The organism is Citrobacter sp. CK180 (assembly GCF_030333655.1).
GTDB lineage: Bacteria > Pseudomonadota > Gammaproteobacteria > Enterobacterales > Enterobacteriaceae > Citrobacter_B > Citrobacter_B koseri.
Map to the genome: position 1 here is coordinate 163,577 of NZ_JAOWFM010000055.1, position 57,671 is coordinate 221,247.

Genomic DNA, 57,671 nt, shown 5'->3' on the forward strand with positions numbered 1-57,671 from the left:
AGGCAGACGGAATAAGGCGAATAAACCGCGCAGCGGCGATTTTCCTTGCCGGAGAGCCAGGGTTGCAAGGGAGGCGGCGGCGAGCCTCCCTTGCACGTTCACAGGTGACGAGGCTCCAGATAAATGCTGAACCTAAAGTGAACGGAACAATATTTCAGAGTGAAATAATCTCCTCATAGAAAACATCCGCTACCATATGATTTTCGTATACCTTCCCCCTTTGACCGCCCAACTATTGATCCAGAACACGTCAAAAGTATGATGAATCTTTAGAATCGTCATACTCATTTAGTCGTACCTCTTTTTAATCGGGGCCACCATTTTGTCCAGACTACGCCGCACACTTTTTGCGCTGCTGGCCTGTGCGTCATTCCTCGCGCATGCCGCCGCACCTGACGAGATCACCACCGCATGGCCGGTAAACGTAGGGCCGCTAAACCCGCACCTTTATACGCCTAACCAGATGTTCGCCCAGAGCATGGTGTATGAACCGCTGGTGAAGTATCAGGCGGATGGTTCAGTAAAACCCTGGCTGGCAAAAAGCTGGACCCACTCGGCAGATGGCAAAACCTGGGTGTTTACGCTGCGCAATGACGTAACCTTCTCTAACGGCGAAGCATTTAACGCCCAGGCCGCAGCAGAGAACTTCCGCGCGGTGCTTGATAACCGCCAGCGCCATGCCTGGCTGGAGCTGACAAACCAAATCACCGACGTCAAAGCGCTGAGTAAAACCGAACTGCAAATCACCCTGAAAAGCGCCTATTATCCTTTCCTGCAAGAACTCGCCCTGCCGCGCCCTTTCCGCTTTATCGCCCCGTCCCAGTTTAAAAATAACGAAACGATGAACGGCATTAAAGCGCCTGTCGGAACCGGGCCGTGGGTTCTGAAAGCGTCGAAGCTCAACCAGTACGACGTGCTGGTACGCAATGACCACTACTGGGGCGAGAAACCCGCGATCCGCCAGATAACGATTAAAGTGATCCCGGACCCAACGACCCGCGCGGTAGCCTTTGAGACCGGCGATATTGACCTGCTGTATGGCAATGAAGGACTGCTGCCGCTCGATACCTTCGCCCGTTTCAGCCAGACGCCGGAATACCGTACCCAGCTTTCCGCGCCGGTTGAGACCGTCATGCTGGCGCTGAACTCCGCCAAAGCGCCAACCAACGAGCTGGCGGTGCGTGAAGCGCTGAACTATGCGGTAAATAAAAAATCGCTGATCGATAATGCCCTGTACGGCACCCAGCAGATCGCCGATACGCTGTTTGCCCCCTCCGTACCTTACGCCGACATTGGCCTGAAACCACGCCAGTACGATCCCCAACAGGCTAACGCGCTGCTGGAAAAAGCGGGCTGGACATTGCCCGCCGGGAAAACCATTCGTGAAAAAGCCGGTCAGCCGCTGCACGTTGAGCTGGCCTATATCGGCACCGACGCGCTGAGCAAATCGATGGCGGAAATCATCCAGGCCGATATGCGCAAAGTGGGCGTCGATGTGTCGCTGGTAGGCGAGGAAGAGAGCAGTATTTATGCCCGTATGCGCGATGGCCGTTTCGGGATGATTTTCTCCCGCACCTGGGGCGCGCCGTACGATCCGCATGCGTTTATGAGCTCGATGCGCGTACCGTCCCACGCCGATTATCAGGCGCAGCTTGGGCTGCCGGACAAAGCGCAAATTGATAAAGAAATTGGCGAGGTGCTCACCACCACCGATGAGGCGCAGCGTAAGTCTCTGTATCGCGACATCCTGACGCGTCTGCATAACGATGCGGTGTATCTGCCCATCAGCTATATGTCGATGATGGTGGTGGCGAAACCCGAGCTGGGGAAAATTCCTTATGCGCCCATCACCTCCGAGATCCCATTTGAACAAATCAACCCGGTGAAACCCTGATGCTGCGTTATATTGTGCGGCGCATTTTGCTGCTGATCCCGATGATTTTCGCCGCGTCGGTGATTATCTTTTTGATGCTGCGCATGGGCACCGGCGACCCGGCGCTCGACTATCTGCGGCTCTCTAACTTACCGCCAACGCCAGAGATGGTCGCCTCCACGCGGGTTATGCTGGGGTTGGATCAACCGCTGGTCGTACAGTACGGCTCCTGGCTGTGGAAAGCGCTGCATCTGGATTTTGGCATCTCTTTCGCCACTCAGCGCCCGGTGCTGGAGGACGTACTGAACTTTCTGCCCGCCACGCTACAGCTGGCGGGCGCGGCGCTGGTGCTGATCCTGCTCACGTCTGTACCGCTGGGGATCTGGGCGGCGCGCCATCGTGACCGTCTGCCGGACTTCATCGTGCGGCTGATCGCGTTTCTCGGCGTATCAATGCCCAACTTCTGGCTCGCCTTCCTGCTGGTGATGTTCTTCTCGGTGTATTTAAAGTGGCTACCGGCAATGGGCTACGGCGGCTGGCAGCACATCATTCTGCCTGCGGTGTCGATTGCGTTTATGTCGCTGGCGATTAACGCCCGCCTGCTGCGCGCCAGCATGCTGGAAGTCGCCGGTCAGCGCCACGTCACATGGGCGCGTCTGCGCGGCCTGAACGCGAACCAAACCGAGCGCCGCCATATTCTGCGTAACGCGTCGCTACCCATGATTACCGCCGTCGGGATGCACATTGGCGAACTGATTGGCGGCACGATGATTATCGAAAACATCTTCGCCTGGCCGGGCGTCGGGCGCTATGCGGTGTCAGCCATTTTTAACCGCGACTACCCGGTCATTCAGTGCTTTACGCTCATTATGGTGGTGGTTTTCGTGGTCTGTAACCTGATTGTTGACCTGCTGAACGCCGCGCTGGACCCGCGCATTCGTCGCCATGAAGGAGCGCATTCGTGAATTTTTTTCTCTCTGCACGCTGGCCGGTGCGCCTGGCGCTCCTCATTATCGCTTTGCTGGCGATCATCGCGCTCACCAGCCAGTGGTGGTTGCCGTACGATCCGCAGGCGATTGATTTACCGTCACGTTTACTGTCGCCGGACAGCCAGCACTGGCTGGGCACCGACCATCTGGGGCGCGATATTTTCTCCCGCCTGCTGGCGGCAACCCGCGTCTCGCTCGGTTCCGTAATCGCCTGTTTGTTGCTGGTGTTAGCGCTGGGGCTGATCGTCGGCGGCAGCGCCGGACTGATGGGCGGTCGCGTCGATCAGTTCACCATGCGCGTCGCGGATATCTTTATGACGTTCCCGACCTCCATCCTCTCTTTTTTCCTCGTGGGCGTGTTGGGGACGGGGTTGACCAACGTCATCATCGCAATCGCCCTGTCGCACTGGGCCTGGTATGCGCGGATGGTGCGCAGCCTGGTGATCTCCCTGCGCCAGCGTGAATTTGTGCTCGCCTCGCGCCTTTCCGGCGCCGGGCATGTGCGCGTGTTTATCGACCACCTGGCCGGGGCGGTGATCCCCTCCCTGCTCGTGCTGGCGACGCTGGATATCGGCCATATGATGCTGCACGTCGCCGGGATGTCATTCCTCGGCCTCGGCGTCACTGCGCCAACGCCGGAATGGGGCGTAATGATTAACGATGCGCGCCAGTATATCTGGACTCAGCCGCTACAGATGTTCTGGCCGGGACTGGCGCTGTTTATCAGCGTGATGGCCTTTAACATGGTGGGTGACGCCCTGCGCGATCACCTCGACCCTCATCTGGTGACGGAGCATGCCCACTGATGCCACAACAAATTGAATTACAAAACATTGTGTTGCAAGCAGACAGACCGTTGGTGCACGGCGTGTCGTTAGCGCTCAGGCGTGGGCGCGTACTGGCGCTGGTAGGCGGCAGCGGCAGCGGTAAATCGCTGACCTGCGCGGCGGCGCTGGGCATCCTGCCCGCAGGCGTGCGTCAGACAGCGGGCGCCATTCTGGCCGATGGTCAGCCGATTTCCCCCTGCAAGCTGCGTGGAATTAAGGTCGCGACCATCATGCAGAACCCGCGCAGCGCCTTTAATCCGCTGCACACGATGGCGGCCCACGCAAAAGAAACCTGCCTGGCGGCAGGTAAACCGGCGGATGACGCCACGCTTATCGCGGCACTGGAGGCGGTAGGTCTGGAAAATGCCGCGCGGGTACTGAAGCTTTACCCGTTCGAGATGAGCGGCGGCATGCTGCAACGCATGATGATTGCGATGGCGCTGCTGTGCGACGCGCCGTTCATCATCGCGGACGAACCAACAACCGACCTGGACGTGGTCGCCCAGGCACGAATCCTCGATCTCCTGGAAAGCATTATGCGCAGCCGCGCGCCCGGTATGCTGCTGGTCACTCATGATATGGGCGTCGTCGCGCGACTGGCGGACGATGTGGCAGTAATGGACAACGGCAAGATCGTAGAACTGGGTGACGTTGAAACGTTATTCCGCACCCCACAGCATAGCGTGACGCGTAATCTGGTTTCGGCGCATCTCGCGCTGTACGGTATGGAGTTAGCCTCATGACGTTACTGACGGTAAGCGGTATTTCCCATCAATACGCGCACGCTAACCTCAGCGGCAAACATCAGCATCACACGGTGCTGAAAGAGGTGTCATTAAGCCTGAAAAGCGGCGAAACCGTGGCGTTATTGGGGCGTAGCGGCTGCGGGAAAAGCACGCTTGCCCGCCTGCTGGTCGGGCTGGAATCGCCGACGCAGGGCCGCGTCTGCTGGCAGAACGAGCCGCTCTCCACGCTTAACCGGGCCAGACAAAAAGCGTTTCGCCGTGATATCCAGATGGTGTTTCAGGACTCAATCAGCGCGGTAAACCCGCGTAAAACCGTACGCGAGATCCTGCGTGAACCGATGCGCCATTTGCTGTCGCTTTCCAGAGCCGAGCAAATCGCGCGCGCCAGCGAGATGCTGCGGGCGGTGGATCTGGACGACACGCTTCTGGATAAACGTCCGCCACAGCTGAGCGGCGGGCAATTACAGCGCGTCTGCCTGGCGCGGGCGCTGGCGGTCGAACCCAAATTACTGATTCTGGATGAAGCGGTCTCCAACCTCGATCTGGTATTGCAGGCGGGCGTCATTCGTCTGCTCAAAAAGCTGCAACAGCAGTTCGGCACCGCCTGTCTGTTTATCACCCACGATTTACGTCTGGTGGAACGTTTTTGCCACCGGGTAATGGTGATGGATGAAGGGCAGATTGTTGAGACGCGAACCGTAGGTGACACATTAACCTTTTCCTCTGACGCCGGGCGTGTGTTACAAAATGCGGTACTTCCCGCATTTCCCGTGCGCCGTCGCGCGACAGAAAAGGTTTAATTCAGATGCAACGTGTCACTATTACTCTCGATGACGATTTACTCGAAACGCTGGATAGCCTGAGCCAGCGCCGGGGCTACAACAACCGCTCCGAAGCGATTCGTGACATTCTGCGCGGTGCGCTGGCGCAGGAGGCCACGCAGGAGCACGGCACCCAGGGCTTCGCGGTGCTCTCGTATGTTTATGAGCATGAGAAACGCGATTTAGCCAGCCGCATCGTTTCCACTCAGCATCATCACCATGATTTGTCGGTGGCGACGCTGCATGTACACATTAATCACGACGACTGTCTGGAGATCGCCGTACTGAAAGGCGATATGGGCGACGTTCAGCATTTTGCCGATGACGTCATCGCCCAGCGCGGCGTGCGCCACGGTCATTTGCAGTGTTTGCCGAAGGAAGAGTGATTGCCTGTTTCGTTGCCGGGGGCGCTTCGCTTGCCCGGCCTACGTCCGTTTCCGTTGGTAGTTCGTAGGCCGGATAAGGCGTAGCCGCCATCCGGCAATAATGTTTACGCCATCGTGCCAATCGTCTTTCTGAAACGCAGTAGCGCTATCAGGAAGAAAGCGCTGCCGATCGCCAGCAGCGTCAGAAACTGCGGCCAGACGATGCCAAACCCGGCGCCGCGATAAAGTATCGCCTGCGCGAGGCTGACAAAGTGAGTGGTCGGCATCGTCAGCATGATGTCCTGCACCATCTGCGGCATACTTTCACGCGGCGTGGAACCGCCGGAGAGCATCTGCAACGGCAGCAGCACCAGAATCATCAGCAGCCCCAGTTGCGGCATCGAACGCGCCAGGGTGCCCATAAAAATGCCGATAGACGTGGTGGCGAACAGGCTTAACGCGACACCCAGCATAAACAGCGGAATGGAGCCCTCAATCGGCACGCCGAGTGCCCCCTTTACCATCAGCATCAGCGACAGCCCGGAAACCACCAGCACCACCAGCCCCATCGACCAGACCTTCGCCATCATGATCTCAAACGGGGTGATCGGCATCACCAGCAGGTGTTCAATCGTCCCGTGCTCCCGCTCGCGGATTAGCGCCGAGCCGGTCAGCACAATCGCCAGCATGGTGATGTTATTAATAATCGCCATTACGCCGCCGAACCATGCCGGGTCCAGATTCGGGTTGAAGCGCATCCGGGTTTCCAGCGAGACCAGCGGCTCGCTATTGTCGCGATAACGCGCCACAAAGCTGTTCACCTCGCCGCTGATGATGTTCTGGATATAGCTGTTGCCGGTAAACGCCTGACTCATGCGCGTCGCATCGACGTTCACCTGAATATCCGGCTGCCGCCCCGCCAGCACATCCCGTTGGAAATTGGGCGGAATATTGACGGCAAAGGTGTAACGTCCGTCATCCAGTCCGGCGTCCATCTCATCGGCGGTGATCATCTCCGGCGGTAGGAACCACGGGCGATAGAAGCTGTTCACAATGCGATTCGACAGCTGAGACTGGTCCATATCGGCAATCGCGATTGGCGCAAGGTGCAGCGAGCCCGGCAGAACGGTGGCGGAGGAGTACACCGAAATCGTGAAGGCAAAGACAATCAGCGTCAGCATTGCCTTATCCCCCAGCAGGCTGCGTAACTCTTTGATGCCGAGGTTATAAATATTGCGTAATCGGCGCATCACCCCTCCTGTTTTTTCAGCAGCAATACGCTCAGGCCAATCACCAGCGGAATGGCGATCGCCAACGGCACGAACAGCGGCCAGAGATCCATCAGATCCAGCGCTTTCGAGAACGTACCGCGCGCGATCGTCAGAAAATGGCTGGTCGGGTAGATCTCGCCGATCCATCTCCCCGGCCCTTCCAGCGACGCCACCGGGTCGATCATCCCGGAGAACTGGGTCGCCGGGATCAGCGTAATGATCGAGGTACCGAAAATTGCGGCGATCTGGCTTTTCATAAACGTCGAAATCAGCAGCCCCATTCCGGTGGCGATGGTGACGTAGAGCAGCGCCGCCAGGGTGAGCGTCAGGAAGCTGCCCTTATGCGGCACGCCAAAAACGAACACCGACAGCGCGCAGAGCAACAGGAAGTTCAGCATCCCCAGCGCGATGTACGGCAACTGTTTACCGAGTAAAAATTCGCTGCGGGTGGTCGGCGTCACATACAAGTTGATAATCGATCCCAGCTCTTTTTCACGCACCACGCTCAGGGCGCTGAGCATCGACGGGATCATCATCAACAGCAGCGGAATCACCGCCGGCACAATCGCTGGCAGGCTTTTCACATCCGGGTTGTAGCGATAGCGCGTTTCAATGGTCATCAGCCCGCCCTGGCTGCTGGCATTCGGCTGACGGCTCGCCACATCCTGTAGCCAGCTCTGGTGCATCGCCTGTACGTATCCCCTCACCGTTTCCGCGCGACTGGGCATTGCGCCATCCACCCACACGCCAATCTGCACCGGCGTGCCGCGGGCGATATCCCGTCCAAAATTGGGCGGAAGTTCTATCGCGACCGCCACCTCGCCCGAGCGCATACGCCGGTCAAGATCGTCATAGCTGGTAAGCGGCGGCTGCTCGATAAAATAGCGAGACCCCGCCAGGTTCAACGACCAGGCCTGGCTGCTGACGGTCCGATCGCGATCGAGCACGGCAAAGCGCAGGTTTTCCACATCCATGCTGATACCGTAGCCCATGATCAGCATCAAAATGACCGTCCCCAGCAAGGCCAGCGTTGACCGCACCGGATCGCGGCGCAGCTCCAGCGCTTCACGGCGGCTGTAGCTGAACAGGCGTCGCAGACTAAAGCCCTGGCGCGGCGGTTTACTCGTTTTATGCGCGTCTGGCGCGTCCGTTGTCGGCAGCGGTGATACTGGCGCTGGCCCTGCGGCTTCCTGTAACCAGGAGATAAACGCCTCTTCAAGACTGGCTGCGCCCCGCCGCTCTACCAGTTCCTGCGGCGTGCCGCTGGCAAGCACCTTTCCGGCGTGCATCAGCGACATGCGGTCACAGCGTTCCGCTTCGTTCATAAAGTGGGTGGAGATAAAAATGGTCACCTTATCCTGGCGCGACAGATCCACCATCAACTGCCAGAACATATCCCTGGCGACCGGGTCCACGCCGGAGGTCGGCTCATCCAGAATCAGCATTTCCGGGCGATGGATCACCGCCACCGCCAGCGACAAACGCTGGCGAATACCGAGCGGCAGCGCCTCCGGCAGCATATCTTCGACGTCAGAGAGCATAAAACGCTCGCTCATCTGCGCTACGCGCTGCGGAATCTCTGCGTCCGGGATGTGGAACAGGCGGGCATGTAGCTCCAGGTTTTGCCGCACGGTCAGCTCGCTGTAGAGTGAAAACGCCTGCGACATGTAACCCACCCGGCGGCGGGTTTCGATATCCTTCGGGTCAACCGCTTGCCCGAACAGCCAGGCTTCCCCTTCGCTGGCAGGCAGCAGCCCGGTGAGCATTTTCATAGTGGTGGACTTGCCGCAGCCGTTCGAGCCCAGAAAACCAAAAATCTCTCCGCGCGGGATGCGGAAATTGACGTGATCGACGGCGACGAAATTGCCAAACCGCATGGTCAGATCTTTCGCCTCAATGGCGATCTCTTCCTGCGTCGCATCATAAGGCGGGATAACAACGGGTTTGTGCGCCTGGCGCTGCGCCTCTGGCAACAGGGCGATAAACGCCTGCTCCAGCGTGGCGCTGCCGGTTTTGTCCCGCAGTTCTTGCGCACTGCCCGTCGCCATCACTTCACCCGCGTTCATCGCCACCAGCCAGTCGAAACGCTCGGCTTCTTCCATATAGGCCGTGGCGACCAGCACGCTCATGTTAGTCTGGCGCTGACGAATGCTGTCGATCAACGCCCAGAACTGGGCGCGGGAAAGCGGGTCGACCCCGGTGGTAGGCTCATCAAGAATCAGCAGTTCCGGGTCATGGATCAGCGCGCAGCACAGCCCCAGTTTTTGTTTCATGCCGCCCGAGAGCTTCCCCGCCGGGCGATCGCGAAACGGCGCCAGCCCGGTGCTGTTCAGCAGATCGGTAATTCGCGCTTCACGCTCCGCTTTATCATGCCCGAAGAGACGCGCGAAGAAATCGACGTTCTCATACACCGACAGCGTATGGTAGAGGTTCTTTCCCAGCCCCTGCGGCATCCAGGCTATCCGTGGGCAGACATCGCGGCGGTGCGTCGCGTCGCGCATGTCGCCGCCCAGCACCCGCACATTGCCCTGCTCGATAACGCGCGCGCCGGAGATAAGTGATAGCAGGCTCGACTTACCGACGCCGTCCGGGCCAATCAGCCCCACCATACAGCGAGCGGGGATATCCAGCGTGATGTTGTTCAGCGCCACCGTTGCCCCGTAATGCTGACTCACGCCGTCAAGGTGCGCCACGGGAGGAATGGGAAGACGCGCCAGGTTCGTCATTGCGGCAGCCTCACCGCCAGATCGTCAGGCCAGGGACGCTGTTCATCCAGCCGTACCCATGCCATACCCGGCAAACCGGTTTTAACGTATTCCAGATGCTGCTGTAACAGCGCTGGCGGGATACGCGCCTTCACGCGGAACATCAGCTTCAGCCGTTCATCGCTGGTTTCGACGGTTTTCGGCGTGAACTGCGCGACGCTGGCGACAAAACTGATGGTGGCCGGAATGCGCAGGCTGGGCGCGGCATCCAGCACCAGGCGCGCTTCTCCGCCAATTTTCAGCAGGCCGGCCTGCTCGGTCGGCAGGAAGAAGGTCATGTAGACATCGCTGAGATCGACCATATTCAGCACCCGGCCACCCGCAGACAGCACCTCTCCCGGTTCGGCAACGCGGTACTGGACGCGGCCATCTCGCGGCGCTTTTAATTCACTGTCATCGATGTCCGCCACAATGCGTCGTTCGGTAGCCTGCGCCGCGTCTACGCGGGTCTGCGCCTGAATAATGCTGGTGCGGGCCGCTTCAATCGCCGCTTTCGTCGCAGAGACCTGGGCTTTGGCGGATTCCAGCGCGGCGCGAGCGCTTTCGGCAGCGGCGCGATCGTCATCCAGCTGTTGAGCGGAAACCGCACCACGCTGCGACAGCGAGCGGGAACGCACATGACGTTTGGAGACCGAATCCAGCTCGGCTTCACGCTGCTTCACCACCGACTGGGCGGCGCGCGTTTCGCTCTGGCGTTGCTCCAGCAGGGCGCGCGCGGCGGCAACCGCGCTTTCAGCCTCTTTGATTTGCGCGATGGCTTCCAGCCGCTGTTCCTGCAACACGCGGGTGTCCATCTTCGCCAGCACCTCGCCCTGGCGCACAAACTGCCCTTCCGACACCAGAATGGTGTCAATTCGACCGGCGATTTTGGTGGCAATATCGACTTCTGTTGCCTCAATTCTGCCGTTGCTGGCGGCAAAGCCATCCGGTACGCCAGCAGGACGTAGCATCCACCACGCTACGGCTGCTATTGCCACCAGGATGCCAACACTCCACCACACCAGATGACGCTTTATTTTGTCCATATCCGACCCGCCGTGATCCCTGTTAGCCAACAATGCGTGTCACAACACCCCCGAACACATGTTCAGCGGGATATTCCATCCGGGATAAGAAGGAAAAAAAGAAAATGGCCAGACGGCATGCAGGCGTCAGCGCGGCGCTCGCCGTAAAGGAAAGTGAATGACGGAAATGCTCGAAAAACGGGTACTAATGTTGTCATCATCAGCGTTCCTGGCCGTAAATGAAACACGCATACTCATATGTACTATCAATGAAATACTAACACCAATACCCGTGATGTCTATTCACTTCATTCTTTAATGGGTTTCGCTGGCTTTTATTGGCAGAGAGACGATGTGGTATATCAACCGTTGATAAACCATCTAAATTATAAACATTGTGAATGGTTAACATTCTCTATACTGGCGGCTCATTTTATCGATCTCGTTATGGCGAGGCTCCTGCACAAATATAAGTTACCGCCCTGCTGGTATCGAGAGAGACCACTCAGGGAAATACAGGCATCCATCGAATCAAGGTGTTGCCAAGGTAACTTCTGACGGCGTAAACACCGGACAGATACGTTGTGCAGTGCTAAAACCAGGACGTAGGGATCTGCCTGTGCTCATCCTGTCTTGTTCGCCCCTATGAGAGCTTTTTATAGGGAATTACATCAATGTCATCCATCCACGTTTGCAACGCACATCACCCGGCTCCGGCTTTTGACGGCGATGCTATCGCGCAATATATGCGTACCGATTTTATTACGCTGCCGGATCATCTCAGCGTTCATGAGGCGCGTGAATTCTTTGTGTCGCAACTCACCTCAGATGATATTCCCGGCCAGGTGTTTGTGGTTGCGGAAAAACAGCTGTGCGGGGTTTTATCCATCAAGAAACTTTTGCAGGCAAGCGACACGGCGCAATCTATCCGCGCCTTAATGGACAGTTGCCTGTTTCGCGTCAAACCCGACGACGAACGTCCACACATCATTGCCGAGCTGACCGAACGCCAGCTCGATCTGGTGCCGGTCGTCGATAAAGGCGAGCTGGTCGGCTGCCTGATGGAAAAAGAGATTGCCCATCTTCTGGAAGATGACGTCACTGAAGACGTGCAGCGCCAGGGGGCGACGCTGCCGCTGGAGAAACCGTATCTGGACATCAGCCCGTGGACGCTGTGGAAGAAACGTTCTGTGTGGCTACTGTTGCTGTTTGTGGCGGAAGCCTATACCAGTAGCGTACTGCAACATTTCGAAGAGGCGCTGGAGTCAGCGATTGCGCTGGCCTTCTTCATCCCCCTGCTGATTGGCACCGGCGGCAACAGCGGCACGCAAATAACCTCTACGCTGGTGCGCGCAATGGCACTGGGCGAAGTGCGGCTGCGCGACATGGGGCGGGTCATTCGCAAAGAGGCGTCGACCTCGCTGCTGATCGCCATAACGCTGGGCCTGGCGGGTTGTCTGCGCGCCTGGATGATGGGTATCGGCGTGGAAATCACGCTGATCGTCAGCCTGACGCTGGTATGCATTACGCTGTGGAGCGCGGTGGTGTCATCGGTGATCCCGATGGTGCTCAAGCGCATCGGCATCGACCCTGCGGTGGTCTCTGCGCCGTTTATCGCCACGCTGATCGACGGCACCGGACTGATTATCTACTTTAAAATCGCCCAGTATTTTCTTGGCCTGAACTGACAACTGCGCCCGACCGCTCTCTGGTCGGGCAAACCCGTTATCCTTCGCTCAGCGCCTGCGCGCATGCCCACGCGCTCGACCAGGCCCACTGGAAGTTATAGCCCCCCAGCCAACCGGTGACATCCATCACCTCGCCGATAAAATAAAGTCCCGGCACTTTTCGGGCCTCCATCGTGCGCGAAGAAAGTTCATCGGTGTTCACGCCGCCAAGCGTCACTTCCGCCGTGCGATAGCCTTCCGTACCATTAGGCTGTACGCGCCATTCGGTCAGCGTTTCAATCAGCGCTTGCTGCTCGCGTGCGTTCAACTGTTTCAGGGAAACATCCGGGATCTGCCCAAGCTGCTGTAAACATTCCACCAGGCGCTTCGGCAACTGCATCGCCAGCGTATTTTTCAGGCTTTGATTCGGGTGCGCGCAACGTTGTTCATTGAGGAAATCATCAGGATCGACCTCCGGCAGCAAATTGATGCTGACAAATTCGCCGGGCTGCCAGAAACTCGAAATCTGTAAAACCGCCGGGCCTGACAGCCCACGGTGGGTAAAGAGCAGATTTTCACGGAATACCGTACCGTCCTGCGCCGCGATCACCGCAGGCACCGAAACGCCGGATAACACCTGAAGCTGCTCCAGCAGCGGTTTATGCAACGTGAAGGGCACCAGCCCGGCGCGGGTCGGCAGGACATCCAGACCAAACTGTTCGGCAATTTTATAACCCAACGGCGACGCGCCCAGACCGGGCATGGAGAGACCGCCCGTGGCGATCACCACTTTTTTCGCCGCGACCGTCATGCCGTTCAGTTCCAGGGTAAACCCTTCGTCATCACGCGCAATGCTGAGCACTTCGCTGCGCAGGCGCATCGTCACGTTGCCCTTTGCGCATTCCGCCACCAGCATATCGACAATTTGCTGCGCAGAGTCGTCGCAGAACAGCTGGCCGAGCGTTTTTTCATGCCAGGCGATGCCGTGTTTGCCCACCAGATCGATAAAGTCCCACTGGGTGTAACGCGCCAGCGCCGATTTGCAGAAATGGGGGTTCTGGCTCAGATAGGCAGCAGGTTCGACATACAGATTCGTGAAGTTGCAGCGCCCGCCGCCGGACATCAGGATCTTACGCCCCGGTTTTTTACCATTATCGATGAGCAGCACGCGGCGACCCGCCTGACCGGCCTGCGCCGCACAGAACATACCCGCCGCGCCAGCGCCTATAATAACGGCATCAAACCTTTCCACTTTGCGATCCTCTCTGAAAACAGGGCGTGAATTGTAAAGATTCCTCAGTGGTCGCACCAGCGACAAAATCAATGGATATGAGTATTTAATTGAATTCTATAAGATAATTCTTTAGTGGCATGACATTAAGCAGGCGTTATATCAAAAAAAGTCTATATTTCACTTTGCCCGCGCCGCGAAAGTCACTGATAATGCGCCGCGTTCATGTCCTCAAAATGGCGTAACGTCCTATGCTACATTTGTTTGCTGGCCTGGATTTACATACCGGGCTTTTATTATTGCTTGCTCTGGCTTTTGTGCTGTTCTACGAAGCGATTAACGGCTTCCATGATACAGCCAACGCAGTGGCAACCGTGATTTATACCCGTGCGATGCGTTCGCAACTGGCGGTTGTTATGGCTGCGGTCTTTAACTTCTTTGGCGTTCTACTGGGCGGTCTGAGTGTAGCCTATGCCATCGTGCATATGTTGCCTACGGATTTGCTGCTTAACATGGGTTCCGCACATGGCCTCGCTATGGTGTTCTCTATGTTGCTGGCGGCCATTATCTGGAACCTCGGTACATGGTACTTTGGTCTGCCTGCCTCCAGTTCCCATACGCTGATTGGCGCCATCATTGGTATCGGTTTAACCAATGCAATGATGACCGGCACTTCAGTGGTGGATGCGCTAAATATACCTAAAGTTATCAATATCTTTGGGTCACTGATTGTCTCCCCTATCGTAGGCCTGGTGTTTGCTGGCGGTCTGATCTTTTTGCTGCGTCGCTACTGGAGCGGCACTAAAAAGCGCGCACGTATCCACCTGACCCCTGCTGAACGTGAAAAGAAAGACGGTAAGAAAAAGCCGCCATTCTGGACGCGTATCGCACTTATCCTCTCGGCTATCGGCGTGGCGTTCTCTCATGGCGCTAACGATGGTCAGAAAGGCATTGGTCTGGTCATGCTGGTTCTGATTGGCGTGGCGCCTGCGGGCTTCGTCGTCAATATGAACGCATCCGGCTATGAAATTACCCGTACCCGCGACGCCATCAACAACGTCGAAACGTACTTCCAGCAGCACCCTGATCTGCTGAAAAAAGTCACCGGCGTGGATCAACTGATTCCCGCACCGGAACCGGGCGCGACAGAACCCGCAGAGTTCCACTGCCACCCGGCGAATACCATCAATGCGCTTGATCGCGCGAAAGGTATGCTGGCGAATCTGGAAAGCTACGACACGTTAAGCGTTGACCAGCGTAGCCAGCTGCGTCGCATTATGCTGTGCATCTCCGACACGACCGATAAAGTCGTGAAGCTGCCTGGCGTAAGCAATGACGACCAGCGTCTGCTGAAAAAACTGAAAACCGATATGCTGAGCACCATTGAGTACGCGCCGATCTGGATAATCATGGCCGTCGCGCTGGCGCTGGGTATTGGCACCATGATCGGCTGGCGCCGCGTGGCGACCACCATCGGTGAGAAGATTGGTAAGAAAGGCATGACCTATGCGCAAGGGATGTCGGCGCAGATGACGGCCGCAGTCTCTATCGGTCTCGCCAGCTACACCGGTATGCCGGTATCCACCACGCACGTCCTTTCTTCCTCCGTCGCGGGGACAATGGTTGTGGACGGTGGCGGTCTACAGCGCAAAACGGTCACCAGCATTCTGATGGCCTGGGTGTTTACCCTGCCAGCGGCGATTATTCTGTCCGGCGTGCTGTACTGGATCTCGCTGAAGATTATCTAAGCGCGACCGTGCCGGATGGCGGCGATGCCTTATCCGGCCTACAAAAACGCAGCACGTAGGCCTTAAAGCGACGCGCCATCAGGCAAAGGAATACAGAATCAACCGTATTGAGCGGGTCAGGAAACTGACCCGCTTTTTTTGCTCAGTGCCAAATCAACAGCGCAACCATACTGATCAGCACCAGACCGCATAATGCGCTGGTGAGGATGAACTGGCCGCGAACGCGTTCACAACGGCGGATGAATTCATCATCGTGGTGATCGCGATAACGTTGCGCGTAGATATACCACACCAGACGCATCTGTTTGTTGGGTTGACCATGTGAGGTAAAGAAGCCACCTCCATCCACATATTGGTAGAGCAATGGATCGCAACCACGCAGTACCACTAACAGCGCGCGTAACGATGAGAAATAGCGCGCCATATTAACAATGCAAACGACACATAAAGCCCAGAATAATGCGACGGTGCTTATCATACCTCCTCCCCGGCGACCCGCCCACGGAGCTCCTCTCCGGGACTACCGCTCCCCCGATACTCAGCCAGACAGTTCAGTGAAAGAGTCCTGCTAAACCGTTCACGCCAGTGCCCTGCATCCGAACGGCTCTATTAAATAGTGTAGGAGATCAGTTAATTTTTTTGCCAGAAGGTTAACCGCTATCAATGCAATTAACTGAAAATTTTGTTTAACTGATTGGCAAGCAAGGCGGATTGACGGATTATCCAGGTCGCTATAATGTAAGGATAGTCTTTACATTCACTTCTCGGCTGGGCTAGCCCCGCGCTGTAGTTCGCAGGACGCGGGTGACGCGGCGGCACAAGAAACGCTAGCTGGCTAGTCATCGACAACTTATGGAAGGAGTAACACTATGGCTTACAAACACATTCTCATCGCGGTTGACCTTTCCCCGGAAAGTAAAGTTCTGGTAGAAAAAGCGGTTTCAATGGCGCGTCCTTACAACGCGAAAGTCTCTCTTATCCACGTTGATGTCAATTACTCTGACCTGTACACCGGCCTGATCGACGTGAATCTGGGCGATATGCAAAAACGCATCTCTGAAGAAACACACCATGCGCTGACCGAACTTTCCACCAATGCCGGTTATCCTATCACCGAAACCCTGAGCGGCAGCGGCGATCTGGGTCAGGTACTGGTTGACGCGATCAAAAAATACGATATGGATCTGGTCGTTTGCGGTCATCATCAGGACTTCTGGAGCAAACTGATGTCTTCAGCACGCCAGCTGATTAATACCGTGCATGTCGACATGCTGATTGTTCCGCTGCGCGACGAAGAAGAGTAAGTTCTGTTGTGCCGGATGGCGGCTGACGCCTTATCCGGCCAGGCATTCATCAGCCCGATATACACAGCGCCCGCCAATGCGGGCGTTTTTGTTTATGCCTTCCCTCGAACACATTCCAGTACAACATTCCAGACCACAAATCATAATTAGTGTGATCAACTAATTAGATCGAAAACCATCTCTATAATAATCTATTCATTCGGTTAATGACCGCAGTCTATAACAGAGTCAGACTTTTTCGGCGCGTTTTGGCATACGCGTTCATACTTTTCGGGATGGCATTGAAAGGCGAAGGAATATGAATACAACTGCACCTACGGGCTTGCTACAGCAACCCCGTCCGTTCTTCATGATCTTTTTTGTAGAATTATGGGAGCGATTCGGCTATTACGGCGTCCAGGGCATCCTGGCGGTTTTCTTTGTTAAACAGCTTGGCTTCTCTCAGGAACAGGCATTTATCACCTTTGGCGCATTTGCCGCACTGGTGTACGGCCTGATATCCATTGGCGGCTACGTTGGCGATCACCTGCTGGGAACTAAGCGTACCCTGGTACTGGGGGCGATTGTCCTGGCGATCGGCTACTTCATGACCGGGTTATCGTTACTGAAACCGAACCTGATTTTTATCGCGCTGGGGACGATTGCCGTCGGTAACGGGCTGTTTAAAGCCAACCCTGCGAGCCTGCTGTCCAAGTGTTACCTGCCCAAAGACCCCCGTCTGGACGGCGCGTTCACCCTGTTTTATATGTCGATTAACATCGGGTCGCTGCTGTCGCTCTCCCTCGCCCCGGTCATCGCCGACAAATTCGGCTATGCCGTTACCTATAACCTGTGCGGCGCCGGGCTGATTGTCGCGCTTCTGGTCTACTTCGCCTGTCGCGGCATGGTGAAAGATATCGGTTCAGAGCCAGACCATAAGCCGCTGAGCTTCCGTAATCTGCTCGCCGTACTGATCGGCACCGTCGCCATGATTTTCCTCTGCGCCTGGCTGATGCATAACGTAAAAATCGCCAACCTGGTGCTGATCGTCCTGTCGATTGTGGTCATCATTTTCTTCTTCCGTGAAGCGTTTCGTCTGGATAAAACCGGACGCAACAAAATGTTCGTCGCTTTTATCCTGATGCTTGAAGCGGTGCTGTTTTATATTCTGTACGCACAGATGCCTACATCGCTGAATTTCTTCGCAATCAATAACGTACATCACGATATTCTCGGTTTTACCATTAACCCGGTCAGCTTCCAGGCGCTGAACCCATTCTGGGTGGTGGTTGCCAGTCCGGTACTGGCGGCGATTTATACGCGTCTGGGGAGCAAAGGCAAAGATCTGACCATGCCGATGAAGTTTACGCTGGGCATGTTCCTCTGTTCGCTGGGCTTTCTGACCGCCGCCGCCGCAGGCATGTGGTTCGCCGATGCGCAGGGGCTGACTTCACCGTGGTTTATCGTGCTGGTGTACCTGTTCCAGAGTCTGGGTGAGTTGCTGATTAGCGCCCTGGGGCTGGCGATGGTTGCTGCGCTGGTGCCCCAGCACCTGATGGGCTTTATTCTCGGGATGTGGTTCCTGACGCAGGCGGCGGCTTTCCTGCTGGGCGGCTATGTCGCAACCTTCACCGCCGTACCGGAAAACATCACCGACCCGCTCCAGACGCTGCCTATCTACACCGGCGTGTTCAGCAAAATAGGCCTCGTCACACTGGCGGTCACCGTTGTGATGGCGATTATGGTGCCGTGGTTGAACCGGATGATTAATACGCCGGATAGCAGTAAATAAGCGTCAACTTTTAGTTCTGACCGCGAGTAACATCGCGGTTTTTTTATCTGTTAACTCTTACAATGTAAGAGTATAATTTGAACAAACAGGTCATCATGGACGGACATGACCATGAACTACATTGAATTTATTGAGACTTCTGTCTTTGCCCGCCAGCGGGAAGCTCTGCTCACCGAGGATGAATATCGCGCATTTCAGGAAATGCTCATTATAAACCCGCTGGAAGGTGATTTAATTCAGGGTACAGGTGGTTGCAGGAAAGTTCGTTTTGCTCCAGCAAGCCACTGTAAGGGAAAAAGCGGCGGGATTCGTAGTATTTACTATTTTCAAAATAGCGAAGGGCGTATCTGGCTTTTCATGGCTTACCCTAAGAACAAAAAGGATAGTCTGAGCGGCGAAGAAAAAAACGCCCTCAAATCCATCATTCACCAACTAAAAGAGGGCCTCGTTATGAACGATTTCTTTAAAGATCTGATGGAATCTGCAAGCGAGGCCGTTGAAATCAGCCAGGGTCGCAAACCTGCTGCCCGAATCACCCGATATGAACTTCCAGATGTCAAAGCTATCAGGAAGAAAGCCAATATGAAGCAGAATGAGTTTGCACAGGCAATAGGCGTCTCATCTTCCCTGATTCAGGCCTGGGAGCAGAAGAGGCGTATCCCTACCGGAACTTATCTTAAGGTTCTTCGGGTGATAGAGCGTAATCCAGAGATGGTTAATCTTTTCAAAACAGTCTAATCGCAACATAGTCCGATAAGCACAGCGCTATCGGACATAGCCGCATCCGGCCTGCGTTCGGGCATTTACCCTTTACGCGCGTCAATCCATTCCTGCACTTCAACCACAAAGGTCTCTGGCGCTTTGCGGTACATCTTACGCGCCAGATCGAGAATGGTATGCTGCCCTAACGCTTCTTCCATACGCTGCTGCGCCATGTCCATTACCGAGCGCACGCCGCAGATACCTTCACAGGCCCACGCCGGAGGCTGCTCATCAAAAACAGCCAGACGCTGGCGAATTTCACGGCATTCAAAGATGCGCTTGTCACCGTCAATGGCGTTGACCACATCCAGCACCGTGATGTGTTCGGCAGGCCTGGCGAGCTGAAAACCACCGCCTTTGCCTTCGATGCTGCGCACCAGGCCCGCTTTCGACAGACGGGTAAAAATCTTGGCCAGATAGTCGTAGGGCACGCTTTGCAGGTCAGCAATTTCGCGAACGCTCATATCGCGGGCGTCGCCTTTGCTGTCCACCATACACATCAGGCTATGGATGCCGTACTCAACCCCGGAACTGTAGAATGCCATGCTCTTATCTCAGCCAAAATAATTCTGAGTTATTGTAGCTTTTTCGACAGACGCTTGCCAGACAGAGAACCATAGCACATTAGAAATTAAAATTTAATTCATTATTTATCATAATGATAACCACCAGATCTGGATCATTTTCCACCGGTTCGCACAAATGACATTGCATTCATTAACTACGACTAATAAAATCCGAGTAAATAACTTCATCGTTAACATTGAGTGCAACCTAAATGCGTAAACAAATTCTGATCGTTGGTGCAGGTTTTTCCGGGATGTGGGCCGCGCTGAGCGCCGCCCGTCTGGCAGATAAACACCAGAATGACACAATTGATATCACCGTTATCGCCCCACAACCCGAACTTCGCGTACGCCCTCGCTTTTATGAAAATGCCGTCCAGACGCTGGTCGCTCCCCTGCAACCGCTGTTCGACGAAACCGGCGTCAACTTCCTGCGCGGGACGGTTGCGCAGATCCTTCCCGACTCAAAAGAGGTGAGCTGGGCGGATGCCTCTGGCAAAACGCACTTGCATCGCTACGACCGTTTGATTCTGGCAAGCGGCAGCCACGTTAACCGTTCACTCGTAACGGGCGCAGATGCGCATGCGTTCGATCTGGATCAACTGGAAAGCGCCGCCGTACTGGAGCAGCACCTGAAGGATCTGGCGAACAAAGAAGAAAGCGCCGCGCGCAATACCGTTGTTGTTTGCGGCGGCGGCTTTACCGGGATCGAGATGGCGCTGGAGTTGCCTGGCCGTTTGCGTGATATTCTCGGCGCTGATGCTAAGACCAGAGTAGTCGTAGTTGAACGCGGCCCGCAGCCTGGCGCTCGCTACAGCGAAGAACTGCGCAACGTGATTATCGAAGCGTCGGCAGAGCTGGGCGTGGAGTGGCTGGTGAATACGGAAGTGGAAAGCGTGGACGCAACGGGCATCACGCTGAAAGACGGGCAAACCATCGCGTCGCAAACCGTCATCTGGACCGTCGGCGTTCAGGCGAACGATCTGACCGGGCAGATTGACGCTCCGCGCGACCGTCAGGGGCGTTTACATGTGAACGCTCAGCTTCAGGTGGTGGGTCACGATGACATTTATGCCACTGGCGATGTGGCGTACGCCGCAACCGATGACAAAGGCAATCATGCGTTAATGACCTGCCAGCACGCTATTCTGCTGGGCAAGTTTGCCGGGAATAACGCGGCCGCAGACCTGCTGGAGGTCACTCCTCTGCCGTATCGTCAGGAAAACTATGTCACCTGTCTGGATCTTGGCGCATGGGGCGCGGTCTACACCGAAGGCTGGGATCAGCAGGTAAAACTGACGCGTGCGGAAGCGAAAAAACTCAAGCTGTCGATTGTCAGCGAGCTGATCTATCCACCGAAGGCCGACAGAGCCGTGGCGTTTGAGATTGCCGATCCGCTGGCGCCGTTTGTTTAGTCAGCCTTGCCGGATGGCGGCGTACCCTGCACTGAACCGTAGGCCCGATAAGCGAAGCGCCATCGGGCAATTCGTTACTCCACCAACGCCGTACCGGCATAAATATCAAACCGGTGGCCTTTAGTGACAACCGCGTTCGGCGTGGCGACATCCGCTAACGGTGGCGCGTAATCCGGGCGCTTCACCACGACCCGTTTGGTCGCCAGCTGGCGCGCTGGCGCCAGCAAACCATCGGCATCAAGATCCGGCCCGACCAGCGACTGAAACACCCGCATCTCTTTTTTCACCAATGCGCTTTTCTGCTTATGCGGGAACATCGGATCGAGATAAACCACCTGCGGGCGCGGCGTGATATCCGTCAGCGCCGTCAGGCTGGAGGCATGGATCAACTGCAAGCGCTCCTGCAACCACGGGCCGATTTCCGGGTCAGCATACCCGCGCGCCAGACCGTCATCCAGCAACGCCGCGACCACCGGGTTGCGCTCCAGCATGCGCACTCGACACCCCACGGAAGCCAGCACAAAAGCATCGCGCCCCAGTCCCGCCGTCGCATCGACCACATCCGGCAGGTAATCGCCTTTAATGCCGACCGCTTTCGCGACCGCTTCGCCACGACCGCCGCCGAACTTGCGGCGATGGGCCATCGCCCCGCCGACAAAATCGACAAAGATGCCGCCAAGCTTCGGCTCATCGCGCTTACGCAGCTCCAGATGCGCAGTCGTCAGCACCAGCGCCATCGGGTTGTTTTCGTCATGCTCTAACCCCCAGCGGGCGGCAAGAACAGATAAGGCGCCGTCTCCGGCGCCTGTTTCATCAACTAAGCAGATCTTCACGTACGCTATCAGCCTTTAATGCCGTAGTGCGTCAGCATCGCGTCCAGCTGCGGTTCACGGCCACGGAAGCGCTTGAACAGCTCCATCGGCTCTTCCGAACCGCCGCGAGTCAGGATGTTGTCGAGGAACGACTGCCCGGTATCGCGGTTGAAAATGCCTTCTTCCTCAAAGCGCGAGAAGGCATCCGCCGCCAGTACATCGGCCCACAGATAGCTGTAGTAACCTGCCGCATACCCCCCAGCGAAAATATGGCTGAAGGCGTGCGGGAAGCGACCCCATGACGGCCCCGGCACCACGGCGACCTGTTTTTTGATCTCAGAAAGCGTCTCCAGAATTTTCGCCCCTTGTTCCGGGTTAAATTCCGCATGCAGACGGAAGTCGAACAGGCCAAACTCCAGCTGACGCAGAATAAATAGCGCCGCCTGGTAGTTCTTCGCCGCCAGCATTTTATCCAGCAGTTCCTTCGGCAGCGGTTCGCCGGTCTCGTAGTGACCGGAGATAAACGCCAGCGCGTCCGGCTCCCAGCACCAGTTTTCCATAAACTGGCTCGGCAGTTCGACCGCATCCCACGGCACACCACTGATGCCGGAAACGCCCGCCGTTTCGATGCGGGTCAGCATGTGGTGCAGACCGTGGCCGAACTCGTGGAACAGGGTGATCACTTCATCATGCGTGAACAGCGCCGGTTTACCGTTAACCGGACGGTTAAAGTTACAGGTCAGGTAGGCGACCGGTTTTTGCAGCGAGCCATCGGCTTTGCGCATCTGGCCGACGCAGTCATCCATCCACGCCCCGCCACGCTTGTGCTCACGCGCATACAGATCAAGGTAGAAACTGCCGCGCAGTTCGTTGTTTTCGTCATACAGCTCGAAGAAGCGCACGTCGGGATGCCAGACATCCACATCGTTACGCTCTCTGGCCGTAACGCCGTAAATGCGTTGTACCACTTCAAACAGGCCGTTCACGGCTTTGTTTTCCGGGAAGTACGGGCGCAGTTGCTCATCGCTGATGCTGTAAAGGTGCTGCTTCTGTTTCTCGCTGTAGTACGCGATATCCCACGGTTGCAGTTCATCGACGCCGAACGTCGCTTTCGCGAAGGCGCGCAGTTGCGCCAGCTCTTTCTCGCCCTGCGGACGCGCGCGTTTCGCCAGATCGGTTAAGAAATCCAGCACCTGCTGCGGGTTTTCCGCCATTTTGGTGGCGAGCGATTTAAAGGCATAGCTGTCGAAACCCAGCAACTGCGCCAGTTCATGACGCAGCGCGAGGATCTCTTCCATCACCGGGCTGTTGTCCCATTTACCCGCGTTCGGCCCCTGATCGGAGGCGCGCGTCACATAGGCGCGATACATCTCTTCACGCAATGCCGGGTTGTCGCAGTAGGTCATCACCGGCAGATAGCTTGGAATATCCAGCGTCAGCAGCCAGCCTTCCTGCTCTTTCGCTTCCGCCTGCGCTTTCGCGGCGGCCAGAGCGCTTTCCGGCATGCCCGCCAGTTCCGCGTCGTCAGTCACTAACTTCGTCCAGCCCATCGTAGCGTCGAGCACGTTGTTGCTGTACTGGTTACCCAGCTCGGACAGGCGAGTGGCGATTTCACCATAGCGCTGCTGTTTTTCCTTCGGCAGACCAATACCGGAAAGCTCAAAATCGCGCAGCGCGTTATCAACCGCTTTTTTCTGCGCGACGTTCAGGGTCGCGTAATGGTCGCCATCGCGCAGGTCGCGGTACGCATTGTACAGACCCTCGTGCTGACCAACCCAGGTGCTGTATTCAGACAGCAGCGGCAGCGTCTGCTCATAGGCTTCGCGCAGTTCCGGGCTGTTTTTAACGGAATTCAGATGGCTGACCGGAGAGAAAATGCGCCCCAGCACGTCGTCCACTTCCGCCAGCGGCTGGCAGAGATTTTCCCAGGTGTACGGCGCGCCCTGCGCCACTACCCGCTCCACGTTTTCACGGCAGTCATTCAGCGCCTTTGTCACGGCAGGCACCACATGCTCAGGCTGGATTTGGGAAAACGGCGGTAGCGAGAAAGGCGTCAGTAATGGATTGGTCATAAGCGCTGTCCTGTTGAATAAGGTGAATGAAGCGCGCATCCGGCGCTGTGCATATTTGTTTCAGATGGGGGTAAGTGTAGTGAATTTCAATGGCGAGCGTAGCGGAAAAATACCCGGTAGCGCTGCGCTTACCGGCCTACGGGTAATCTGCCCTTTTCTGCTGTAAACTGTGACAAATCGTCTATTTCAGCGGAATTTAATTACCCATGCTCAGTTATCGCCACAGCTTTCACGCTGGCAACCACGCCGACGTCCTCAAACACACTGTTCAGAGCCTGATTATCGAGTCGCTCAAAGAGAAAGAGAAACCGTTTCTTTATCTGGACACGCACGCTGGCGCTGGCCGTTATCAGCTGAGCGGCGAACACGCCGAACGCACCGGTGAATATATGGAAGGGATCGCCCGCATCTGGCAGCAGGACGATTTACCGGTCGAGCTGGAGCCTTATATCGGCGTGGTAGAGCACTTTAACCGTAACGGGCAACTGCGTTACTACCCGGGTTCCCCGCTCATCGCCCGCCAGTTGCTGCGTGAGCAGGACAGCCTACAACTGACGGAGCTGCATTCAAGCGATTTTCCGCTACTGCGTTCTGAGTTTCAAAAAGACAGCCGCGCCCGCGTGGAGCGTGCCGACGGCTATATGCAGTTGAAGTCCAAACTGCCGCCGGTTACACGTCGCGGCCTGATCCTCATCGACCCGCCTTACGAAATGAAAACCGATTATCAGGCGGTCGTCAGCGGCATCAGCGAAGGGTATAAGCGCTTTGCCACCGGCACCTATGCGCTGTGGTATCCGGTGGTGTTACGCCAGCAAATTAAACGCATGATTCACGACCTGGAAGACACCGGAATCCGCAAAATCCTGCAAATTGAGCTGGCAGTACGCCCGGACAGCGACCAGCGCGGCATGACCGCCTCTGGCATGATCGTCATTAACCCACCGTGGAAGCTGGAACAGCAGATGAACAACGTGCTGCCGTGGCTGCACAGCAAGCTGGTTCCGGCGGGCACCGGGCACGCTTCCGTCAGCTGGATCGTGCCAGAGTAATCACAGCCATCGGTGGAACCTTTTAATTCCAGGTATACAATCGCGAATATTTTGGCGAATGGCATTGCACTCATTCGCCCTACAATGAACATGAAGGAGCGGTCATGACCAAACACTATGATTACATCGCGATCGGCGGCGGAAGCGGCGGCATTGCCTCGATTAACCGTGCCGCTATGTACGGTCAGAAATGTGCGTTGATTGAAGCCAAAGAGCTGGGCGGCACCTGCGTCAACGTCGGTTGCGTCCCTAAAAAAGTGATGTGGCATGCCGCGCAGATTCGCGAAGCGATCCATATGTACGGCCCGGACTACGGCTTTGACACCACCATCAACGCGTTCAACTGGGACACGCTGATTGCCAGCCGCACGGCCTATATCGACCGCATTCACACCTCGTACGACAACGTGCTGGGTAAAAATAACGTGGATGTGATCAAAGGCTTCGCCCGCTTCGTGGATGCCAGAACCCTTGAAGTGAATGGGGAAACGATCACCGCCGATCACATTCTGATCGCCACCGGCGGTCGCCCGAGCCATCCGTCCATTCCGGGTACGGAATACGGTATCGACTCCGACGGTTTCTTTGCGCTACCTGCGCTGCCGGAGCGCGTTGCGGTGGTCGGCGCGGGTTACATCGCCGTAGAACTGGCTGGCGTGATTAACGGCCTGGGCGCCCAAACGCACCTGTTCGTGCGTAAACACGCGCCGCTGCGCAGCTTTGACCCGATGATCACCGAAACGCTGGTTGAAGTGATGAACACGGAAGGCCCGACCCTTCACACCCACGCGATCCCGAAAGCGGTGGTGAAAAACGCCGACGGCAGCCTGACCCTGCAACTGGAAGACGGTCGCAGCGAAACGGTGGATTGCCTGATTTGGGCGATTGGCCGCGAACCGGCAACCGACAACGTTAACCTTGCCGCCACCGGCGTGAAAACCAACGAAAAAGGGTACATCGTCGTCGATAAATTCCAGAATACCAGCGTGGAAGGTATTTATGCGGTGGGCGATAACACCGGTGCGGTTGAGCTGACGCCAGTCGCCGTGGCGGCGGGTCGTCGTCTCTCCGAACGTTTGTTCAACAACAAGCCGAACGAGCATCTGGACTACAGCAATATTCCGACCGTGGTCTTTAGCCACCCGCCGATTGGCACCGTGGGCCTGACCGAACCACAGGCGCGCGAACAGTACGGCGACGACCAGGTGAAAGTGTACAAATCATCGTTCACAGCCATGTACACTGCGGTGACCTCTCACCGTCAGCCCTGCCGCATGAAGCTGGTGTGCGTCGGCGAAGACGAGAAGATTGTCGGTATTCACGGCATCGGCTTCGGGATGGATGAAATGTTGCAGGGCTTCGCGGTCGCGCTGAAAATGGGCGCCACCAAGAAAGACTTCGACAACACCGTGGCGATTCACCCAACGGCGGCGGAAGAGTTCGTGACAATGCGTTAATCGTCGATAAGCGCCGGATGGTGTGATGATCCTGTCGGCCGATTAAGGCGTTTACGTCGCCATCTGGCGCCATGCCCGATGGCGCTATGCTTATCGGGCCTACGCGTGCGGTTTTCGTAGGCCCGATAAAACCTCAGCCGTCATCCGGCATTCTTTTATTTTCCTTGCATATACGGCGTATACACCCCGTTCAGGCTTTCCAGGAATGCGACGATATCATCAATATCTTTCTGCGGAATCTCTTTCCCCACCTGATAACGCAACATCAGTTTCACCGCTCCGTCGAGGGTTGGCACATCCCCCCGGTGGAAATACGGCGCGGTCAGCGCAACGTTACGTAATCCTGGCACTTTCTGACGCAATTTATCGCGAACTTCATTGGTGACGTTCATACGTCCAATGTCCGCTGCGGTAATTTCGCCGAAATTAAAGTCTTTCTTCAGACCCAACGGCTCGAAGGAACGCCCACCGAGAATAATACCGCCGTGACAGGTCGCACATTTATTCTCTTTGAACAGCTCATAGCCATGTTTCTGCTGCGCCGTCAGCGCATTTTCATCCCCTCGTAACCACTTATCGAAAGGCGAATTTGGCGTAATCAGCGTCTTCTCAAACTCGGCAATGGCATCCGTAATCGCTTCTCCGCTGAAGCCCTGCGGATATATTGCCGTGAACTGCTGTTTTAGCACCGGATCTTTATCGAGTTTCCCAATGATTTCATCCCAGGATTTAGAGGCCATTTCAATCGGGTTTAACGGCGGCCCACCAGCCTGCGCCTGCAACGTCGGCGCGCGACCATCCCAGAATTGCTCAACGTTAAAGATCGAGTTGAACACCGTTGGCGCGTTGATTGGCCCTACCGCGCCGCCCACGCCGATGGAGGTTTTCCTGCCATCTACACCGCCCGCGTTCAGCGCATGGCAATGCGCGCAGGAGATGGTGCTGTCACCCGATAAACGGGCATCGTGGTAGAGGGTAAAACCCAGTGCGACTTTTTGATCGTCAACCGGCAGTTTTTCGGGGACAGGCTGAACCGGCTCATTACGGTGCGCCGCCGCCGTATCCGCGCTGGCGTAGTAACGCTCGCGCTGTTTAGCGATCCAGCCGAGAATCTCCTCCCGCTCCGTATCACTGACCTTACCGGCCCAGTGCAGCGCGGTATAGCGCGTTGGCGGCATTGTTTCGTACTGCATCACCCATTCAATCTTATTCAGATCGCTTTGCGTGACGGGTTTATCCGCGACCAACGCGGCGCGTACTGCTTCAAGGTTGAAAGATTTATAGCCCAGTTGAATGTCATAATTCATCAACTGCTTAGCAACGGGAAAAGAGGAATAAAAAGGCAGTTCAGCAGAGGGGGTATGACAATAATCGCATCCCTTTTCCCGTAAAAAACCCAGGATTTTATTATTGTCTTCCAGCGTTGAGGCTTGCACATCAGCTTCTTTACTACGTTGATTATCGTGATACCAAACGTAACCAGATAATCCTAAATAACAAATCGCAATGCCTGCTATGGCTATCGCGGTAAGACGGGTAATGATTTTCATTATTTTACCCTCACTATAGTGAGATATTATGGCCCAGAAGATGAACATAAATCAGGCGTATGTCTTTATTAGACATAGCCATCATAGGAAATACAGGCGAAGGGTTTTTGATAAGTATCAAGCAATTACATGGGGATAAACTATCGATAAGATAGCTTTTCCCTATTATAAGCAGGGTCTTTCGGCGTCGGTATTCATAACTCGTTGCAATCGAATGTTCTGAAAGTGAAAATCTTCCTGTTACGGCTATTCCATATTTTTTATATTATTATCAGTAATCTATATTTAAAGACTCTTTTTCACGCATTAACAAAGCGTGATCTATCGCACAGTTTGCACCTCATATACCGAAGCGAATGTCTACGCTTAATAGACAGCCGGGCAACACCCGTATCATTTACGACGCAATCCGGAGGTCCTTCTCATTATGCTCAACCAGAAATTACACCCCGCCCCATCCGACGAATTAACGATCGAAATCGATCTGCTTTATGAAACGGATCCGTGCGAGTTAAAGCTGGATGAAATGATCGAGGCAGAACCGGAACCTGAGATGATTGAGGGGCTACCCGCCTCCGACGCCCTTACCCCAGCCGATCGCTATCTTGAGCTGTTCGAGCATGTGCAATCATCCCGGCTTTTTGCCGACAGTAAAACTTTCCCCGACTGCGCGCCAAAAATGGACCCGCTGGATATTCTGATCCGCTACCGTAAGGTCAGACGACACCGCGACTTTGACCTGCTGCGCTTTGTTGAAAATCACTTCTGGCTACCGGAAACCTGGTCCAGCGAATATGTCTCCAACCCGGAAAATTCACTGAAAGAGCATATCGATCAGCTCTGGCCGGTGCTGACGCGTGAGCCGCAGGATCACATTCCCTGGTCCTCGCTGCTGGCGCTGCCGCAATCCTATATCGTGCCGGGCGGACGTTTTAGCGAAACCTACTACTGGGACTCCTATTTCACCATGCTGGGCCTGGCGGAAAGCGGCCGGGAAGACCTGCTGAAATGTATGGCGGACAACTTCGCGTGGATGATTGAGAATTACGGCCACATCCCCAACGGAAACCGCACATATTATTTGAGCCGCTCGCAGCCGCCGGTCTTTGCGCTGATGGTCGAACTGTTCGAAGAGGATGGCGTGCGCGGGGCGCGGCGCTATCTGGATCATCTGAAAATGGAGTACGCCTTCTGGATGGACGGCGCGGAATCTCTGGTGCTCAACCAGGCCTATCGCCATGTCATCAGAATGCCGGACGGTTCCCTGCTCAACCGCTACTGGGACGATCGCGACACCCCCCGCGACGAATCGTGGCTGGAGGATGTGGAAACCGCCAAACATTCGGGTCGCCCGGCTAATGAGGTATACCGGGATCTCCGTGCTGGCGCGGCCTCCGGTTGGGATTACTCATCACGCTGGCTGCGCGATGCAAGCCGGCTGGCCAGCATCCGCACAACCCAGTTCATCCCCATCGACCTGAACGCTTTCCTCTACAAACTGGAGAGCGCGATTGCCAACATTTCCGCCCTGAAAGGCGACCGTGAAACCGAAGCGGCATTTCGCCAGAAAGCCAGCGATCGCCGCGCCGCCGTAAACCGCTATCTGTGGGATGACGAGAATGGCTGCTATCGGGATTACGACTGGCGGCGCGAGCAAATGGCGCTCTTTTCCGCCGCCAGTATCGTGCCGCTGTATGTCGGCATGGCGACTCACGAGCAGGCAGACCGCCTCGCTAACGCCGTTCGCAGCCGTCTGCTGACACCTGGCGGGATCATGGCGACAGAGTATGAAACCGGCGAGCAATGGGATAAGCCTAACGGCTGGGCGCCGCTACAGTGGATGGCAATCCAGGGCTTCAAGCTGTACGGCGACGATATGCTGGGGGATGAAATTGCCCGCAACTGGTTAAAAACCGTCAATATTTTTTACCAGCAGCACCATAAACTGATCGAAAAGTACCATATTGCCTGCGGCACGCCGCGTGAAGGGGGCGGCGGGGAATATCCGTTGCAGGATGGGTTTGGCTGGACCAATGGCGTGGTTCGCCGTTTGATTGGTTTATACGGCGAACCATAGCGACGTTACCGAATCTCGTTATAAATGGCGGTCTGAATCTTTAACCATTTTTTGTTTTCCACGCTGGGCTCGGCCTGAACACGCAGCCGGGCCTGCTCCATATCATGCTGCTGGCGCATCACCACCGCCGGAACGGTACAAAAACTTTGCAGATACTTTTTATGCAGCGACGTCAGCGACGCTCCGTTCAGCATGGCGTGGCTCAGCGACGTCAGGAAGCGTCGGCAGGGTTTTACCTCATCCATCAGCGAAGGGTAGCGTAGCAGCAGTTGCAGCACATCGGCGTTGCCCGTCGAAAACGCCTGTTCGGTCCAGGCCAGCTGCCAGTTCATCCCGCCCTGTAAGAACAACGCCGTAACGCGCGTATCATTACGGTCGATCGCCGAGCGCATATTAAACGGGTCCCAGGTGATCCCCATGCGGCTCATGGTTTCCCGCGCGGAGGGCGCCTCAAGCCGGGCGTCATCCTGCATGACCTCGTCGCGTTGTACGGGCGCGGCAGAGGGAGGCGGCGAGCTGAACAACCAAAACGCCCCCACCAGAATCGCCAGCACCATTGCGCCAACCCCGCCCCACAACACCCCGGAAATCAGCTGCTCACGCTCTTCAGCCGTCCGCTGCTGTCGCTTGTGAGGCGGTTCAATACTCTCGCCAATTTCCTGGTTATCTCCCCCCGCCAGCGCGTCTTTTTCTCGCGCCTCCTCCCAGAATTTCTCCACCACGCCCTCATCGGACGCCATAAACGAAGCCGGATTTATGCGGGTGCGTTTTTCATTAAACGCCCGCTGTACCGAACGGGTGATCTGGCGGAACTGACAATCCAGTAGCGACAACTGCACGGAACTGAGCGGCTGCCCGGCGATGATGCCGTTACGCGCCTGACGGCAATCCTCAAGGAACATACGCAGGGTCGTACGCGGCTCAACAAACAGCGTCAGCGCAGACGCGTCTTTGAAAAATGCGGAATAGTGACGGGCAAACGACTTTTTATCGACCACCATCAATGCCAGCTCGCTAAACAGCATCGCGCTGAGCGCATCCTGTCCTTCGCTGAGTTTTAACCAGCGTCGCAGACGATCGGCGCCAAAATGCAGCTTCAGGTAGCTATTCAACTGATGACGATCCGGCCACACCTGCGAAATAAGCGCTTTCAGCGTGAGTTCAATCGCCCGCAGCTGACGCCGGGCCTGTATTTGCGCGTCCTGATTGCCTGCATCAATATCAGTCTGATAAGTGAGAAGCGGCTGCCGCTGGCGCAGTTGTTCCAGCGACGCCACAAAACGCAGGGCGGCAAGCAGTTGGTTTTCACTGACATCCTTCCCGCTGTCATATTGCGGAACATACTGCTGGAGATGTCGCAAATGCAGCATAAACTGGCTCAGTTGCGCATCGTTTATATGTAATTTTTTTGCCACCACGCTCCAGCCGCCTAAATTAAGGCGGGCTTGATCCAGTTGTTCCATAAACCAGCGCGGTTCTTTTCCTTCCGCAACATGTACGCCCAGCAGCAGCAGGATCTCCACTGACGCCTGACGGATGATGCCCAGACAGTGTTCAAAAGGCGAATGTATCGCCTGCGAAGCGTTATTCGTCATGATCGTCCCTAAAAAAGCCCCTCCATAAAGAAGGCTTTTAATATTATTTTAATTATCTGTTTTGATAGATATAACAGATTTTTTTGGCATTACAGTGACTATAACGCAAAGGTTGAGAAATTTATTGTGGGCGGCGAGGGAAATAAAGAGAAGTCGATGAACAGTCATCGCGAAATATTAAAATTAACGTCAGGAATAAAACAGCGTTCCTGAAATAAGTTTATCCTTAATCTAAATTAATGTTGCGGGTGTAAACCACCCGCTTAATATTATCATTCTGATTATAAGAACATGCCGCCCGACACTTCGATACGCTGCGCGGTCATCCAGCCCAGTTCATCGCTGAGCAACGCGGCGATGGCATCACCAATATCGTCCGGCAAACCAACCCGTCCCAGGGCGGTTTGTGACGCGATATACGCATTCAGTTGTTCATTGTCCCGCACATTGCCGCCGCCAAAATCAGTTTCAATGGCTCCCGGCGCAATAATGTTCACGCTAATGCCGCGCTCGCCCAGCTCTTTTGCCTGATAACGCGTCAGCACTTCCATCGCCCCCTTCATCGCGGCATAAGCGCTGTAGCCAGGCAACGCAAAACGGGCCAGCCCCGTTGACACATTGAGGATCCTGCCGCCATTCTTTAGCAGAGGTAACAGCCCCTGAGTCAGGAAAAACGGCCCTTTAAACTGAATGTTCAAAAGCTGGTCAAACTGCGCTTCAGTGAAGGTCGAATACGGCGCGTTGATGCCGATTCCGGCATTGTTCAATAAATAATCAAACGAATCACGTTGCCACTCCGTTTTCAGGGTTTCCCGCACCTTTTCAACAAACGCCGGGAATCCCGAAATATCCCCGACATTCAACTGCAATGCTGCGGCTTTCCCGCCTGATTGCGTAATTTCATGCACGACCTGCTGCGCCTCTTTTTCATTGCTGTTCCACGTCAGAATGATCCCGATTCCTCTGCTCGCCAGCTTAAGCGCCGCGTTTTTACCGAGCCCTCGGCTGCCGCCGGTCACTAATGCGATACGTTGCGTCATAAGAAACCTCATTTCAGGTGTTGTGAAGATTGAGAAAGAGCTTATTAGGTGTTAGAAAAACAATAAATGTAGCGAAATGCGCTTCACTGTTTCATTCAGAACAACACCGGGACCTCGCGATGGATAAAATTCACGCAATGCAGTTGTTCATTCGCGTCGCGGAACTGGAGAGTTTTTCCCGCGCCGCCGAAACATCAGGCCTTCCTAAAGGTAGCGTATCCCGCCAGATACAGGCGCTGGAAAACCACCTCGGCACGCAGTTGCTGCACCGCACCACCCGGCGGGTTCAGCTTACTCAGGACGGAATGGTGTATTACGAACGTGCGAAAGATCTGCTGACGAACCTGGACGAGCTGGACGGTTTGTTCCAGCACGACCCGGCCAGCATCAGCGGCAAGCTGCGGGTCGATATGCCGGTTGGGGTCGCCAAGAACCTGGTGATACCGCGCCTGCCCGCGTTTTTACAGCAGTATCCGGGTATTGAGCTGGAACTCAGCAGCAGCGATCGCCTGGTGGATTTGATACGGGAAGGGTTCGACTGCGTGGTGCGGGTCGGGGCGCTAAAAGATTCCGGGTTGATCGCCCGCCCGTTGGGAAAGCTGTCGGTCATTAACTGCGCCAGTCCGCAGTATCTGGCGCGTTTTGGCTACCCAGAAGGTCTGGACGATCTGGCCTCGCATGCGGTGGTTCATTATTCCGTCAATCTGGGCACGCGCCCGCAAGGCTTCGAAGTGGCAACGGCAAACGGCACGCAGTGGATTAAAACCGGCGGCATTCTGACGGTCAACAGCACCGAGACCTACCATGCCGCCTGCCTGGCGGGGCTAGGAATCATTCAGGTGCCGCGCATCGGCGTTCGTGAGGCATTGCGCGCCGGAACGCTCATCGAGATCCTGCCGCAGTATCGCGCTGACCCAATGCCGGTGTCCCTGCTCTACCCGCATCGCCGCAACCTCTCCCGCCGGGTACACCTGTTTATGGAGTGGCTGACCGGCGTAATGAAAGACTACGTGGACTGACACGCTATACTGTTCTGAGAGTTAACAAAAGAAGGACTATCGACCTGATGACGCAGGAAAAAGATGTAAAACGCCCTATTCAGGAACTCGACCATGCGCCGGTGCCCAAAGTGGAGACGCACGATCGTGACGAACCAGAAACAAACAACAAGGCCACCCAGGCGCTCAAAACGGTCTCCACGACGGCAGCGAGAATCCAGCGTCAGCCGGTGATTGCCCACCTGATCCGCGCCGCAGAGCGTTTTAACGATCGGCTGGGCAACCAGTTTGGCGCCGCTATCACCTATTTCTCGTTTCTGTCGATGATCCCTGTCCTGATGGTGTCGTTTGCCGCCGCCGGTTTTATTCTCGCGTCACATCCCACGCTATTAGAGGACATTTTCAATAAAATCCTGATGAACGTCAGCGATCCTACGCTGGCGTCCACGCTGAAAAGCACCATCAACACCGCCGTTCAGCAGCGAACCACCGTCGGCCTGGTGGGGCTGGGCATTGCGCTCTATTCCGGGATCAACTGGATGGGCAACCTGCGTGAAGCGATTCGCGCCCAGTCGCGGGACGTGTGGGAGCGCACCCCGCAGGATCAGGAAAAAATCTGGATAAAATACCTGCGCGATTTTGTCTCGCTGATTGGGCTGTTGGTTGCGCTGATTATCACGCTGTCCATTACCTCGATTGCCGGTTCTGCGCAGCAGATGATTATCTCCGCGCTGTATCTCGACAGCATTGAGTGGCTAAAACCCGCCTGGCGGTTGATTGGGCTGGCCATTTCGATTTTCGCCAACTACCTGCTGTTCTTCTGGATTTTCTGGCGGCTACCGCGCCACCGACCGCGCAAGAAGGCATTGATTCGCGGTACGTTTATCGCCGCGATCGGTTTTGAGGTGATCAAAATCATCATGACCTACACGCTGCCTTCCCTGGTGAAATCCCCGTCCGGCGCCGCATTCGGTTCCGTGCTTGGCCTGATGGCGTTCTTCTACTTCTTTGCCCGCCTGACGCTGTTTTGCGCGGCCTGGATAGCCACCGCCGAATACAAAGACGACCCGCGTATGCCAGGGAAAACCCACCGCTAGTTCATCATTTGATGCCGGATGGCGCGATGCTTATCCGGCCTACCGCCCGGCAGGTCGCTACGCCTTATACGGCACGCATTGCAGCATATAAATCCAGACCGTAACTTTTATTTAACCTAAAATCAGTTTTATCCTCTAAGTTTAAAATTGTGTGAAGCATTTCATAGACGTGAAATCGCAGGTCTAAACATTATCCCCTTTTTGACCATTATTTGAGCGAAATCCCGCTTTGTTACAGATTGAAATGTCGCTTTTGCTGTGCGTAATATGGCCGTTCGTTCGCCAAAAAATAAGAAAATACTATGCAAGCAACCGCCACCACACTCGACAACGAACAGGAACACGTTCCGGTAAACTCGCGCAATAAAGTCGTCGTTGCCTCCCTCATCGGCACCGCCATTGAGTTCTTCGACTTCTACATTTACGCGACTGCCGCAGTAATCGTGTTCCCCCATATTTTCTTCCCGCAGGGCGATCCGGCAGCGGCAACGCTTCAGTCCCTCGCCACCTTCGCCATCGCCTTTGTCGCGCGTCCAATTGGCTCTGCGCTATTCGGCCACTTCGGCGACCGCGTCGGGCGTAAAGTGACGCTGGTGGCGTCATTGCTGACGATGGGGATCTCCACCGTCGTGATCGGCCTGCTGCCGGGCTATGCCACCATTGGCATTTTCGCCCCGCTGCTGCTGGCGCTGGCGCGCTTTGGCCAGGGTCTGGGTCTCGGCGGAGAATGGGGCGGCGCGGCGCTGCTGGCGACCGAAAACGCCCCGCCGCGCAAGCGCGCGCTGTACGGCTCTTTCCCGCAGCTTGGCGCGCCTATCGGCTTCTTCTTCGCCAACGGCACGTTCCTGCTCCTCTCCTGGCTGCTGACCGATGAGCAGTTCATGACCTGGGGCTGGCGTTTACCGTTCATTTTCTCTGCGGTGCTGGTCATTATCGGCCTGTACGTCCGCGTCTCGCTGCATGAAACACCGGTATTCGCTAAGGTCGCCGCGGCGAAAAAGCAGGTAAAAATCCCGCTGGGCACCCTGCTGACCCGGCACGTACGCGTAACGGTACTCGGGACATTCATCATGCTGGCGACCTATACGCTGTTCTACATCATGACGGTCTATTCCATGACGTACAGTACCGCAGCCGCCCCTGCGGGGCTCGGTTTACCGCGTAACGAGGTGTTGTGGATGTTGATGCTGGCGGTGATCGGCTTTGGCGTGATGGTGCCGGTTGCGGGCCTGCTGGCAGACGCTTTTGGTCGCCGTAAGAGCATGGTCATTATCACGACAATGATCATTCTGTTCGCGCTGTTTGCCTTTAAACCGTTGCTCGGTTCCGGTAATCCGGCATTGATTCGTTTTCCTGCTGCTGGGGCTGAGTCTGATGGGGCTGACCTTCGGCCCGATGGGCGCGCTACTGCCGGAGCTGTTCCCGACAGAAGTTCGCTACACCGGCGCGTCCTTCTCGTATAACGTGTCGTCAATTCTTGGCGCGTCCGTAGCGCCGTATATTGCCGCATGGTTGCAGGGGAACTACGGTCTGGCGGCGGTCGGCACCTATCTGGCGTCAATGGCCGCCCTGACGCTGATTGCGCTGCTGTTGACCCACGAGACACGCCACCAATCGTTGTGATTTGACCGCCATCACCCGTAGGCCGGATAAGGTGTTTACACCGCCATCCGGCACTATCATCATTTCTTCATCTGCGACAAAATCATCCGACACTGATTCGCATCGCCTTCTGACGGGGAAATCAACGCCAGAAGCGCGGCGGCAGGCGTGACTAACGTCGCCAGCGCCGCAGCGACCGCGCCTCGCGCGATCAGCGGCCCGGCTTTCACCCCCGCCTGCGGGTTTTTAAACGACCCGCGCACATACAGCGGCGAACGCAGCGTAATAATGCGAATCCCTTTGCTCTCTGGATCGATGGTTAAATCCAGTTGCTCAGAGGTGAAACTCGCGGTTCCGGTGACGTTAACCAGCGCATTTTCCGTATCAAAAGCAAAGATTTGCGGGCGCGCAACGCCATTAACGATGTCAAGATTAGCCGCCGCGCAGTTGACCCGTACCTCATCGTCGCCAAATATCTGCCCGACAATAAAGTTGCCCACGTTCAGGCCGACAATCTCCATCAGGTTGCGGCTGATCACGCCATCGTTCATCAGCAGCTTCAGGTTGCCATTACTGTTACCTAACAGCGCCGCCACTGAATTGCCGCTTCCCCGGATATCCGCGTCACCGTTCATTTCGCCCAATGTTTTCTGCATCAGTTCGACATCCGGCATCAGCGCTTTCAGTTTAAGACGACGCGCCTGGATATTCGCCCTTCCCTGCATCGGCTTTTTATCCCCTTCCAGATGAATGCTGGAGACAATGCTGCCGCCTGCCAGGCCAAACTTCAGCGGCTGCAAACGTAAATCGGCATTTTTCAGGATGATATGGGTAGAGAGATCGCTGACCGGCAGGCTGCTGCCGTGCTCAATGCGCCCGCCCTTAAAGCGCACGTCGGCATCCATCACGTCCCATTTATCGGTTTCAAAGCGGTCATAAGGCAGCACTTTGTCGGCAGGCTGGATGCTCTTTTCGCCCTTGCTTTGCTCGGCGCGTTTCGACTGCTGCGCCCCCTTCCCGGAATCCACGCCGATCAGCGGCCCCAGGTCAGCCAGGCGAAGCTGGCGCGACTCCACATCCCCTTCCAGTTTGGGGCGCGGCTTGCCGGTAGTGTAAGCAAGAGAGCCGTGAATATCGCTGTCGCCGATGCGGCCATTAAAATTGCGGTAGTCAAAAACTGAGGATGTCTCCGTATCGATTTTCGCCACCAGGCGACCGTCCGTTTCAAACGGCGGCGTGTCCGGCAGCAGTACGCCGGTCAGGTCGTACAATTCGCCCAGCGAGTCGCCGGAAAACTTAAGCTGGAGATCGACGCCGCCCATGTTCAGCGGATCGTTGACCACCCCGGCAAAGGCCACGCGAGTATTGCCCGAGCGGAAATCAGCCTGCACCGGGAAAGGCGCGCCTTCGCTGCGTAACGCCAGCATACCGCCAATTTTGCCCGTGCCGGTCAGCGGTTCCCCGTTATAACGCCCCTGCGCCTTAAGGCCTAAAACATAATCCCCCACGTTGTTGTTGTCGTTGTTGCTTTTGGCTCCCGTGACTTCGCTAAAAGGCAGTGGTTTACCCAGCGGATCAACCAGGATCTCGATATCGGCTTTGCTGACCTTATCGTCAATGGCGATACGCCCCTGATCGAACAAAATCGTATCCAGACGGAACGACCAGGCGGACGGCTGCGCATTGGGATCGTTTTTCTCGTCAGCCGCAAGAGTGAAGGTCCAGTTATTATTTTTCTCCGAGAGGCGGATAAGGCGGGCGTCAGGCTTCACCAGTTTGATCCACGGCAGCCAGACGGTTTTGGTCAGCAACGCCAGTGGCGCCAACGTGGCTTCAACGCGCGGGAGATGCACCATCGTGACTTCGGGGATATCCGGCGGATTGCCGAGGATAATGTCTTCGGCATGAACGTGCGGCCAGGGCACCCAGCTTCGCCAGCCGGTTTCCTGTTTTTGTCGTTCCCACACCACGCCCAGATCGCCGCGAATGGCGAATGGCCGGTTGAGTTCTGTAGAGACTTTCTGGTTGATGGTCGGTTTGAGGCGATTCCAGTCAAATGTCGCAATCAGGACGATGAGTACGACGATCAACAACAACAAAGTCCCTGATATAGCAGCGGTTATTTTGCCTGCTTTCGTCATGTTTTACTTCCTCACTTCTTTCCTTGCCAGTCCTAAAGATAGTCCAGCAAACGGAAAAGAGAGGCAGGCTGCGTCCTGGAATACCGCGTGAAAGACGCGCCATTCCGGGAAACAGCGGGTATTACAGCATCAGGATCACCTGTTCAAGGTTCTCCAGCGGAACAGGACGCGACAGAAAATACCCCTGCGCCGCGAAAGCGGGCGAACGTTGTACATCGCGCCACTCTTCCAGCGTTTCCACGCCTTCGACGATAACGCCTCGGCAATAGCGGTTCATCAGTTGCAGCAGCAGCGTAAAGAGGTTTCGCCCTTCCGGCGTCTGGCGCAGCATCACAAACAAATCCCGCGCCACTTTGATGTAGTCGTAACGCACTTCGCTCAGGGCAGAGAAATTCGCCATGCCGGTGCCGAAATCATCCAGCCAGAGCGGGCCGAATTCACACATTGAGGCGAACGAAGAGTCTTTCGGTAAACGAATATGTTCCACCAGTTCGAATCGCAGCCAGGGCAGGCGCTCAATCGTTTTCAATACCTCTGGCTGCTGACGCATCGCGATCAGCGTCGGGCCATCGACATTGACCGAGGCCAGCAGGTCATGACGCATGAAAAAATCGGCTTTCTGCTCCAGAAACTGGAGCTGTTCTTTCACCACATCCACGCGGTGTCTTACCGCCAGTTCGGCAAAATAGCGATCCGGGGCAACGCGCCGGGAAGGGTTATCCGGGTGTACCACAACCGTCAGCAGTTCCACGGCCATCAATCGCCCGTTGGTCTGGTAGATTGGCTGATAAGTGTAAGCACGTTCGCACTGCAACCAAAAGCGCCGCTCCTGCAAGCTTTCAATGCTTGCCTCAGGAATGCTTAGCTGCTGGATAACCTGCTTTATCATCTCAGATGTCCTGTTAATGAGAGTGTGACTGCCCGGACTCGTCAAAGGTTATCGGCGCTCTGGCAAAGAACTTTATGTTCAGCGTCCCGCAAAATAGAAACAGCATGACAAAAATCAACACAGAATACGCGTTGGCTCAAAAAAATAATGGAACGATGTTTTAATATAGTTGACCGCTGAATACACCACAGCGCACACTAACGCTAATTTTTTTCAGAGCAGGTTCACGACTATGTCCAAAAAGATTGCCGTGATTGGCGAATGCATGATTGAGCTGTCACAGAAAGGCGCAGACGTTCAGCGCGGTTTCGGTGGCGACACGTTGAATACATCCGTTTACATCGCCCGTCAGGTCGATTCTGCGGCCTTGTCCGTACACTACGTGACGGCGCTGGGCACTGACAGCTTCAGCCAGCAAATGCTGGATTCATGGCAAGGCGAAAATGTCGATACCTCCCTCACTCAGCGCATGGAAAACCGTCTACCGGGCCTCTATTACATCGAGACGGACAGCACTGGCGAACGCACTTTCTATTACTGGCGCAACGAGGCGGCAGCGAAATTCTGGCTGGAGAGCGAGCAGTCTGCGGCAATCTGCGAAGAGCTGGCGACCTTCGACTACCTCTACCTGAGCGGGATCAGCCTTGCCATTTTAAGCCCGTCCAGCCGCGATAAATTACTGTCGCTGCTGCGCGAATGCCGCGCCAACGGCGGGAAAGTCATTTTTGACAACAACTATCGTCCGCGCCTGTGGGCAAGCAAAGAAGAGACGCAGCAGGTATATCAGCAGATGCTGGAATGCACGGATATCGCGTTCCTGACGCTGGATGATGAAGACGCGTTGTGGGGTGAAAAGCCGGTTGCCGAGGTCATTGCCCGCACGCACGACGCAGGCGTCCAGGAAGTGGTGGTGAAACGCGGCGCAGATTCCTGCCTGGTTTCCATCAAAGGCGAAGAGGTGATTGACGTTCCGGCGGTGAAATTGCCAAAAGAGAAAGTGATCGACACCACCGCAGCGGGAGACTCCTTTAGCGCCGGGTATCTGGCAATACGTTTAACCGGCGGCGACGCTGCCGGGGCCGCACAGCGCGGGCACCTGACCGCCAGCACGGTCATTCAGCATCGCGGGGCGATTATCCCGCGCGATGCAATGCCGCAATAACCGCACTGTAGGCCGGATAAGCGTAGCGCCATCAGGCATGACATTCTCACCGGATGGCGGCCGTGACCGCCTTATCCGGCCTACTGCTACTGCGCAGCCGGGATATCCGTGACTTCCGGGTGGACATCATCGGTTTCTGCGCTTGTTGCTGCTGCTGTCACTGGCGCCATGATTTGATCCCACGTTGCCTGTAGATCCTTCATATTCAGCTCCGGTTCGCCCTTCGGCTGAAGCAGAATCAACGCCATATCTTGCGATAGCTGCTGACGCAGGTTTTGATTCAACATCTCAACGGTCAGGTTATTCAGGAAGTTCTGCCGTAAACGCTGGTACTGTTCCGGGGCAATATCGACCACCTGATTTTGCAACGAGCGCATCCGTTGGCTGATCAAGATATCGGTATCGGTACGCGCATAAGTGGCGAACAGCTTCTGCAACTCCAGATTCTTCTGCGCCACCAGCGCGTTAAACTCCTCTTCCGGCAAGCCGTTATCACGGACTTTCGCCAGTTCACGCGCCACCAGCCCCAGGTTCAGATTCAGCTTATCGCCGGGGGATTCAACGTTGATCGCGCACTGCGCACGCAGGAACAGCACCCGGCAGTCAAAGCCGAGACCAATCTCTTTGGCATTGTTCTTGCTGAGCGCCTGCTGAACATGCCAGAACAGGGCTTCACGGGCTAAATCCGCCTGCCAGTAGCGCAGCAGCGCGGCAGACTCGCGAATGGGCTGCCACGGCGTATCCCACATGATGGAGAGACGATCCTGGCGCACGGCGTCAGTCATAATGCTGACCGCTTCGGCGCGCAGAGGGGAAAGCGTCGGCACCGGCGCAGGCGTTTCACGTTTGCCTTGCAACTCGCCGAAGGTTTTGTTGATCTGCTCAGAAACCGAACGCGCATCCACGTTGCCGACGATAATCAGCGTCATCGCGTCCGGGGTGTACCATTTCTGGTAAAACGCGTTAAGTTTCTCTACATCCACAGGCTGTTTCAGCGGCTCGGCCGGATCGTGTCCTAACAGCGCAGACCCTTTCAGACGATAGCGCCACCAGCCCTCTTTGGTGTCCATAGGCCAGGTGGTAACCATATCTTCACTATTGACTGCATGCGCAACCGTCTCTGGCGTGATGGACAGTTTGCCGGAGGTATGCGCCAGATAAGAGAGCGCCTCTTTTAGCAGATCGTTACGGGTGTTGGGCAGGCTGAGGTTATATAACGTGGAATCATAAGAAACGATAACGGGCGGCACAGGGCGTTTGGGGTCAAAGCCCTGCTGCCAGAGTGAACGTGCTTGCGCGGCGTCAAGGCCGCCGCTTTGCGTCAGCGCGATACGGGGAATGGCATGGCTGAAACCGCTCTGTTGCGTACTTTCGGTGAGCGAACCGGTATTGACCAGCAGACGAACCTCAATACGATCGCTTGGGCGCTGCGGGGTAGCTAATACTTGCCACTGTAATCCATTTGCCAGCGTCCCCTGTTGCCATGCCGGGTCAGGCTGGAGCGCATCTGCCTGCACATAGCCGACAGTAGCCATCATCAGCAGACTGCCCGCTAAGAGTCGAATTTTTGTGCCCTGCATGTAAACCCCTGATCAACAATCCTGGTAATAAAAAGACAGCCTGGAAGGCTTATCTGAATATGACGTTAAAAACACTTCGTGTTAGACCGCGCGAACATAAAAATGTCACGCCAGAAGTGAAAAAATCCCGAAGCCACATGTTGAGTGATTCGGGTGCAGGGGTCAATTATGCGCAAACACCCGCAGTCCTGGAAGGGACTGCGGGCATAAGAGGTGAGATTAAGAGGATAATTCGTGCGTTTTGCCATCAGGCGCACGATTATTCAGCACATCATCCAGCTTTTTGTGGTCCAGTTCTTTCACCCACTTCGCCACAACGACCGTTGCCACGCCGTTACCGACCAGGTTGGTCAGCGCGCGGGCTTCAGACATAAAGCGGTCGATACCGAGGATCAGCGCCAGACCCGCAACCGGTAAGTGGCCCACCGCGGAGATCGTCGCAGCCAGCACGATAAATCCGCTCCCCGTTACCCCGGCCGCCCCTTTCGAGGAGAGCAGCAGCACCACCAGCAGAGTTACCTGATGGAAGATATCCATATGACTGTTGGTCGCCTGGGCGATAAACACCGCCGCCATCGTCAGATAGATCGAGGTTCCGTCCAGGTTAAACGAGTAGCCTGTGGGAATAACCAGCCCCACCACCGACTTACGGCAGCCCAGCTTTTCCATCTTATCCAGCATACGCGGCAACACGGATTCGGAGGAGGACGTCCCCAGCACAATCAGCAGTTCTTCACGGATGTAGCGGATAAATTTAAAAATGCTGAAGCCAGCTGCGCGGGCAATCGAGCCAAGCACCACCACCACGAACAGAATACAGGTGATGTAGAAGCAGACAATCAGCTGCCCCAACTGCACCAGCGTACCCACGCCGTATTTACCGATAGTAAAGGCCATCGCACCGAAAGCACCGATAGGCGCCAGGCGCATGATCATGTTGATGATGCCGAAAATGACCTGCGAGAAGCTTTCAATCACGTTGAAAATCAGCTGGCCTTTGCTGCCCAGACGATGCAGCGCAAAGCCGAACATCACCGCAAACAGCAGAACCTGTAGGATATTACCGCTGGCGAACGCGCCGATGACGCTGCCCGGGATGATATCCATCAGGAAGCCCACGATTCCCTGGTCTTTTGCTTGTTCGGCGTAGATCGCCACCGCTTTAGCATCCAGCGTCGCCGGATCGACGTTCATCCCGGAGCCAGGCTGAACGACGTTGACGATAATGAGACCAATGATCAGCGCAATCGTACTGACAATCTCAAAGTAAAGCAGCGCAACCGCACCGGTGCGGCCCACCGCTTTCATGCTTTCCATACCTGCAATGCCGGTAACGACAGTACAGAAGATAACCGGTGCGATGACCATCTTAATCAGCTTAACGAACGCGTCGCCAAGCGGTTTCATTTGTGCGCCTAATTCAGGGTAGTAATGGCCAAGGAGGATACCAATGGCAATTGCTGTCAGGACCTGAAAGTAAAGGCTTTTGAACAGAGAGGTTTTCATAGGGTGTCCTTGAAGTAAAAACCACAGGTCTTGTAAGGTTATGGTTAACCTGCGGCCTTAAAATAACACCCACACAACATGACAGAAATGCACCTGGATCATAATTGAAACAAAAATGTTAAAAACTTTGAGCTGGCTCGCACAAGTCTGACCTTTTTTAAGTTTTGTAATCAGGCTGCGCGTTCTTCAGGTAACGTTCTTCAAACACATCCGGCGGAACCGCGCGGGCAAACAAGAAACCTTGCGCCACGTCCACCCCTGCCTGCGCCAGCCAGTCGCGCTGCGCTTCGGTCTCCACGCCTTCCGCAATCATTTTCAGGTTAAGGCTACGCGCCATCAGGATAATCGCCGTAACCATGCTGTCATCCTCCGGCAATCCCTCAACAAACATTTTGTCGATTTTTAGTATATCGACCGGCAGCGATTTCATGTGCTGAAGCTGACGCAACCCTGCGTATCCCATACCAAAGTCATCCAGCGCGATGCGTACGCCCGCGCTGCGCAGCGGGCGCAGGATGGCGACGGCGGCATGCGGGTCGTCGATGCGTCGGCTTTCCGTTACTTCCAGAATCAATGTATCCGGCTGAATACGATAGCGGCTTAGCAGCTCCAGCAGATCCGACACCATATTCGGGTGCATGAGCTGCAATGCGGAAAGATTCACCGAGAGCGGCATCATCACGCCGCGCTCCTGCCAGGCGGAAAGCTGGCGACAGGACTCTTCCAGCACCCAGTACCCGACGGTCACCATCAGACCGCAGGATTCGATACGGTCAATTAACCCTTCCGGGAGTTCCCAACTGCCATCCGGCTGCTGCACGCGTAATAATGCTTCTGCGCTCAGGACCTTACCGCTGGACATCTCCACCTGCGGTTGCAGCCAGATAGCGAACTGGTGGTTATCCAGCGCGTTGAGAATATCGCTCTCTTCCGTCAATCTCTGCTGCGCAGCTTCCATCTGCGCCGGGTCAAAGAACTGAATCTGATTTTTACCTTTGCGGCGGGCGGTAAAGGCGGCGGAGACGGCGCGACCATAAAGCGCCTCAGCCGTCAGGTCGCCGTAAAACATCGCCACCCCGATGCTGCAACTGGGGCGTAGCTGGATGCTTTCGATCGGCAGCCGTTCATTAATGACAGTGAGCACTTGCTGACCTAACGTAATCGCGTGCCACGGTTCTTTTACGCCGTGCGCGATGATGGCGAAATCAAAGCCGCTCACCTGCGTCAGCACCATTCGCGGCGCCAGCACCGATTTCAGTTTTTCCACTAGCGTAAGCAACAGGATTTCCCGCTGCGTCTCTTTGAGCACGCCTGCGGTATCGCGCAGCGTTTCACAGGTGACAATCATTAACGCCGTCGTCTGCTGACGCGTCACAACCTGTTCCAGAAGCCCCATCAGAAAAGCCTTGTTGGGAAGCTCAGAAACCGGAAAGCGCATCGCATGATCGTTTTGCTCAATGCTGTGACGCTGGGCAATCTGCTGATTCAGGTTGTAGCTACGCACCAGCATACCGATCTCATCGTCATGATGCAGACGCGGCAGCGCCAGCTGATGGCCCGTCAGCTCCTGCGGCGGGATATCGTTAAGCTCCCGGGCGATTTTGCGTAGAGGATGCACAATCAGGCGGTTCATACACCAGGTTATCGCCACCGTCAGCATCAGCGATAAAAGTAAGTAAATGGTCACTAACGTCGAGAGCGTGCTCATCACGAACTTATACATGCGGAACGAGTCCGCCTGGAGCACCAGATACGCCAGCGGCTGTGGGTTGGCTGGCCGCTCAAGGGAATAGACCGGCAGCGAGATCTGCACCGGCAGTTCAAACAGACGCGTCACCGTCACCGGGACGGAGCGCTCAGGAATAAAACTCATTCGTAGCGCCTGGAATTGGTTCGGCAGCACCACGTCGGCGCGGCTGACCACGCCCGCAGGCTGAATGCGCGCCAGGATGGTTTCCGCTTCAGGGATATCCGCTTTCAGGATTGCGGCGGACAGCGGTTCGCGGACAGAACGGGCGATACTTTCCAGTTGCGTAGCCGTGTTATAGCGGTTCTGCTGTACTAAATGAAACAGCAAAACGGTGCAAAAAATAAATACAAACACCAGGACAACGGCCGCAACCATTGCCATCTGCTTAATTGTTAACGAGCGGCTGACGCGCAAATTGACTCTCCATGACTATCCCCAGGCTGCCGCCAGAGTATACCCGATCGCGCAGACATAAAGAGAGGCCGTATCTGAAAAGGACTTTTCCGAATCATCAGTGCCGGATGGCGGCGTGAACGCCTTATCCGGCCTACGAAAGAGCGCATTGCCAAATGGCGGCGTGGCCGCAAGCGCGTGTTGTAGGCCTGATAAGACGCGAATGCGTCGCCATCAGGCGTTCGGCGCTTACCAGTCCGCGTACGGCACCAGCGGCTGCGGCGGTAAATCCATATCGCCCTGCCATCCCGCAGCGGAATAACGCACATACAGCAGGAAATGGCTCGGCGTATAATCCTTCGCTTCCTGAATATCAATTGCCGTTCCGAGGAACCAGTTAGACGTCACCCGTCGCTCGATCAGCGCCCGCGCCGTATAACCAAAGCCCTGACTGCTGCCGCCGCCATTCGTCTGCGTGGCCGCCTCTTCGCGGTAATCCGTCGGGATCAGATTCATCAGCGGATAACGCGGCATGGTTTTGGTGCGTGAATGCGACCAGGATACCGAACCGCCCAGTTCCCACGACCAGTTTTCCGTACGCTGCCGCCACATCACCGGCACGGCGAACGACACATACTCCTGCGGACTGTAATAACCGCCATGCCCCAGCGAATACCCGCTCAGGTCTTTGTCGTAGTGCCAGATCATATTGTTCAGGCCGACGGTGACGCGACGGTTATTCTCATTGATGATTTTATAGTAATAGCCCGTCATCCAGCGCACGCGCCAGTTATCCGCGACGTTCTTACCGGTCAGTTGATCGCCGCTCAGCGAAGCCCAGACGCCGTTGGCTTCACCTTTGTCATAGCTCAGGCTCACACCGCCGCCGTCCGCACGCACGCCGCCCCATTTTGTGCCCGTGTTGCTCGGCGCGTCTTTCTGCCCGCCGAAGGCCAGCAGAGAGCTGGAGATTGGCCGACGGTGCGCGTTCAGCGTATAGCCCAGCGGCCCGATATCATTGCTGTAGCTCACGCCGCCAACCACATCGACAACGTTAAAGCCCATCGGCGTAGTCCCGATATCCCAGCTCCAGGTCTTGTTTTTCCAGCCGACCGCCACGCTCGTGCCGGTATCAGACTGGCTGCGGTTGCCGCTACAGTCATGCAGCGTACAGGTGCCCCAGTTCTTGTCCCAGGTGCCGTCCGCATGGGTCGAGAAACTGCCGACATCCACGTTCACCAGGTCAGCACGGAAGAACATCCGGCCATCTGACAACGGCGCGTCAACCTGGAACATGGTGGTATGCGCTTTCAGATCGGAGTAGCCGCCGGTGCCGCTCGATCCCCAGTAATCATGCTCCAGCGTGACGTTCAGATCCTGCTGTCGGTATAAATCCGCCGCATCGCTGCGCACGCCGCGTTTTAACCAGTCATCTTTCGCGTCATTACGGGTCAGGCGAGTAAAGGCGTCATTATCCTGCGGGCGGGTCGGCGTAATGCCGGAAGCCACCATCGCGTCTTTGTACGTCTCAAGCGCCTGCTGCGGTTCGCCGTTTTGCGCCTGAAAGCCCGCCGCGTCGCGCAGCACCATCGCAGTTTCCATAGAAGGCGGCTGTGACTTCGCCTGCGGCACAATCGTGTTGAAGGTCTGCTGCGCCGCGACGGTATCGCCCAGTTGCGCCTGAGCCCGCGCTATACGGCGCTGCATATTGATGGACAGCGGCTCCCCGGTCGCCGGGGCGGGAAGTTTCGCCAGTTCCGCCCGCGCCGCCGCGTTATCACCCTGCGCAATATAGACTTCCGTCAGGCCAAGTCGGGCATCGACATTACCCGGCTCCCGCGCCAGAACCGCATCATAGGCGGCGCGCGCCGAAGAATAATCGCGCCGCTGCTGCGCCCAGTCGGCAAGGGTTAAATCAATGCGCGTAGAGGCGGGCTGTTGGCGAAGCAGCGTTTCCGCTTCCCGCTCTTTGCCGCTATCACGCAGGCGGCTGGCGGTTTCCAGCACCTGATTATTTTGCAGCCTGTCCGCCAGTTCCTGAATGTTGCTGTTCCACTGGCTACGCGGCAGATTATTGATATGCGCCATCGCCGCGCGATCCTGATCGTTGCCCGCGAGGTACAGCCCATAGGCATACACCTGATCCGGGTCGTTCGGTTTCTGACGCGCCAGCGCGCGCATTTGCGCATCGGCCTGGCTGCGCTGCCCGGCGCTCCACAGATCGCGGGACAAACGATACGTTACCCAGACGCTGCCGGGATCCAGCGCCAGCCTGCGACGATGCAGTTCCGCCGCCTGCGCCCAGTTCCCCTGGTTTTCCAGCGCTTCGGCCTGCTGCGCCAGCTGGTCGTTTTCAAGGCTACGCTCAATATCATCAATACTTTGCCGCTGACGACTGGAGAGCGACGCGATAAACGCCGAGGCTTTCTCCGGGGACTGCTGACGATAGATATTCGCCAGGCCGCGCACGGCGTTGCTGTTGCCGCTGTCCATTCGCAGCGTCTGCTGATAGTAGCGCTCGGCGGCAGGATAATCTTTACGCGCCATCGCCACGTCGCCCAGCCCCAGCACGGCATAGCTGTCGGTATTGTCGATGCTCCTGGCCTGCCGGTAGAGGCGTTCCGCCTGGTCCGGGTTATTCGCTTTCAGCGCGGCGTCGCCCTGCTGAATCGCCAGCCAGTAGCGGTTTACCTTCAGCAGGCTTTCCCATTTGCCGCGACTGCTGCTGTTCGGGTCCATCGCAAGCGCTTTCTGGAACTGCGCCACCGCGCGGGCACGATCGCCGCGCTGCGAATAGGCCTGCCCCAGCGCGCCGACGGCTTCGCTGTCGCGGTGATCCGCGCTTACCGCCTGCTGCAATTCCGTTACGGCTTTGCCGCCCTGTCCGGCTTCCACCGCCGCCAGGCCTTGCGCTCTGGCTCTGAACGCCGGGTCGGAAAGCTGTTGCTGCTGTTCACTCAACTTGCTGCGCGCGGCATTGACGCTGTCGCCTTCGCTAAACACCGTCAGGTATTTTTGCAGCGCTTTTACGCTGGCGTCGCTGGCAGGCAGATCTTTAATCTGCTGATACCAGAGAGCGGAAGCCGTCGTGCGCCCGTCGCTGGAATTCGCCATCTGCTCTAATACGGCAAATCCCTCATCGCGTCGCCCGCCGTCAAACAGCAACTGCGCCAGCGTGTTTTGCAGGGCGGTATTGCCCGGCGGATGACCTTTAAACAGCGCGTCGTAAGCGGCAATCGCTTCTTCGGTATGACCGGTGGTCGCCTGTAAACGCGCCTCCTGCAAGGACTGGCGTCCTTCCGGCGTGGAAAGCATCATCGTCGTGCGGGAGGACTGATACGCGCTGGAACCCGGCGCTAACTGGGAAAGCCTGTCGAGCTGTTTCTGCGCCCCGTCATTGTCGCCCTGGCGCAGCAGGTAGCGAAACCGGGCGGCGACCACTTCCGGGTTGTTCGGGTCGATCAGTTCCAGGCGATAAAGCGACTGGCGCACCAAATCCTCACGGTGCGAGGCTTCGCCTAACCGAACCTGTTGCAGCAACTGCTGTTGCGCGGAAGGCGCCGCCTCGGCAAACGGCATCCAAGCGATGCCGAGCGTCAGGCCGAGCACTGCCCGATGGCGACGCTTTAGCGTCTTATCCGGCCTACAATCAGCGGCATCCCGTAGGCCGGATAAGGCGTTACCGCCACCCGGCAAAATGAGATGGATGAGACTTAATTTGAACTTGCGCATTCCTGGCCCCAGTCAGGTAGTAATTCACCTTTAGCGGTGAAGCGAAAACGATGCTGATCCCATCCTTGTCCGAAAAGCGTTAGCACATAGCTATAGTAGGCATCGCTACCGGGAAAATTGTCCGCCACGCGCTGTCGCTGCACCGCCTGAGCATCGCGGTTTTGCAGGAAAGGCAATAAAGAAGCCGAAAAGCCCACCGGCCCGTCGCCCTGAGCTTTACCACTGGCGACATCCACCTTCTCTGGCGGAACGCCGTTTTTTGTCGTCAGCGTCGCCATCGGTTTCAGGCGCGTCAGCAGCCGCGCTTTTTGCGGATCGCCGTCGTGCATCATCCCCGCCCATAAATAAACGCGGATAGCATCGTAACTGCTGACCAGCGTTTTTTCCGGTTTCAGCTGCCAGCCTTTGTCTTTTTCATAGCGCACCCAGTCCGGCGAGAACCCTTTCGGGGCGGTTTCCATCAGCAAACGCATATTGGTTTCACGCAGCGTGGTCCAGGGCGCGCCAAAGCGGGTAAAATATTGCGCCAGCTGCGGGGGTAAATAGCTCGGGTTAAAGCGCCAGCGCGTCTTTTCCGCAAAACCCACGTTCCCCGGCAGCAGCATTGAACCCAGCCCCGGCACCGTTACCACCTCTTCACGCGCAATGCGTTTTAGCAGCGCGGCGCCAGTGTCGGTATAGCGCGACGTTTTCCATAAGCGCCCGGCTTCCAGCAGCGACCAGGCCATCCAGATATCGCCGTCGGAAGCGGAGTTTGCATCCAGCACCGCCCAGGTCGAGGGGTCTTTCTGCCCCCACAACCAGGCAGGCAGATGCGCCTGTAAGGAACCCTGCGCCAGGTTGTTTTGCGTCCAGTCGAGGATCAGGTCAAATGCCGGCCGATCGTTGGCGGCGAGGGCAAAGAACAGCGCATAGCTTTGCCCTTCCGACGTCGTGATTTTGCGCGCGTCGCTGGGGTCAACCACCCGTCCTTCCTGACTGATATAGTCCTTTTTGAACTGTATCCATGCCGGCCACGTACAGGCCGCCTGCACGCTGACGGTCGCCAGCATCAGGGCAGTTAACATCCATCCACGCAGCGCGTTCATCATCGATTACTCGTTATCGGGATCGAGTCGACGACGGCTGATAATGCGCAGCAGACGCCACAGAACCCAGGCCAACAGCACGACGCTAACCGCCGCCAGTACCGCCAGCAGCACCGGATGATTCGATAACGCGTACCAGAGGCGTTCGAACCACGGTAAATGCCCGACGTAGTAAATATCGCCCACCCGCAGGCTGTTGACGCCAGACTCGCGGATCACCGACACGGAGCCAAACATGGCGGCGCGTTTTCCGCTGTCGTTCATCGCTTCGGTCAGCAGTTCATACCCGCGCGGGCTGTCTGCCAGCAGCGCCACCACGCTACGCTGGTCGTTGAACGGCGACTGGAAGCCCACTACCGCCGCCATCGCGCCAGCAGAAGTGATGGTGGATTTCGCATCCGGCGCGCGGTCGGCCTCATCCGGCATGATGCTCGGGAAGGTCGTCTGGCGCATCGGCGTGTTCACCCAGCTTTGCGTCGCCTGTACCAGCAGGTCGATGCGTTTGTCATCTTTCAGTGCATCCGGGATTGTCCCGATCACCATAATATCCGCGTCTTTACCCTGAATCTGGCGGCTATCGTCGGTGATGTTCAGGTTAATCGACGGGAAACCGGTCTGCGCGCCAATCGTTCCGGTCACATCCAGCAGCGTTTCCATCTGCGCTTCGTTCGGGTTTTTCGGCATCACGGCAATGGTTTCTGAAAGGTCAGCCATCCGGCTGAACGGGAAGCCCGCGTTGGCGAAAGCGCGCAGGTCCGGCATCGCGATAAAGTGATAATATTTCGAGAAATCAATGGTGGAGTCGTCGCCAATCACCACATGGTTTTGTACCGGCTGGAACGTCACGCAATTATCCACCGAGCCGCCCGGCATCGGGTTCATGTACTGGAAGTCAAAGCGCAGCTGGTTCATCGCCCCCAGCTTCAGCGCCGGGATCGACACGTCCGTTTTACCGTCAATCAGCCCCTGCAATACCGGCAAACGCAGCAGCAGGCGATTGCTTTCCTGGGTGCTGTTCAGGCTGAACGCTTGCAGGAACTGATCGTTCAGGCTGATATCCATACGCGAGCTGTCTTTGCTCGGCGGCGTGGTGTAACGGTAGTTGAGGTTCATATCAATACCGTTGCTGCGCAGCAAATAGAGATCCGGCGGCAGATTCAGCGACAGCGAAATCGCCGCAGGTTCCAGCCCGGTGGACTGGAGCTGCTCTTTATAGGTTTTCAGCTCGCCGAACGTCACCGCACGGTCAGTACGTACCCAGTTCGGCGCATCATAAGGTTTACGCGCCAGCAGAGGCTTCACCTCATCCACCACCACGCTGTCGCCACGGAACAGGATATTCCCTTGTGCAATGCCTTTTGCCGCCTGCAACAGATCGTTATCGTCGCGGCCAAAGACCACCAGCAGCTTCACATATGGGTTGTCCGGGTGGCTGATCATCTCAATCACCGGCGCTTTTACCGGCGGATGATCGCGCAGGAAATCAGGGCGCTTGTCGTTCGTGGCAAAGACGATGGCATTACGATCCGGCAGCGTGTTGTACATCACCGGGAAATGCTGGCCGCGCCAGCCTGCGCGCGAACCGAACCATGAAGAGACAATGGATGCCGCCTGCTGCTGCATCAGATCCGGCGAACCGGCAAAGACCACAGGCAGCGTAACCTGGCGGTTGTCCCGCGGATCGAAGAACGGCACCGGGAAGTGCGACAGATCGTTTTTCACCGGCAGGGTCTGGTACGTCAGATCCAGCACGCTGCTGCGGCCAACATCCAGCCAGAGCGTACTGCTGGCCGGGTTTTCGCAGACATCGCGATAGTGTCCGACGAACTCCAGCCGCACGCGGTTAAAATCGGTGATAAAGAGCGGGTTGATCGGCATCTGGGCCAGCGTCTTTTTGCCCAGTTGCTCTTTCGTGACCGGCAACACGCCCATCAGCTCATCATTGAGGTAGACCTTCAGCTGCGACTGGATCGGCAGCAGCGACGGCGACGGGGTGTATTCCAGGTTCAGCATCGCTTTCGACACCACCTCATCGCTGCGCATACCGAACTCAATGCTGCCATTCGGGTTCACGCCACGCAGCACCATGCTGCCCGGCGGCGGCGCGATTTGCGCGAAGGTCAGCTTCACATCGCGGGAAGGCCCGTTTTGCGCCACCACGGGCGCATCGGCGCCCGGCACGCCCGGCATTACCTGGCCGACCGGCTGTTCCGCCGTTTCTGGCGCAGGCGCTGTCGGCGCTTGCGCTGGCTCAGCATTGATCAATGGTTGCGTTGCAGGCGTCGCATTCGTCATGAAAGTGGGGAAAGCGCTTATCCCCATAGCCACTGCATAAACCCAGGAAAGTTTTCTTTTCATCGCGTTATCATCATTGTTGAGCCATCACCTGATCCGGCTGCCGCTCCGGGCGACGCGGAATAAACGACACAATCCAGGAAACCAGCGTCGTCAGAGAACGGAAAATTACTTTGACGGAAGACGGAGCAAATTCCGCAAGATGGCGGTAGCCACGGAAGCCCAGCTTCAGAATATCCAGCAGGCTTTCCAGCGGTTTGTCTTCCGGGAAGCTGTCCTGCCAGAGCGCCCACGTATCCGCGCGGGCAAATGTGCACTGCACAAAGTCGATATGTTGTTTCGTGGTCATCGGCAGCAATTGCAGCCCAACCTCATTGCCCAGTACGCGCACGACCTGAGTAGGAAAGACGTACTCTTGCTGGCCGCGTTTAAGCAATAAATTAACCTTTTGCCCTTCCAGCACCTGCGCCTGCCCGTTGATCCGAATCCCCAGGCCGCCGTCGGAGAAGTCATGCACGGTGCATGAGAACAGGTGGCCATCTTCACGGGCAATGGCCGCCGGCATGGAGATTTCAACGCGGTGCGCCCGGCGTACCTGCTTACTTTCCACAGAGACCGCCACCGCGCCGCCCAGAATGATCAGGTTATAGAAAACCCACACCAGACTGACGATCACCGTGAGTATTTCGTTGGCGGGGCCGTAGTAGTAACGCCAGACGCCCACCACGACCCCCAGCAGGTTGAGCAGTACCAGGAAGATATAGGGCCGGGAAATCACCCAGTCGACATACTCTTCCTCTACCAGCCCGCCTTTCGCGGTAACGTTGAATTTCCCTTTATGCGGGTTGATCAGCGCCACCATCGTCGGCGGCGCGATATACCAGGCCAGCACCGTTTCGTAGATCTCACTCCAGAAGGAGTGGCGGTATTTCCCCTGAATCTTCGAGTTGGTGAGGCTGGCGTGAATCATGTGCGGCAACACAAACAGCGCAATCATCAGCGCGGGCGCATAGATGATATAGGCGTGCAGCAGCAGGAAAGCCAGCGGCGCCGTCAGGAAGATGAGCCGTGGAATACCCGATAAAAAGTGGAACATGGCGTTGACGTAACACAGACGCTGCGCCAACTTTAAGCCTTTGCCAAACAGCGGGTTATCCAGACGGAAGATTTGCACCATGCCGCGCGCCCAGCGAATACGCTGCCCGATGTGCGCGGACAGGCTTTCCGTCGCCAGACCTGCCGCCTGTGGAATGCGCATATAGGCCGAGGTGTAGCCGCGACGGTGCAAGCGCAGCGAGGTATGCGCATCTTCGGTCACGGTCTCAACGGCAATGCCGCCAATCTCATCCAGCGGTTTACGGCGAATCACCGCGCACGATCCGCAGAAGAACGTCGCATCCCACATGTCGTTGCCATCCTGCACCAGCCCATAAAACAGCGTGCCTTCGTTCGGCGTTTTACGGAAACGACCGAGGTTGCGTTCAAACGGGTCCGGCGAGAAAAAGTGGTGCGGCGTCTGCATCATGGCGAGCTTTTTCTCTTTCAGGAACCAGCCCATCGTCATTTGCAGGAACGAGCGTGTCGGTACATGGTCGCAGTCAAAAATCGAGACAAACTCACCTTTCGCGTATTTCAGCGCGTTATTGATGTTGCCGGCCTTGGCGTGTTCATGCGTGGTACGGGCGATGTACTGTACGCCGACGGTCTGGGCAAACTGGCGGAACTCTTCGCGCCCACCGTCGTCAAGAATCCAGATGCTCAGCTTGTCTTTCGGCCAGTCGATGCCCAACGAGGCGTAAACGGTGTTTTTCACCACGCTGAGGTCTTCGTTGTAAGTCGGAATAAAAATGTCCACCGTCGGCCACTGCGCCATCTCTTTCGGTAGCGGCACGGGCTGGCGGTTAAGCGGCCAGACGACCTGGAAATACCCCAGCACCAGGACAATCCATGCGTAGGTTTCCGCAAACAGCAAAATCAGCCCGCAAACCAGGCTCAGCGGGTCATCCCAGTTTAACGTCGAGGTATAGCGCCACCAGATATAACGGCATGACACCGTCAGCGACAGCACGATCAGCATCAGGGCGGAGAAACGCCCCGGTATCCGCCGCACCAGCAGCGCGACGCCCCACAGCAGTATCAGGAAGATAAACTGCGACAGCGGGTTAAACGGCTGGGTAATACAGATGATCGCCAGAATCAGGGAAAAAGTGACGATGACGCCGAGGATAAAGCGGCGCACCCCGTTGCTAAGATGGCCCAGCTCTTTTTCGCTTTCCAGGTGCGTGGTCTTTTTACTGACGCGGTCGGGCAGCGTGTCCATCCACTGATGATAGCGACCGCGCACGCCCAGCAGGCGGGAGAGCGACCGCCAGCGCGGTTCGACCTTCTTCTCTTTACGCGGCGAGAAGGCCATCAACCAGAGCGTTTGAATGGCATAGCGGGCCGGGTCCAGCGGACGCGGTCGGTTGGCGTTAATGTGCGGATAGAGCGCTTTATGCTGCGCGCGAATGCGCTGCCAGCGCGGATGCTCAAGCGGAATAAAAATCCACGCCAGAATCACCCACAGGCAGCCCAGCATCGCACTGAACGGCGACGCGCCATGACGGCGATACCCTTGATAGCGCTCGCTCAGGCGAGCGCCGACCGGCGGAATGAGAAGCCACCGGGTCAGGATGTTCATGATGCGCTCCCGGCAGGGGCGCGATTGCCCGCATAGTGCAGCAAACACCAGTTCGCCAGCGTCAGCACCTCTTCTGCCGCCAGCGAATCGCCACGGTACTCGCCCAGCGGCTGTTTCGAAGCCATACACTCCGCCATCGCTTCATCGCGATGGATCACCATCGGCAGCAAACGACGCTGGCTTTGCAGCCAGACCTGGTACAGATCGTCCTGCAACTGGCTGGCAATGCGTAAATCGTTAATCAGGATATGCGCGCCCGTGGGCAGCGCCTGTTGATGCAGCCGGATATGGCAATTGGTGTCCGCTTTTACCACCGCCAGCGTATGATCGCAGAGACTGACCAACTGTTGCGTCAGCGGTGAGACGCTGTGGGGGAGATCCAGCAAAATCCACGAATAGCGCCGGCTCTCTTTCAGTTCGCGCAGGCCAGCGCAAATAGCTCCCAGCTTTTCCGCCCATTCCTGAGGATTCTCCCGTTCTTCCACCGTAAGCTGTCCGAACGGCAGCAGATCGAGCTGGGTGGTATAACGCAGTCCGGCATCGCGCCAGTCTTTACCGTCCAGCAGCGCCCTGGCCCAGCCGTCGCGATGGGCAAAATCGACATTGAATGACATACGCAGCAGGTTATCGGGGCTGGCATCAACGACCAGCACATTTTCCCCGAGTATTTGCAGCGCCCAGGCGAGCGCCGAAGTGATTGATGTGGTGCCTACACCGCCGCGCACGCCCTGCAATCCCAGAATGGACATCCCTGACTCCCTTATGATGGTTGTTGCGCAAATTCAGCCAATAAAGGCCAACGTTTAATCGCCGCAGCCAGCTGTTCGCGTTGGGAAATATCGGTATAGTCTATTTCGGGCAAGGAGAAAGCCTGACTTAACGCCAGAAAATCATTTTGAAAGGTATAGCCCAATGCTGAATCAAACTGAGAGTCAGGTTCGTTGTTGTTATACATTCTGTATTGTGTCCCTTTTGAATATACTCACCATGCTTCAGACAATTTTTCTGGCAGCATCCCCCCCTCTTCACTGTTAATCTTCAATGCAGGGGATCGTTCATTTCTCGCCTTTCCGTTACGCAAACTGTAAGAGTAAAGAAAACACCATGACCGAGGTCGCAAGGCTTCCTGCCCGCCGAATTGATTCATATGCTAAATCTGATGTGTTTTAATTTCAATGTTAGGTTTATTTCTGAGCTTTCGCTAGTAAACTGATAAACAGATAAAATAGCGACAAGAGGGACGCTGTGGACCCCGTATTTTCTATCGGCATCTCATCATTATGGGATGAACTACGCCACATGCCTGCCGGCGGTGTCTGGTGGGTTGACGCTGATCGCAATGAAGATGCCATCAGCCTGGTGAATCAAACGATTGCCTCGCAGGCAGGGAACGCGAAAGTCGCGGTCATTTGTATGGGCAGCGATCCGGGTGAATTAATCAAATTAGATGAATCTCACGGCCCGGAAAAAATCCAGTTATTTTCAATGCCGGATTCTGAAAAGGGGTTATACTTTTTGCCCCGCGATTTGCTTTGTACTGTTGATCCTACACATTACTTTTTCATTCTTCTTTGCGCGAATAACGCCTGGCAAAATATATCAGGGGAACGCCTTCATCAGTGGCTGGAAAAAATGAATAAATGGACCCGGTTCCATCACTGTTCGCTTCTGGTTATTAACCCTGGAAATAATAATGACAAACAGTTCTCCCTGTTGATGGGGGAGTATCGTTCGCTTTTCGGCCTTGCCAGCTTACGTTTTCAGGGCGACCAGCATCTGTTCGACATCGCGTTCTGGTGCAGCGAAAAAGGGGTCAGCGCCCGGCAACAACTGACGCTGCGCCATAAAGATGCGCACTGGGAGCTGGCTCACAAGGAAGAGGCGAACATCCAGCCGCGCAGCGACGAAAAACGCATCCTCAGCAATATCGCCGTTCTTGAAGGCGCTCCGCCGCTGTCGGAACACTGGGCGCTTTTTGATA

Annotated in this window: 41 protein-coding genes, 1 pseudogene and 1 riboswitch (1 of these 43 cut by a window edge); of the genes and pseudogenes, 20 read left to right on the forward strand and 22 right to left on the reverse strand. The window is 56.2% G+C overall.

The genetic code is table 11. The features are described 5' to 3' along the window. Window positions 1–319 precede the first annotated feature (319 nt). From nikA to nikR, 6 genes are read left to right on the forward strand one after another with little or no spacing between them, the layout of a single operon-like run. The gene (gene nikA / locus OGV50_RS19670) at window positions 320–1,894 is read left to right on the forward strand and encodes a nickel ABC transporter substrate-binding protein (protein ID WP_200093193.1); all 1,575 of its coding nucleotides are present in this window, start codon (window positions 320–322) and stop codon (window positions 1,892–1,894) included. Further along, window positions 1,894–2,838, forward strand: coding sequence for a nickel ABC transporter permease subunit NikB (gene nikB / locus OGV50_RS19675; RefSeq protein WP_200093144.1), 945 nt, complete (start codon window positions 1,894–1,896; stop codon window positions 2,836–2,838). The genes nikA and nikB overlap by 1 nt, the downstream gene beginning before the upstream one ends. Then, on the forward strand, window positions 2,835–3,668 hold the full coding sequence (gene nikC, locus OGV50_RS19680) for a nickel ABC transporter permease subunit NikC (protein ID WP_012135613.1): 834 nt from the start codon (window positions 2,835–2,837) through the stop codon (window positions 3,666–3,668). Before nikB ends, nikC begins: the two co-directional genes overlap by 4 nt. Continuing rightward, on the forward strand, window positions 3,668–4,432 hold the full coding sequence (gene nikD, locus OGV50_RS19685; protein WP_115181015.1) for a nickel import ATP-binding protein NikD: 765 nt from the start codon (window positions 3,668–3,670) through the stop codon (window positions 4,430–4,432). Before nikC ends, nikD begins: the two co-directional genes overlap by 1 nt. Next, window positions 4,429–5,235 (forward strand): nickel import ATP-binding protein NikE, encoded by an 807-nt coding sequence (gene nikE, locus OGV50_RS19690; RefSeq protein ID WP_130028255.1) that lies wholly within the window; start codon window positions 4,429–4,431, stop codon window positions 5,233–5,235. The genes nikD and nikE overlap by 4 nt, the downstream gene beginning before the upstream one ends. Before the next feature lie 5 nt (window positions 5,236–5,240). Continuing rightward, window positions 5,241–5,642, forward strand: coding sequence for a nickel-responsive transcriptional regulator NikR (gene nikR, locus OGV50_RS19695; RefSeq protein ID WP_012135616.1), 402 nt, complete (start codon window positions 5,241–5,243; stop codon window positions 5,640–5,642). Window positions 5,643–5,746: 104 nt separating this feature from the next. On the opposite strand, the gene OGV50_RS19700 is transcribed toward nikR, so the two are convergent. The 3 genes from OGV50_RS19700 to OGV50_RS19710 are packed head-to-tail and all read right to left on the reverse strand — an operon-like array spanning window position 5,747 to window position 10,682. Then, window positions 5,747–6,871 (reverse strand): ABC transporter permease, encoded by a 1,125-nt coding sequence (locus OGV50_RS19700; protein ID WP_200093143.1) that lies wholly within the window; start codon window positions 6,869–6,871, stop codon window positions 5,747–5,749. Next, complete coding sequence (rbbA, locus tag OGV50_RS19705) at window positions 6,871–9,618, reverse strand: ribosome-associated ATPase/putative transporter RbbA (RefSeq protein ID WP_200093142.1); 2,748 nt, start codon at window positions 9,616–9,618, stop codon at window positions 6,871–6,873. Before rbbA ends, OGV50_RS19700 begins: the two co-directional genes overlap by 1 nt. Continuing rightward, entirely contained in the window at window positions 9,615–10,682 is a 1,068-nt protein-coding gene (locus tag OGV50_RS19710) for an HlyD family secretion protein (protein ID WP_012135621.1), read from the reverse strand. The genes rbbA and OGV50_RS19710 overlap by 4 nt, the downstream gene beginning before the upstream one ends. A gap of 413 nt (window positions 10,683–11,095) precedes the next feature. After that, window positions 11,096–11,279, forward strand: a riboswitch (M-box (ykoK) riboswitch). Window positions 11,280–11,335: 56 nt separating this feature from the next. Here OGV50_RS19710 and OGV50_RS19715 point away from each other — a divergent pair. Then, complete coding sequence (locus OGV50_RS19715; protein WP_286488718.1) at window positions 11,336–12,349, forward strand: magnesium transporter; 1,014 nt, start codon at window positions 11,336–11,338, stop codon at window positions 12,347–12,349. A 37-nt stretch (window positions 12,350–12,386) separates the two neighbouring features. Here OGV50_RS19715 and OGV50_RS19720 read toward each other — a convergent pair whose 3' ends face one another. Then, window positions 12,387–13,580 (reverse strand): BaiN/RdsA family NAD(P)/FAD-dependent oxidoreductase, encoded by a 1,194-nt coding sequence (locus OGV50_RS19720; RefSeq protein ID WP_047460455.1) that lies wholly within the window; start codon window positions 13,578–13,580, stop codon window positions 12,387–12,389. 230 nt (window positions 13,581–13,810) lie between these two features. On the opposite strand from OGV50_RS19720, the gene pitA reads away from it, so the two are divergent. Beyond that, window positions 13,811–15,307, forward strand: a complete 1,497-nt coding sequence (gene pitA, locus OGV50_RS19725) for an inorganic phosphate transporter PitA (RefSeq protein ID WP_012135626.1) — start codon at window positions 13,811–13,813, stop codon at window positions 15,305–15,307. Between the two features lie 142 nt (window positions 15,308–15,449). On the opposite strand, the gene uspB is transcribed toward pitA, so the two are convergent. Next, window positions 15,450–15,785, reverse strand: a complete 336-nt coding sequence (uspB, locus tag OGV50_RS19730; RefSeq protein WP_012135627.1) for a universal stress protein UspB — start codon at window positions 15,783–15,785, stop codon at window positions 15,450–15,452. Window positions 15,786–16,176: 391 nt separating this feature from the next. Here uspB and uspA point away from each other — a divergent pair, with 391 nt between their 5' ends. From uspA to nadS, 3 genes are all read left to right on the forward strand, one after another. Continuing rightward, complete coding sequence (gene uspA, locus OGV50_RS19735) at window positions 16,177–16,611, forward strand: universal stress protein UspA (protein ID WP_000323571.1); 435 nt, start codon at window positions 16,177–16,179, stop codon at window positions 16,609–16,611. Between the two features lie 298 nt (window positions 16,612–16,909). Further along, complete coding sequence (dtpB, locus tag OGV50_RS19740; RefSeq protein WP_047460450.1) at window positions 16,910–18,382, forward strand: dipeptide/tripeptide permease DtpB; 1,473 nt, start codon at window positions 16,910–16,912, stop codon at window positions 18,380–18,382. Window positions 18,383–18,493: 111 nt separating this feature from the next. Further along, window positions 18,494–19,120 carry a NadS family protein gene (gene nadS, locus OGV50_RS23590; RefSeq protein ID WP_353622096.1) on the forward strand — a complete coding sequence of 209 codons (627 nt, stop codon included), beginning with the start codon at window positions 18,494–18,496 and terminating at the stop codon, window positions 19,118–19,120. A gap of 65 nt (window positions 19,121–19,185) precedes the next feature. Here the strand turns inward: nadS and OGV50_RS19750 are convergent, their stop codons facing one another. Continuing rightward, a complete protein-coding gene (locus OGV50_RS19750) occupies window positions 19,186–19,689 on the reverse strand; it encodes an RrF2 family transcriptional regulator (protein ID WP_012135633.1) in 504 nt (167 codons plus the stop codon). 233 nt (window positions 19,690–19,922) lie between these two features. Here OGV50_RS19750 and OGV50_RS19755 point away from each other — a divergent pair, with 233 nt between their 5' ends. Continuing rightward, window positions 19,923–21,125, forward strand: a complete 1,203-nt coding sequence (locus OGV50_RS19755; protein WP_101744187.1) for an NAD(P)/FAD-dependent oxidoreductase — start codon at window positions 19,923–19,925, stop codon at window positions 21,123–21,125. 74 nt (window positions 21,126–21,199) lie between these two features. Here the strand turns inward: OGV50_RS19755 and rsmJ are convergent, their stop codons facing one another. Continuing rightward, a complete protein-coding gene (rsmJ, locus tag OGV50_RS19760) occupies window positions 21,200–21,958 on the reverse strand; it encodes a 16S rRNA (guanine(1516)-N(2))-methyltransferase RsmJ (protein WP_047460446.1) in 759 nt (252 codons plus the stop codon). An 8-nt stretch (window positions 21,959–21,966) separates the two neighbouring features. Further along, window positions 21,967–24,009 (reverse strand): oligopeptidase A, encoded by a 2,043-nt coding sequence (prlC, locus tag OGV50_RS19765; protein WP_200093141.1) that lies wholly within the window; start codon window positions 24,007–24,009, stop codon window positions 21,967–21,969. Between the two features lie 206 nt (window positions 24,010–24,215). Here prlC and OGV50_RS19770 point away from each other — a divergent pair, with 206 nt between their 5' ends. After that, window positions 24,216–25,058, forward strand: a complete 843-nt coding sequence (locus OGV50_RS19770; RefSeq protein ID WP_200093140.1) for a 23S rRNA (adenine(2030)-N(6))-methyltransferase RlmJ — start codon at window positions 24,216–24,218, stop codon at window positions 25,056–25,058. A 104-nt stretch (window positions 25,059–25,162) separates the two neighbouring features. After that, the gene (gene gorA, locus OGV50_RS19775; protein ID WP_047460436.1) at window positions 25,163–26,515 is read left to right on the forward strand and encodes a glutathione-disulfide reductase; all 1,353 of its coding nucleotides are present in this window, start codon (window positions 25,163–25,165) and stop codon (window positions 26,513–26,515) included. 155 nt (window positions 26,516–26,670) lie between these two features. Here gorA and OGV50_RS19780 read toward each other — a convergent pair whose 3' ends face one another. After that, window positions 26,671–28,065, reverse strand: a complete 1,395-nt coding sequence (locus tag OGV50_RS19780) for a cytochrome-c peroxidase (RefSeq protein WP_047460433.1) — start codon at window positions 28,063–28,065, stop codon at window positions 26,671–26,673. 427 nt (window positions 28,066–28,492) lie between these two features. On the opposite strand from OGV50_RS19780, the gene OGV50_RS19785 reads away from it, so the two are divergent. Beyond that, a complete protein-coding gene (locus OGV50_RS19785; protein WP_012135642.1) occupies window positions 28,493–30,142 on the forward strand; it encodes an alpha,alpha-trehalase in 1,650 nt (549 codons plus the stop codon). Between the two features lie 5 nt (window positions 30,143–30,147). On the opposite strand, the gene OGV50_RS19790 is transcribed toward OGV50_RS19785, so the two are convergent. Next, entirely contained in the window at window positions 30,148–31,737 is a 1,590-nt protein-coding gene (locus OGV50_RS19790) for an STY4199 family HEPN domain-containing protein (protein WP_199977275.1), read from the reverse strand. A 281-nt stretch (window positions 31,738–32,018) separates the two neighbouring features. After that, window positions 32,019–32,777: an SDR family NAD(P)-dependent oxidoreductase gene (locus OGV50_RS19795; protein ID WP_024131041.1), complete on the reverse strand. Its 759-nt coding sequence runs from the start codon at window positions 32,775–32,777 to the stop codon at window positions 32,019–32,021. Window positions 32,778–32,896: 119 nt separating this feature from the next. Between OGV50_RS19795 and OGV50_RS19800 the strand changes: the two genes are divergently transcribed. The 3 genes and pseudogenes from OGV50_RS19800 (at window position 32,897) to OGV50_RS19810 (ending at window position 36,495) form a co-directional block, all read left to right on the forward strand. Beyond that, entirely contained in the window at window positions 32,897–33,796 is a 900-nt protein-coding gene (locus OGV50_RS19800) for a LysR family transcriptional regulator (RefSeq protein WP_012135645.1), read from the forward strand. A gap of 47 nt (window positions 33,797–33,843) precedes the next feature. Continuing rightward, window positions 33,844–34,872, forward strand: a complete 1,029-nt coding sequence (gene yhjD, locus OGV50_RS19805; RefSeq protein ID WP_012135646.1) for an inner membrane protein YhjD — start codon at window positions 33,844–33,846, stop codon at window positions 34,870–34,872. 302 nt (window positions 34,873–35,174) lie between these two features. Further along, a pseudogene (locus tag OGV50_RS19810) lies at window positions 35,175–36,495 on the forward strand (MFS transporter). Window positions 36,496–36,554: 59 nt separating this feature from the next. Here the strand turns inward: OGV50_RS19810 and OGV50_RS19815 are convergent. Both OGV50_RS19815 and pdeH read right to left on the reverse strand, forming a co-directional pair. Further along, complete coding sequence (locus OGV50_RS19815; RefSeq protein WP_286488719.1) at window positions 36,555–38,615, reverse strand: AsmA family protein; 2,061 nt, start codon at window positions 38,613–38,615, stop codon at window positions 36,555–36,557. 121 nt (window positions 38,616–38,736) lie between these two features. Further along, window positions 38,737–39,504 (reverse strand): cyclic-guanylate-specific phosphodiesterase, encoded by a 768-nt coding sequence (pdeH, locus tag OGV50_RS19820; RefSeq protein ID WP_012135651.1) that lies wholly within the window; start codon window positions 39,502–39,504, stop codon window positions 38,737–38,739. Between the two features lie 232 nt (window positions 39,505–39,736). On the opposite strand from pdeH, the gene kdgK reads away from it, so the two are divergent. Continuing rightward, the gene (gene kdgK, locus OGV50_RS19825) at window positions 39,737–40,666 is read left to right on the forward strand and encodes a 2-dehydro-3-deoxygluconokinase (RefSeq protein ID WP_012135652.1); all 930 of its coding nucleotides are present in this window, start codon (window positions 39,737–39,739) and stop codon (window positions 40,664–40,666) included. Between the two features lie 86 nt (window positions 40,667–40,752). On the opposite strand, the gene OGV50_RS19830 is transcribed toward kdgK, so the two are convergent. From OGV50_RS19830 to bcsR, 9 genes are all read right to left on the reverse strand, one after another. Further along, window positions 40,753–42,246: a M16 family metallopeptidase gene (locus OGV50_RS19830; RefSeq protein ID WP_112001427.1), complete on the reverse strand. Its 1,494-nt coding sequence runs from the start codon at window positions 42,244–42,246 to the stop codon at window positions 40,753–40,755. Window positions 42,247–42,465: 219 nt separating this feature from the next. Then, complete coding sequence (dctA, locus tag OGV50_RS19835) at window positions 42,466–43,752, reverse strand: C4-dicarboxylate transporter DctC (protein ID WP_012135654.1); 1,287 nt, start codon at window positions 43,750–43,752, stop codon at window positions 42,466–42,468. A gap of 157 nt (window positions 43,753–43,909) precedes the next feature. Beyond that, window positions 43,910–45,916, reverse strand: coding sequence for a biofilm formation regulator HmsP (hmsP, locus tag OGV50_RS19840; protein WP_024131042.1), 2,007 nt, complete (start codon window positions 45,914–45,916; stop codon window positions 43,910–43,912). Between the two features lie 228 nt (window positions 45,917–46,144). Then, on the reverse strand, window positions 46,145–49,627 hold the full coding sequence (gene bcsC / locus OGV50_RS19845) for a cellulose synthase complex outer membrane protein BcsC (protein WP_286488720.1): 3,483 nt from the start codon (window positions 49,625–49,627) through the stop codon (window positions 46,145–46,147). Continuing rightward, window positions 49,609–50,718: a cellulose synthase complex periplasmic endoglucanase BcsZ gene (gene bcsZ / locus OGV50_RS19850; protein ID WP_200093137.1), complete on the reverse strand. Its 1,110-nt coding sequence runs from the start codon at window positions 50,716–50,718 to the stop codon at window positions 49,609–49,611. The genes bcsC and bcsZ overlap by 19 nt, the downstream gene beginning before the upstream one ends. Window positions 50,719–50,721: 3 nt before the next feature. Then, window positions 50,722–53,073, reverse strand: a complete 2,352-nt coding sequence (gene bcsB, locus OGV50_RS19855; protein WP_200093136.1) for a cellulose biosynthesis cyclic di-GMP-binding regulatory protein BcsB — start codon at window positions 53,071–53,073, stop codon at window positions 50,722–50,724. A gap of 10 nt (window positions 53,074–53,083) precedes the next feature. After that, a complete protein-coding gene (gene bcsA, locus OGV50_RS19860; protein WP_104868057.1) occupies window positions 53,084–55,690 on the reverse strand; it encodes a UDP-forming cellulose synthase catalytic subunit in 2,607 nt (868 codons plus the stop codon). Beyond that, window positions 55,687–56,439: a cellulose biosynthesis protein BcsQ gene (bcsQ, locus tag OGV50_RS19865; protein ID WP_200093134.1), complete on the reverse strand. Its 753-nt coding sequence runs from the start codon at window positions 56,437–56,439 to the stop codon at window positions 55,687–55,689. Before bcsQ ends, bcsA begins: the two co-directional genes overlap by 4 nt. A gap of 11 nt (window positions 56,440–56,450) precedes the next feature. Further along, complete coding sequence (gene bcsR / locus OGV50_RS19870) at window positions 56,451–56,645, reverse strand: cellulose biosynthesis protein BcsR (protein WP_012135663.1); 195 nt, start codon at window positions 56,643–56,645, stop codon at window positions 56,451–56,453. A gap of 290 nt (window positions 56,646–56,935) precedes the next feature. Here bcsR and bcsE point away from each other — a divergent pair, with 290 nt between their 5' ends. Further along, window positions 56,936–57,671: the beginning of a cellulose biosynthesis c-di-GMP-binding protein BcsE gene (gene bcsE / locus OGV50_RS19875; protein WP_200093132.1), read on the forward strand. 824 nt of this gene lie beyond the right edge of the window; 736 of the gene's 1,560 nt are visible here — the first part of the coding sequence; the start codon lies at window positions 56,936–56,938; the stop codon falls past the right edge of the window.

Coding starts and splice junctions, on each gene's coding strand:
- nikB (WP_200093144.1), top strand. CDS start 1,894: ATGCTGCGTTATATTGTGCGGCGCATTTTGCTGCTGATCCCGATGATT.
- nikD (WP_115181015.1), top strand. CDS start 3,668: ATGCCACAACAAATTGAATTACAAAACATTGTGTTGCAAGCAGACAGA.
- nikE (WP_130028255.1), top strand. CDS start 4,429: ATGACGTTACTGACGGTAAGCGGTATTTCCCATCAATACGCGCACGCT.
- nikR (WP_012135616.1), top strand. CDS start 5,241: ATGCAACGTGTCACTATTACTCTCGATGACGATTTACTCGAAACGCTG.
- OGV50_RS19700 (WP_200093143.1), bottom strand. CDS start 6,871: ATGCGCCGATTACGCAATATTTATAACCTCGGCATCAAAGAGTTACGC.
- rbbA (WP_200093142.1), bottom strand. CDS start 9,618: ATGACGAACCTGGCGCGTCTTCCCATTCCTCCCGTGGCGCACCTTGAC.
- OGV50_RS19710 (WP_012135621.1), bottom strand. CDS start 10,682: ATGGACAAAATAAAGCGTCATCTGGTGTGGTGGAGTGTTGGCATCCTG.
- OGV50_RS19715 (WP_286488718.1), top strand. CDS start 11,336: ATGTCATCCATCCACGTTTGCAACGCACATCACCCGGCTCCGGCTTTT.
- pitA (WP_012135626.1), top strand. CDS start 13,811: ATGCTACATTTGTTTGCTGGCCTGGATTTACATACCGGGCTTTTATTA.
- uspB (WP_012135627.1), bottom strand. CDS start 15,785: ATGATAAGCACCGTCGCATTATTCTGGGCTTTATGTGTCGTTTGCATT.
- uspA (WP_000323571.1), top strand. CDS start 16,177: ATGGCTTACAAACACATTCTCATCGCGGTTGACCTTTCCCCGGAAAGT.
- dtpB (WP_047460450.1), top strand. CDS start 16,910: ATGAATACAACTGCACCTACGGGCTTGCTACAGCAACCCCGTCCGTTC.
- nadS (WP_353622096.1), top strand. CDS start 18,494: ATGAACTACATTGAATTTATTGAGACTTCTGTCTTTGCCCGCCAGCGG.
- OGV50_RS19750 (WP_012135633.1), bottom strand. CDS start 19,689: ATGGCATTCTACAGTTCCGGGGTTGAGTACGGCATCCATAGCCTGATG.
- OGV50_RS19755 (WP_101744187.1), top strand. CDS start 19,923: ATGCGTAAACAAATTCTGATCGTTGGTGCAGGTTTTTCCGGGATGTGG.
- prlC (WP_200093141.1), bottom strand. CDS start 24,009: ATGACCAATCCATTACTGACGCCTTTCTCGCTACCGCCGTTTTCCCAA.
- OGV50_RS19770 (WP_200093140.1), top strand. CDS start 24,216: ATGCTCAGTTATCGCCACAGCTTTCACGCTGGCAACCACGCCGACGTC.
- gorA (WP_047460436.1), top strand. CDS start 25,163: ATGACCAAACACTATGATTACATCGCGATCGGCGGCGGAAGCGGCGGC.
- OGV50_RS19780 (WP_047460433.1), bottom strand. CDS start 28,065: ATGAAAATCATTACCCGTCTTACCGCGATAGCCATAGCAGGCATTGCG.
- OGV50_RS19785 (WP_012135642.1), top strand. CDS start 28,493: ATGCTCAACCAGAAATTACACCCCGCCCCATCCGACGAATTAACGATC.
- OGV50_RS19790 (WP_199977275.1), bottom strand. CDS start 31,737: ATGACGAATAACGCTTCGCAGGCGATACATTCGCCTTTTGAACACTGT.
- OGV50_RS19795 (WP_024131041.1), bottom strand. CDS start 32,777: ATGACGCAACGTATCGCATTAGTGACCGGCGGCAGCCGAGGGCTCGGT.
- OGV50_RS19800 (WP_012135645.1), top strand. CDS start 32,897: ATGGATAAAATTCACGCAATGCAGTTGTTCATTCGCGTCGCGGAACTG.
- yhjD (WP_012135646.1), top strand. CDS start 33,844: ATGACGCAGGAAAAAGATGTAAAACGCCCTATTCAGGAACTCGACCAT.
- OGV50_RS19815 (WP_286488719.1), bottom strand. CDS start 38,615: ATGACGAAAGCAGGCAAAATAACCGCTGCTATATCAGGGACTTTGTTG.
- pdeH (WP_012135651.1), bottom strand. CDS start 39,504: ATGATAAAGCAGGTTATCCAGCAGCTAAGCATTCCTGAGGCAAGCATT.
- kdgK (WP_012135652.1), top strand. CDS start 39,737: ATGTCCAAAAAGATTGCCGTGATTGGCGAATGCATGATTGAGCTGTCA.
- OGV50_RS19830 (WP_112001427.1), bottom strand. CDS start 42,246: ATGCAGGGCACAAAAATTCGACTCTTAGCGGGCAGTCTGCTGATGATG.
- dctA (WP_012135654.1), bottom strand. CDS start 43,752: ATGAAAACCTCTCTGTTCAAAAGCCTTTACTTTCAGGTCCTGACAGCA.
- bcsC (WP_286488720.1), bottom strand. CDS start 49,627: ATGCGCAAGTTCAAATTAAGTCTCATCCATCTCATTTTGCCGGGTGGC.
- bcsZ (WP_200093137.1), bottom strand. CDS start 50,718: ATGATGAACGCGCTGCGTGGATGGATGTTAACTGCCCTGATGCTGGCG.
- bcsB (WP_200093136.1), bottom strand. CDS start 53,073: ATGAAAAGAAAACTTTCCTGGGTTTATGCAGTGGCTATGGGGATAAGC.
- bcsA (WP_104868057.1), bottom strand. CDS start 55,690: ATGAACATCCTGACCCGGTGGCTTCTCATTCCGCCGGTCGGCGCTCGC.
- bcsQ (WP_200093134.1), bottom strand. CDS start 56,439: ATGTCCATTCTGGGATTGCAGGGCGTGCGCGGCGGTGTAGGCACCACA.
- bcsR (WP_012135663.1), bottom strand. CDS start 56,645: ATGTATAACAACAACGAACCTGACTCTCAGTTTGATTCAGCATTGGGC.